The following is a 57,671-nucleotide window of genomic DNA, read 5'->3' as shown; positions in this document are numbered from 1 at the left end:
AATCAACCCGCATATCCCGCTGCGTCCCGAAGCCAAGGACTGTCCGCCGGAGGCCTGGCAGGACACGCAGCCGTTGCTGATCGTCGGCGGGCAGTTGCAGGACCCGGAACTGGTGCGGCTGATCGAAACCTCGCGTCAGGCCGATCGTGACGATATCCAGGCCAAGGAAGTGATTTGCGCACGGCTGGGGATTCGCACCACGGCACTCAAGGGCGACGGTTTCACCGCCTACCTGCCGCTGATGCCGGCGTTCGCGGAGGCGATTGAGCAGGTGCAACAGCTGACGCATTGGCCGGCGGCGAGCGAGTGGAGCTTCCATGTCTCCGGACCGGCCATCGCCGAGCAGTTGCAGGCAGAAGGGGCCCGGGTAGTGAGCGAAGCGGCGACCACCTACGCCTTTATCCCCTTGCAGGCGGCCTGACCTCGGATAAAGATCCGCCTGGAGAAACACGGACCTGTAGGAGCCGGCTTGCCGGCGATGGCGGCCGATCGGGCGATGCAAGGCTCACGGGCCTCATCGCCAGCAAGCCGGCGCCCACAAGGGATCGCGTTGACCCTGCCTGCCAGCATGGAGGTTCAGCAGCGCTTGCGCCAGAACTCCTGGGCCAATGAACGCAGGTCATCCGCCAGCCCCGCCACATCCCCCGAACTGAGATGACTCTGCTGGCCGACATTGACCAGTGCCTCGCAGGCATTGCGGATGCTGACGATATTGCGGCTGATGTCCTCGCTGACGGTGCTTTGCTCTTCCACCGCCGAAGCGATCTGCTGGCTCATGGCGGTAATCCGGCTGACCCGCTGGCTGATCCCGGCCAGGGCATCGGCTGCCTGCTGGACCTGTTGCACACTGTCCTCGGCCTGCTGGCTGCTGTGCTGCATCACTTGCACCGCATTGCACGCGCCTTCCTGCAGATTGCTGATCATGCGCTGGATCTCGTTGGTCGATTGCTGCGTGCGCTGGGCCAACCCCCGTACCTCGTCGGCCACCACCGCGAACCCGCGACCCTGCTCCCCGGCACGGGCGGCTTCGATGGCGGCATTGAGCGCCAGCAAGTTGGTCTGGTCGGCAATCCCGCGGATCACTTCCAATACCGTGGAGATTTCGGTGCTGTGGCTTTCCAGATGCAGGATCACCTCGGTAGCCCGCGCCAGCTCGTTGGCCAGGCGCAGCACCGCGCTGCGACTGTCTCCCACCAGTTGATGGCCTTCGTGGGTTTCCCTACCGACCAGGTCGGCCACCTCGGAGGCCTGCTGGGCATTGCTCGCGACCTGGGCCACGCTGGCGCTCATCTGCTGAATCGCCGCCGCGACCTGGTCGGTTTCAGCCTGTTGATCCAGGGTGCTGGCATGACTGCTTTGAATATGCCGGGCCAGCGCCTGGGCATGCCCGGACAGGCGCAGCGAGGCATCGCCGATACGTCCCACCACCGCGCCGACCTGGGCTTCCAGCATGCTCAGGGCAAAGCCGACCTGACCGAACTCGTCGCTACGACCGGTGTAGATCGCCTGGCTCAAGGGGTTGTCAGCGATCTCCCGGGCTCTCGCCGTCAGTTCGGCAAACGGGCGCAGCGCCCAGTGGGTGAACGCGCCGACCAGCACGCTGCCCAGGGCCCAGAGCCCCAACTCGACCGCCAGCGGCTGCCCGGAAAAACCGTGCCCCAGTGCCAGGACAACGGCAAACACCGCGCTGGCCTGCGCCCAGAGCCGGGTCTGCACACGCAGGCTGGGCAGGCGCTGACGCCAGGGCAAGCGTCCGCTGCGCAACCAGGTATACCAACGCTCGGCGGCCTCGACCTGGGCAGCGTCGGGCCGAGTCCGCACCGACTGGTACTCCACCGTCTGACCGTCGCGGGTCACCGGCGTGGCGTAGGCACTGACCCAGTAGTGATCGCCATTCTTGCAGCGATTCTTGACCAGCCCCATCCACGAGCGTCCGCCCTTGAGGGTTTGCCACATATGGGCGAAAGCCTCGGCGGGCATGTCCGGATGACGCAAGAGGTTATGCGGCGAACCCAGCAGCTCCTCACGGCTGTAGCCGCTGATCCTGATGAAGTCAGGATTGGCGTAGGTAATCGTGCTGTCCAGATCGGTGGTCGAAAGGATGTTGGCATCAAAGGCGACATCTACATTTCGCCCGGTAATCGGGAGATTGATCTTCATGGAACGCGCGCTCAGAAAGTGAGAGGAGTCGGCAGGGCGTCGACTCTAAGCGCACGGAAAAGCAAAACACTGATCTAGCTCAGGGTCTTGGCATTTAGCCATCTTCATGACAATTCAAAGACGATCAACTTTTTTGGCACCAAGTCGCTGGTGATGGCGACCCTATGGGCGAAGCCGGACTCAAGGCTCAGCGCTTGCCCATCGACCGACGCGTGCCATTGGGCGCGCGGCCCGGTCTCTCGTGATGCCCGTCCTTGCCACCTTTCTGGTACCAGGTCTGGCCGGCCTTTTTCGCAGCGGCGAATTCAGCGGGGTTGAACGGAAAACTGAAGGCCGGGACGGCGGGCTTTTCGCTGACCGCAGGCTCAGCCTCGACCACAGGCTCTTCACCCGGGTTGGCGGAAACGGACGGTTGTTCAGGGGAAGTCATGGAAGCTCCGAAAAGGCGGGACGGATCAGGTCGAACCGAAAGACCGCAGTATACCTGCCAGCACCCTGCCCGCGCCGCCGCCAACGGTCATTTATAGAACAAATCGACCACCACCCCGGCCGAGAACGGCCCGGCCTTGGGCCGATCACTGTTCCACACCAGCTCGGCATCGAAGCGCGCCATGGCCGCCCGGGTTTCGCCCAACAGGTCGGCCAGGTGAAAGGAGCGGTTATAAGGAATCCCCAAGCCGCCGTCCGCCCGGACGATCCGGATGCCCACGCCATCATTGCCCTGGGGAATCAGCAGCTCCCCGGAGACACTGCCCGATACCGGCTTCAAGCGCGCGTCCAGGCTGAACGCGGTGTCGCAGGTCCGACTGGTGTGCAAGGCGAAAGGACGACGCGCGGCGACCTGGCCCATGACCACCCGTTCGATGGCGACCCGACCGAAATCGACGGTCTCGGGAATCACCTGCAACTGCGCATCACAGGCCACGAAGCGCAGGCCGGACAGGTTGTTGATCACGTAATTGAGCGAATGTCCGCCCGCGCTCGGCCCAGCGCTGCCGTCCAGCTGGAACAGACGATAGTCCTGCAGATTGCTCGCCACCCCCGAAGGCGGCGTCGGCCCGAATTTCTCGATAAACACCGAGAAGGCCAGATTGAAACTCAACGGCGGGCAGTTCCCCTCAAGGCACCCCGACACCCGCCGCCCGGTCGCGATGCGTCCGCTGCTCTGGCGATGATCGACGCCGTCATGGGTCAAACCGGCGCGGATGCCCTGGCCGATCACCTGGCCGGCCGGATTGAGGTAGATAAACACGTCCTCGTCGCCGCCCTGGGGATTGTCCCTGGCGCAATCGACCGCCAGGTTGAGCGGTTCCGAGCGCCAGATCACGCTGCCATTGGGCGACGAGGCCGGGATCGCGACGGTGCTGCCGAGGTCGGCGTTGACCAGGGTGGCGCCACTGCCCTGCAAGGTGCAGGTCAAGGCAAATGCGCTGGCCGGGCTCAAGAGTCCGAGACACAACAACGGACGCAGCCAGGCACGACAATCAAACTTAGTCATGGGATAAAACCTTCTGTTCGGAATGGGCGGTGTCGCCACTCAGTGACGCGTTGAACGGCGTACCGAAGGCCAACCGGGCGCGATAGGCGCGTTGACCGCCGTAGTCAGTCAGCGCCTTGAACTGCAAGTGCTGCGCAGGGGAACGGGCGAGGATCAGTTCCCGCCGCTCGCCCGGCGGGACCAGCAAATCGTCCCCCTGACGCTGGGGGGTGCCCTGGCGTGGCTCCTCGATTTGAATATTCAGCAGGGCGGCATGGAACACCGTCGGGTTCTCCACCCGCAGTCGATGGACGCCACTGTCGTCGCGCACCAGTGTCCAGTTCAGGCGTTGCGGGGTGGCCGCCGGATCCCCCGGCAGCCCGGGCGGACGAAAAAACACATTGATCCGCTGGCGGATCGCGATATTCAGCAGCCCGTCGCCCGGGCGGGTGCGGGGAATTTCCAGCACATACAGGTGCAGCAGCGACTCACGCCCCGCCGGCATGCCCAACCCTTCATACATCAGGCGCAAGACCTGACGCCCCTCCGGCGCCAGCCGCGACAGCGGCGGCGTCAGCACAAAGGGCAAATTCGCCGCCGGCTCCGCCCCCTCGCTCACGTCGCTCAACCAGGCCTGCAACAGGACCTCCTCCGTCCCACGGTTGCGCGCTTCGATACTCACCTCGCGAAAGCGCCCGTCGAACACCAGCCGCGTGCCGCTGAGGGACACCGCGGCCTGCAACGGGCCGCCGGCGTACAAACCCAGCAGCAACGCCAGCACACCCAAGCGTTTCACTGGCACACCCCACGAATCCGTTCGTAGGTCCGCTGCGGGTCCTTGGGTGGCAGCGTGAAGGAAAACTGGCAGCGCCGATCCGACCAACTGACGCTCAGCACGCCTTGCTCCTGCTCGCTGAGCACCAGCGCGCGACTGCTCGGATCGACCACGGCCAAGGTCCGGCCGGTGGCATCCTGAACACTCGCGCCGAGGGGAATCGGGCTGCCATCGGCCTGGCTCAGCTCGAACTGCACGCGCCGCCCGGCACTGGCCTTGAAGGTGGCCAGGACCACCGCGCCACGCCGCGGAACCACCTGGGCGATGGCATTATCCACCTCGACATCGGCCCCCAGGTCGCGGGTATCGAGGCTGATCCAGTTGGCCCGGTAAGGTTGTGCATAAGGCACCACGGCATAACCGTTGGCACCGGTTTCGACACCACTGAAATTGTTGAAACGGGCCCCGCTGACACCCGGCACCTGCGCCAGCACAAAGGTGTCGCCCAGGGACTGGCCGAGGTTGATACCACCGCCGTGGGCCACCAGCGAGCCCCGGGCCCCGAGGTTCCAGCTGTTGAAATCGCGCCCATGGCTGTAGCCGGCCTCGAAACGCCCGACGGACGTGGTGCTGTTCAAGCTGGCCGAACCCGCACCGGCACCGCTGCCATCGTTACCAGCGAGCACCGAATAGAAAGTGTCGCGACTCTCCGGCAGGCGCCCGGTCACGCCGGCCAGGGCACTGGAACCGCCCTCACTGTCGCGTACCCCGGTAAACGAGGCGCGGGTCGCCCGCTCAGGACTGCCGAAGGGCATCGAGAGGGTCAGGGTCAACTGATGATCGGTACCGGCCTGGCCATTGATATCCGTGACTTCGGCGCGGCCCAGGGACAGGCTGTAATTGAGGTCGCGCCAGTAACCACCGTAGGTCACGTTGTACTGCCGGGACGTGCCGGGCAGGTCCCAGAAACGCTGCTCCAGGGCCGAAACGCTCAAGGTTCCGGTGCCCAGCGGCTGGCTGAGATTGAGATCCACCCGGTCCCTGGCCCGCCCCTGCAGGATCAGACCGGGCTGGCTGCGCTCCTGCACATGCTGGTCGAACGTGCGGTATTGCTCGCTGGAATAGCGATAACCGGCGATGGCAAAGGTGGTGCTGGTGGCATTCAGGGTATTGGCATAGCGCAGGCGCACGCTCTGCCCCCCCAGGTCCGTTGCCGGCTGGCGACTGACCGAATGGGTCAGGTCCGCCGAAATCGCCCCCAACCCGGTATTGAGACCCGCCCCCAGGTTACTGGCCTGGTAGTCCTCGGCCAGTTGCAGGCCGCCATAACCGGTCAGGTGCTCGGTCAGGCCGTAGATCAGGGTGGTGCTGGTAAAACCGGGGGTCTGGTAGCCGCTGCTGTTGCTGTCGTATTGCCCGGCTTCGACGCTGTAGCTGAAGGTGCCCTCGGGCACCATGATCGGCAGGGAGGCGAACGCCTGGGTAAAGGTGCGGCGCCGGCCATCGGCCTCGATCACCGTTACCAGCAGATCGCCATTTGAACCGCTGGGGTAGAAGTCGCGGATTTCGAACGGCCCGGGCGCCACATTGGAGCTGTAGAGCAGGTAGCCGTTCTGGCGGATTTCCACCGTCGCGTTGCTCTCGGCCACACCGCGAATGGTCGGCGCATAGACCCGCTCGCTGTCCGGCAACATGCCGTCGTCCGTGGCGACCTGGACACCGCGAAACCGCACGCTGTCGAAAACCCGTGAATCGGTATAGGTCTCGCCCAGGGTCAACTGGCTCTTCCAGGCCGTCAGGTCGCGCTGGGCGAAGGTGCTGTTGCTGCTCCAACGCGCCGACTGATCGGTGCCCTGCAACAGCGAGGACTGGTTGCGCAGGCGCCAGTCGCCGAGGTTCACACCGTTGTTCAGGCCCAGGTAGTAACTGTCGGTGCGAATCCCGGTGACCTCACGACGGTTACCGATAAAGCTGTAGTCGATGAAAGCGCTGTTCACCCCGCGGTCCCACAACTGCGGGGAAATGTAGCCGCGGGCGCTGCGGCGCAAGGCGATCTGCGGCACGCTGATATTCAGTTGCAGGCTGTTGGGTTGGTAGTCGACGCTGGCCTGGTCCAGGCGACGCCAATCGAAGCACTGCTCGGGCGCCGTGCCGTCGGTCAACACCCCGAGGCTGCGCAGGCGCTCCAGGTCCAGTCCGACGTCGTCGAGCACCGGCAAGGTCAGGCACGGCTCGACCTGGCCGGTCGCGGCATTGCGGGAAAACACCAGGTCCCGGCGCGCACTGAGGTTGCGATTGAGGTAGATATCCACCCGGTAGGTACCCGGGGCGACGCTGTTGCCTTCGAGGAAGGCCTTCAGGTCCGCCGACTGCTCACCGCCGTGAATAAAGGCGGTATTGAAGCGGGGTCCCTGCCCGCTTTCATCCCCCGACGGCTCGGCAAAGGCAGCGCCCGGCGCAATCAGCGCCACCCCCAATGACCATTTGAAGCCCCACGGGCCTCGAGCCCTCTCAAACAGGGAACGTACGAAACCACCGTTGCTCCCATGACGTGATAACGCGAGAACTTCCTTTGTTCGCTGATAAAGCCAATCCATGTGCACCTTCACAATACGATAACTTGAAGTGTGTTCCAGACGGGTTCCTTCCGCCCGCACAATGCCCTGACCTGCGCGCGGGGTCCGGCATCGAAAAAATCGGATAACGATCGAAGACGCTGACTAACTGCCCAGCGGTTGCGCCTGGCCCTGGGTCCAGTCGCCCGAGGACAACCGGTAAGGCACCAGCGCCCCGTGGTCGTTGATGACACTGAAATTCAGCTGGGCATTCTGGGCCTGGGCATGCTCCTGCAGGTCGTAGTCGGCGGACTGCCCCGGAGCCAGCATCGAGTTCTTCCTGCGCAAGACCCGATGCCCGCCGGAGAGCAACTGAATGTCCACCAGTGTCACGTGATAGGGCCCGGTATTGACCACATTCAGCACGCCACCCCGGGGCAGGCTCCAACGCAGTTGCGCCGGCGCCTGCTCGACATCGTCGTTGAGCCGACCAGGGCGGTAGAACAGTTTGATGCGCTGACGGATGCCGATCTGCAGGACATTCTCCCGCTCGCTGGCCTGGGGGATTTCCTGCACGTTCAACCAGAACAGCGACTCACGGTCCGCCGGCATCGCGGCCCCGGAATGAATGATCCGCACCGTCTGCCGTCCCCCGGAAGGCAATTGCACCAAGGGCGGGACCACCACAAAGGGCAACTCCCGGGTGACCTCGTCCTCGGCTTCGAGCCAGGACTGCAGCAATATGCTCGAGGAGCTATTGTTCAGTACACTGAGTACCGCTTCCTTGTCTTGCGCCGGATACACCACCCGTGTCGTATTCAACACAATACCCGCCCGCGCATCGGCTCCTATCCACATTGCCAGGACAATGCCGGTCATCGGAGCAAAAACGTTCCGCATGTGAACTACCCATTTCAATGAAAAAAAGAACGGAGCCGTGCAAAGCTCCGTTCAAGAAAGCCGCTTAGTTATAAGTCAGGACAAAAGGCACAGTGCCTGTCGCGGCACCGGGGACCGTGGGCACACCGTTCTTGACGAACACCGCCCGCAGGGCCAGTTCGCCACGGGAGCCGGTACCGCTGGCCTCAAGGACGCCATCAATGGTGTCGGTAGGATCCTGGATATTGAGGAAGGCGTCGCTGTCGCGGCGTACCAGGCCGATGCCGACGCCCTTGGCGGCCCCGGCGGTGGTCAACAGGTAAGGATCGTTGGTGTCGGTTTGTGACGGCCGGAACGACATATGCACGGTGTTCTCCGCCGCCGGTTGCAGGCAGGTCACCACCAGGTCGATGTTTTTCGCGGTGCCCAGTCGCGAGTCGGTGCGATTGCCGATATCGGCAAACGACACACGGCCCAGGTCCACCGGAATGTTATCGGCCGAACCGCCTCCGGAAGACACTTCGCAACTGGTGTTGGTCAAGGCACCGGTAAAGTTCAGCGTGCCACTGTTGGCTGCGTGTGCGGTAGTCACTGCCCCCAGAGTTGCCGCCAATAAAGCCAGGGTCATCGAGATATTTTTCATGCGAACACAATCCTTCGAGTTAATTCGTTTGCACCCATTACTTGGGTGGCGAGCACTATAGACCCGAAGAATTTATTACGCTGTAAGCCCTTATCGATTGGAAAACTAAGAGCCCGCTTACAAAGAGGAACGCCAATACTGTCAGAGCTCGGCGTCATTCAAAACCCCAAGAAAAAAGAACAATCACCGTTTAACACTCACACTCTTTCAACGAAATAACTTATCGCTGAAACACAACTTTCCAGCACACTGATATTATTCTGATACCCTGCTGAATAGCTGCAAACAGTACGATTTGCTCGATATGGCCAAGTACCGGACCCATGCGCTCGTGCAGGCCGCCGGATTTTTACCTGTCCGGCAGCCCGTCTATACACGCAACCCGCAACCACGAGGGCTTGAGCCCACGTACAACTTAGTTGTACGTGAGGGTGACCACGCCTTGCGTTGCCACCTGCCGGGTCGTGACACTCGACGCCAGGGGCTGATAGCTTGCGCTAAAAGGCACCCGCCCATCGCGACAGGCATTGGCCGCTGTGTCGACATTCAAACTGACTGCGGAAGAGACTTTGAGCAATCGGCTGTCGGTCCCGGGATGACCGGCTGCCGATGTCCCGACTTCGCAACCGGACTCCACGACTTCCCCGAAAAACCTGATCTGTCCGGCGCCATTCACGGCCTGTATGTCGAAACCACCAGCGATCAGCAACAGCACACCGAGACTTACTATTTTTCCGTTCATTTCCAACACTCCCAAAGCAGGGTCGGTATTCACCAGTAAAGATCACTTCAGGCCCATGCACCAGAAAACAAAGAATCATCCGTAGGACATATCAATAGTGTTTGTCCGCCAACAACACTCTTTATCGTTATCGTCCAAAGCGATAGCGGCTTTAATACCCGGGCGTGTTATAAGACGGACGGTTTTCTGACAGCCCTGTCAGGTAGCCGTCACCTTGCTGACCCGGTTGGGGGGTTATAAAGGAGCTACTGTTCTGCCAGCATTCACCTTCCCATCCCTTTGTTCCGGCGTCCTGACAGCATGCGTATCCCGAAGAAAACCGCGTTGATCCTTGGCCTGGTGGTCCTCGTGGCCGCTGCCGCGACCTGGACCCTGACCCGAGCGCCCAAGGCCAAACCCAGCGCCAATACCGCTGTGCCGGTCACCGTGGTCAGCGTGATCCAGCAGGATGTGCCGCGTTATGTCAGCGGTATCGGTTCGGTACTGTCATTGCACAGCGTGGTGATCCGCCCGCAGATCGACGGCATCCTCACCAAGCTGCTGGTCAAGGAAGGGCAACTGGTCAAGGAAGGCGACCTGCTGGCGACCCTCGACGACCGTTCGATCCAGGCCAGCCTGGCGCAGGCCAAGGCCCAACTGGCGCAGAGCCAGGCGCAGTTGCAGGTGGCGGAAGTCGACCTCAAGCGCTACAAGTTGCTGACGGTCGATGACGGCATTTCCAAGCAGACCTATGACCAGCAACAAGCGCTGGTCAATCAATTGAAAGCCACCGCGCAAGGCAACCAGGCGGCGATTGCCTCGGCGCAGGTGCAACTGTCCTATACCCAGATCCACTCGCCGGTCACAGGCAGAGTCGGTATCCGTGCCGTGGACGAAGGCAACTTCCTGCGCATGAGCGATGCCCAGGGCCTGTTCTCGGTGACCCAGATCGACCCGATCGCCGTGGAGTTCTCCCTGCCCCAGCAAATGCTGCCGACCCTGCAAGGCTTGCTCGGCACCACTCCACCTGCGCCGGTCCGGGCGTTCCTCGGCGACGACGGGCATAGCGGCCTGCTGCTAGGCGAAGGCCACCTGACCCTGATCGACAACCAGGTCGCGGCGGGTACCGGGACCATCAAGGCCAAGGCCGAATTCAGCAACAAGGGCCAGAAGCTCTGGCCGGGCCAACTGGTGAACATCAAGATCCAGACCGCCCTCGAACACAACGCCCTGGTGGTGCCGCCCGTGGTGGTCCAGCGCGGCCTGGACAACTACTTCGTCTACCGGGTCAAAGGCAGCGGCGTGGAAGTGGTGCCGGTGCAGATGGCCTACCAGGACAGCGACCTGAACATCATCACCGGTGTGCAGGCCGGCGATGTGCTGGTCAGCGACGGCCAGTCGCGGCTCAAGCCGACTTCGCGGATCGAAGTGCAGGGCCAGCCGAAAATGGCTGACCGCCAGGCCGCCCTGGAGTCCAAGCCATGATCAAGGAAAGCCGCGGCGTTTCGGCCTGGTGCATCGACCATCCGGTGGCGACCATCCTGCTGACCTTCGCCCTGGTTCTGCTCGGGTCGATCGCCTTTCCGCGCCTGCCCCTGGCACCGCTGCCGGAAGCCGAGTTCCCGACCATCCAGGTCTCCGCCCAGCTCCCCGGCGCCAGCCCGCAAACCATGGCGTCCTCGGTCGCGACACCGCTGGAGGTGCAATTCAGCGCCATCCCCGGCATGACCCAGATGACCTCCAGCAGCGCCCTGGGCACCACCACCCTGACGTTGCAGTTCACCCTCAGCAAAAGCATCGACACCGCCGCCCAGGAAGTCCAGGCGGCGATCAACACCGCCTCGGGCAAGCTGCCCAAGGACATGCCGACCCTGCCGACCTGGCGCAAGGTCAACCCGGCCGACAGCCCGGTGCTGATCCTCAGCGTCAGCTCCAGCCAGATGCCCGGCACCGCACTCAGCGACTACGCCGAAACGCTGCTGGCCCGTCAGCTCAGCCAGATCGACGGCGTCGGCCAGATCAACATCACCGGCCAGCAGCGCCCGGCCATCCGGGTCCAGGCCTCGGCGGACAAGCTGGCGGCCATCGGCCTGACACTGGCCGATATCCGCCAGGCGATCCAGCAGACCAGCCTCAACCTGGCCAAGGGCGCGCTGTACGGCAAGTCAAGCATCTCCACCCTGTCGACCAACGACCAGTTGTTCCAGCCGGAGGAATACGACCAGTTGATCGTCTCCTACAAGAATGGCGCGCCGGTCCAGCTCAAGGATGTCGCCCGGGTCATCCGTGGTTCCGAGGACGCCTACGTGCAAGCCTGGTCCGGTGACGAACCGGGGGTCAACCTGGTGATTTCCCGCCAGCCGGGGGCCAACATCGTCGAAACCGTGGACCGCATCCAGGCCGCCCTGCCGGGCCTCGAAGCCATGCTCCCGGCCTCGGTGCAGGTCAAGGTGCTGATCGACCGGACCCAGACCATCCGCGCCTCGCTGCATGAAGTGGAAATGACCCTGCTGATCGCCATCCTGCTGGTGGTGGCGGTGATGGCGCTGTTCCTGCGCCAGTTGTCGGCGACCCTGATCGTTTCCTCGGTGCTCGGCGTGTCCCTGGTGGCCAGCTTTGCCCTGATGTACGTGATGGGCTTCAGCCTGAACAACCTGACCCTGGTGGCAATCGTCATCGCCGTGGGCTTTGTGGTCGACGATGCGATTGTCGTGGTGGAAAACATCCACCGCCACCTCGAGGCCGGCGACGGCATGCGCGAAGCGGCGATCAAGGGCGCCGGGGAGATCGGCTTTACCGTGGTCTCCATCAGCTTCTCGCTGATCGCCGCGTTTATTCCGCTGCTGTTCATGGGCGGCGTGGTCGGCCGGCTGTTCAAGGAGTTCGCCCTGACCGCGACCTCGACCATCCTGATCTCGGTGGTGGTCTCGCTGACCCTGGCACCGACCCTGGCCGCGCTGTTCATGCGCGCGCCGGTGCATCACGAACACTCCAAGCCGGGCTTCGGCGAGCGCCTGCTGGCCGTCTATGAGCGCAACCTGCGGCGCGCCCTGGCGCACCAGAGAACCATGTTCGGGCTGTTCTGCGTGACCCTGTGCCTGGCCATCGCCGGCTACGTGTTCATTCCCAAGGGCTTCTTCCCGATCCAGGACACCGGCTTCGTCCTCGGCACCACCGAGGCCGCCGCCGATGTGTCCTTCACCGATATGGTGGCCAAGCACAAGGCCCTGGCCGAGATCGTTGCGGCCGACCCGGCGGTGCAGGCGTTCTCTCATTCGGTGGGTGTGTCCGGCAGCAACCAGACCATCGCCAACGGCCGCTTCTGGATCGCCCTCAAGCCCCAGGACCAGCGGGATGTCTCGGCCAGCGCATTTATCGACCGGATTCGCCCGCAGCTGATGAAGATTCCCGGCATCGTCCTCTACCTGCGGGCGGGCCAGGACATCAACCTCAGTTCCGGCCCGAGCCGGGCCCAGTATCAGTACGTGGTCAAGAGCAATGACGGCGACACGCTGAACACCTGGACCCAGCGCCTGACGGAAAAACTGCGCACCTACCCGGCGTTTCGCGACCTGTCCAACGACCTGCAAACGGGCGGCAGCGTCACCCATATCAACATCGATCGCAGCGCCGCCGCGCGTTTCGGCCTGACCGCCAGCGATGTCGACGAAGCCCTCTACGACGCCTTCGGCCAGCGGCAGATCAACGAGTACCAGACCGAAACCAACCAGTACAACGTGATCCTCGAACTGGACGCCGCACAGCGCGGCAAGGCCGAAAGCCTGAACTACTTCTACCTGCGCTCGCCCCTGACCGGTGAGATGGTCCCGCTCTCGGCCCTGGCGCGCTTCGACGTGCCCACCAGCGGCCCGTTGTCCATCGCCCACGACGGCATGTTCCCGGCCGCCAACCTGTCGTTCAACCTGGCCCCTGGCGTGGCCCTGGGCGATGCGGTGCTGCAACTCAACCAGGCGAAGAACGAGATCGGCATGCCGGCCTCGGTGAACGGTTACTTCCAGGGCGCGGCCCAGGCCTTCCAGAGTTCCCTGGCGAGCCAGCCGTGGCTGATCCTCGCGGCGCTGGTGGCGGTCTACATCATCCTCGGGGTGCTCTACGAAAGTTTCGTGCACCCGCTGACAATCATTTCCACCCTGCCGTCCGCCGGCCTCGGCGCCCTGATCATGTTGTGGCTGCTGGGCCAGGACTTCTCGATCATGGCGCTGATCGGCCTGGTATTGCTGATCGGTATCGTGAAGAAGAACGGCATCCTGATGATCGACTTCGCCCTGGAAGCCCAGCGTGGCGGGCTGTCGCCGGAGGAGGCGATCTACAAGGCCTGTATCACGAGGTTCCGGCCGATCATCATGACCACCCTGGCCGCCCTGCTCGGCGCCCTGCCCCTGATGCTCGGCCACGGTACCGGCGCCGAATTGCGCCAGCCCCTGGGGATCGCCGTGGTCGGTGGCCTGCTGGTGAGCCAGGCGCTGACGCTCTTTACCACCCCCGTCATATACTTGTGGCTTGAGCGGCTTTTCCATCGGCCGACACCGGCGCCCGCGCCGGCGATCACACTCTGAGGCGGGTTCATGCGCGTTCTGATTATCGAAGATGAAGAAAAAACCGCCGATTACCTGCACCGCGGCCTGACCGAGCAGGGCTACACCGTGGACCTCGCCCGCGATGGCGTCGGCGGCCTGCACCTGGCGCTGGAAAGCGACTACGCGGTGATCATCCTCGACGTGATGCTGCCGGAGCTGGATGGCTTCGGCGTGCTCAAGGCGCTACGGGCGCGCAAGCAGACCCCGGTGATCATGCTCACCGCCCGCGAGCGCGTCGAAGACCGTGTTCGCGGCCTGCGCGAGGGCGCCGACGACTACCTGGGCAAACCCTTTTCCTTTCTCGAACTGGTGGCCCGCCTGCAGGCCCTGACCCGGCGCAGCGGCGGCGGCCACGAGCCGGTGCAGATCAGCGTCGCCGACCTCTGGGTCGATCTGATCAGCCGCAAGGCCAGCCGCGCCGGCATGCGCCTGGACCTGACCGCCAAGGAGTTCTCGCTGCTCAGCGTGCTGGCCCGGCGCCAGGGCGAAATCCTCTCCAAGACCGCCATTGCCGAGATGGTCTGGGACATCAATTTCGACAGCGACGCAAACGTCGTCGAAGTCGCGATCAAGCGCCTGCGAGCCAAGCTCGACGGGCCGTTCGAACAGAAACTGCTGCACACCATCCGCGGCATGGGCTACGTGCTGGAGAGCCGCAGTGCCAACTAACAGCATTGCCCTGCGCCTGAGCGGCTTGTTCAGCGGCGTGGCGCTGCTGGTGTTCCTGTTGATCGGCTGGGCCCTGTACCAGCAGGTCGGCGAGGGCCTCGGCCTGCTGCCGGAAGCCGAGTTGGAGGCACGCTCCAGCGTGCTGCTGTCCTCACTCAATCGCGACAGCACCCTGGAGCACTGGGCCAAGGTCAGCGCCAAGCTCAAGCAATTGGGCGAAGAGGACAAGCGCATTCGTTTCTGGGTGGTCAGCGGCGATAGCAACTACGAGTACGGCACCCCCGACGGCCTGGTTCGTGCCTTCGCCGAAGGCCCCGCGGGCATGCGCGACCTGCGCTTGCCGGGACACGCCTACCCCTTCAAGGTGCTGGTCAACGCCCTGCCGGCCAAGGGGCCTCGCCCACCGTTGAAGTTCCTGATCGCCATCGACACCGAAACCTTCCGACAGACCCAACACCACCTGCTGATCGCCCTGATCGGCCTGGCCATCGCCGGCATCGCCCTGGCGTCCGTGCTGGGTTACTGGGTGACGCGGATCGGCCTGAAACCCTTGATCAAGCTGTCCGAGGAGGCGCAGAAGCTGGCACCGCCACGGCTGTCCGGGCGCCTGCAGTTGTCACCGCTGCCGCCGGAGCTCAGCCAGTTCGTCAACTCCTTCAACTCGACCCTGGAACGCGTCGAGCATGCCTATTCGCGCCTCGAGTCGTTCAACGCCGACGTCGCCCATGAGTTGCGCTCGCCGCTGACCAACCTGATCGGCCAGACCCAGGTGGCCCTGACCCGCGGACGTTCGGCCGAGCATTATTTCGAGGTCCTGCAATCGAACCTCGAAGAGCTGGAACGCCTGCGCTCGATCATCAACGACATGCTGTTCCTGGCCAGCGCCGACCAGGGCAGCAAGGCCACCAAGCTGATCAGCACCTCGCTGGCCGGAGAGGTGGCGACCACCCTGGACTACCTGGACTTCATTCTCGAAGACGCCCAGGTCCAGGTACGGGTCAGCGGCGATGCCCAGGTACAGATCGAAATCGCCCACCTGCGCCGGGCGCTGATCAACCTGCTGAGCAATGCGGTGCAGCACACAGTGCCGGGCCAGGTGATCGTGGTACGCATCGAACGCGAGGGCGAGCGGGTCGCCATTGGCGTATCCAACCCCGGCGAAGCGATTGCCGCCGAGCATCTTTCGCGGCTCTTCGAACGTTTCTACCGGGTCGACGCCTCCCGCAGCAACAGCGGCGCCAACCACGGACTGGGCCTGGCAATCGTCAAGGCCATCGCCCTGATGCATGGCGGTGATGTGTTCGTGCGCAGCCGCGACGGGATCAATACCTTCGGCCTCTACCTGCCGGCCTGAAGCACTCCAGGGACAGAACAGCAAAGGCCAGTCTCAAGAGACTGGCCTTTTTCTTGCGTGGGCCGTATACATGCGCCAATAAACCGATGTAATCGAGAGTGCGACCATTCCTCACGCCCCGGCAAATTCCGTCAAGCCGCAAACCCTGCTGATGCTGGTCAGCGGAATGACGGTGATCGCCATGCTTGCCATCGTGACCTTTCTGCTGATCCGCGAGCGCGGCAGCGCCACCGAGGCCGCCGCGCGCTCGGCGAGCAATATCGTGCAACTGATCGACGCCGATGTATCGCGCAACATCGAGCTCTATGACCTCGCATTACAGGGGCTGATCCAGGCCTCGCAGCGCCAGGACCTGCGCACGGTCGCTCCCGAAGTCCGTCATCTCGCCCTGTTCGACCGCGCCTCGAGCACCTCGCACAAAAGCGATATCCTGCTGCTGGACCGACTGGGCAATGTGGTCGCCGACTCCCAGTCGGTCATCCCCAGGGCCGAGAACTTTTCCGATCGTGAGTATTTCCAGTCCCACGAGGGCGACCCGGACCCGAGCCTGATGATCAGCCACCCGTTCAAGTCCCGCCGGGCCCCGTATCCCTGGCTGATCAGTTTCAGCCGCAGGATGACCTCCGCGGACGGTGAGTTCCTGGGAGTGGCCGCCGCCGGCATGCGCCTGAGTTACGTCGATGAGCTGTTCATGAACCTGAGCGTCGGCAAAGGCGGTTCCATCAGCCTGGTCAGCACCGACGGCACCCTGCTGTCCCGACAAACGCCACTGCCCGACGAGCTGACCGGCCAGGACTTCAGCAACTACCCCAACTTCATCCGGATCCTGAAACAAGGCAACGGCAGCTTCAGCACCACCTCGGGGATCGATGGCAGCGAGCGGCTCTATACCTTTTCCCAGGTCGGCACGCTACCGCTGATCGTGGTGGTGTCCCAGTCCGCCGACGAAGTCTATGGCGCCTGGAAACGCACGACCCGCCTGGTCGGCCTGGCCACGGGCGTGCTCTGTATCGGCCTGCTCTGGCTCAGTTGGCTGCTGGCCCGGGAACTGCGCCGACGCCAGCGCGCCGAGCAGGAGCTGGCGCAGCTGGCCGCCACCGACTCGCTGACCGGCCTGGCCAATCGCCGGGCGCTGGACCAGGGCCTGGCGACCGAATGGGCGCGGGCACAGCGTTCCGGCAAACCGCTGTCGGTACTGATGATCGATGCTGATCACTTCAAGGCCTTCAACGACCGCCACGGTCACCCGGTCGGCGACGAGGCCTTGCGGCGGCTGGCCCAGGTGATCAGTGACAACATTCGGCGTCCTGGCGACATGGCGGCGCGTTATGGCGGCGAAGAGTTTGCCGTGGTGCTGCCGGAAACCGATGAGCAGGGGGCAATGAACCTGGCGCAAAAGATCCGCACGGCCATGGCCGCACTGGCGCCCTTCAAGGGCGACCATCGGGCGATTACCGTCAGCATCGGCGCCAGCACCGCCTCGCCGCCCAGCGACGGTAGCGTGGAGCAGTTGCTGCGCAAAGCCGACCAGGCGCTGTACCAGGCCAAGCACGAAGGCCGCGATCGTGCGGTGCATGCCAGCCTCGACCGGTTGTAAGCGCCCCCTGTAGGAGCGAGCTTGCTCGCGATGGACGTCAACGATAACACGCGGCATCTGATACCCCGCGGTGTCTGGACTACCCTCGCCGGAACGCCGCCCGGAGCAAGCTCGCTTCGACAAGGGAAGGGATATAAAAAAAGCCGCCCGAGGGCGGCTTTCAAATACAACAAAAGGAGAGAGTCGTTACACGGCCGCAACGGGACGCATGTAAGAGATCGGCGCGGTGCTGGCGTCTTCGAAGGTCACCACTTCCCAGGCATCTTTCTGCTCGATGAGCTTACGCAGAAGCTGGTTGTTCAGGGCGTGACCGGACTTGAAGCCTTTGAACTCACCAATCAGGCTATTACCCAACAGGTAGAGGTCACCGATAGCGTCGAGGATCTTGTGTTTGACGAATTCGTCTTCGTAACGAAGGCCGTCTTCGTTCAGTACACCATCCGAATCGACCACGATGGCGTTTTCCACACTACCGCCGAGTGCGAGGTTGTGCTTGCGCAGGTACTCGATATCACTCATGAAACCAAAGGTCCGGGCGCGGCTGACTTCTTTTACGAACGAAGTGCTGGAAAAATCCACGCTGGCACTCTGGATGCGGTTACGGAACACCGGGTGATCGAAATCGATCTCAAAGCTCACCTTGAAACCTTCGAAAGGCACGAAAGTGGCGCGCTTGTCGCCGTCTTCCACTGAGACTTCACGAAGGATGCGGATGAACTTCTTGGCTGCGTCCTGTTCTTCCAGGCCGGCAGATTGAATCAGGAATACGAAGGGTCCAGCGCTACCATCCATGATCGGGACTTCGGACGCGGAGAGCTCGACGTAGGCGTTATCGATGCCCAGGCCGGCCATGGCCGAGAGCAAGTGCTCAACCGTGTCCACCTTGACGTCACCGTTGACCAACGTGGTCGACATCGTGGTTTCACCAACGTTTTCCGCGCGAGCAGGAATCTGCACCACAGGGTCGAGGTCGGCACGACAAAACACGATACCGGTGTCCACAGGCGCGGGCTTGAGGGTCAGGTAGACCTTCTCGCCGGAGTGCAGGCCGACACCTGTAGCACGGATAATATTTTTCAGGGTGCGTTGTTTAATCATGGCATGGGCCGCTTCAGCGCAAATTGCGAACAGGTATCAACAAAGGCTGGCGATAATAGCAGACCAGGCCTTTGCTGAACACCAATCACCCTAATACTCCTGATACATTCCATCAATCGGCCTGGCGACGCAGGAAAGCCGGGATATCCAGATAGTCCAGGTCATCCTGCGGGTTCATCTTCGCGGCAGTCGCAGCACCGGCCTGGGCCTGGTTGCGCATGACGGTCGGACGATCCAGGTCACGGTAGTTCACCGACGGCAGTTCCTGACGCGAAGGTGCTTGCGTCTGGGCGGCAGCCGATTGGCTGGTCTGCAGCGTATTGTCGATGACCTTCACAGGCTTCTCGATACGCGCACCCAGGCCGGTGGCAACCACGGTCACGTGCAGCTCGTCGCGCATGTCCGGATCGATAACGGTACCGACCTTGACCATGGCGTGCTCGGAGGCGAAGGCTTCGATGATGCTACCCACGTCGGAGTACTCACCCAGGGACAGGTCAGGACCGGCGGTGATGTTCACCAGGATGCCGCGCGCGCCTTGCAGGTTGACGTCTTCGAGCAGCGGGTTGCGAATCGCCGCTTCGGTGGCTTCACGTGCACGGTTGGGACCGCTGGCGCAACCAGTGCCCATCATCGCCATGCCCATTTCGCTCATCACGGTACGCACGTCGGCGAAGTCGACGTTGATCATGCCCGGACGCTTGATGATGTCGGAGATACCGCGAACGGCACCGGCGAGTACATCGTCAGCCTTGGCGAAAGCCGACAGCAGGCTGGCGTCCTTACCCAGGATGGTCAGCAGCTTCTCGTTGGGAATGGTGATCAACGAGTCGACGCTTTCGCTCAGCGCGCGGATGCCTTCATCGGCGATCTGCATGCGCTTTCGGCCTTCGAACGGGAACGGACGGGTCACCACCGCAACGGTGAGGATGCCCATTTCCTTCGCCACTTCGGCAATGATCGGGGCCGCACCGGTACCGGTACCGCCACCCATGCCGGTGGTGATGAACACCATGTTGGTGCCCTGCAGCACTTCGGCGATGCGCTCGCGATCTTCCAGAGCGGCCTGACGACCGACTTCCGGATTGGCGCCGGCACCCAGGCCCTTGGTCACGCCGGTACCCAGTTGCAGGATAGTCCGCGCGCCAATGTTTTTCAGGGCCTGGGCATCGGTGTTGGCGCAGATGAACTCGACGCCTTCAATGTTGCTCTTGACCATATGGTTAACAGCGTTGCCGCCGCCACCGCCTACGCCGATAACCTTGATTACCGGACTTTGTGGGACGTTGTCTACGAGTTCGAACATGTTCCCTCTCCTTTCATTCTCTAGTTTTTTCGCCTACTTCTACTGCTTTGAAACTTTAAAAGTTGCCCTGAACCCAGCGCTTCAAGCGCTCCAGCACAGGTGCTTTCTGTTCTTCATCGCGATAGTCGTTTCTGTTGCCGCCGTTGTAGCCGGACAGGGAAATGCCGTCCGACTGCTTTTGCAGCCCGTACAGCAACAGCCCTACCCCAGTTGAATAGATCGGGTTGCGGACCACGTCCGACAGCCCTTTGACGCTATGCGGCACGCCCAGGCGCACCGGCATGTGGAAAATCTCTTCGGCCAGTTCGACCGCGCCTTCCATTTTCGAGGTACCACCGGTCAGCACGATGCCGGCCGGAATCAGGTCCTCGTAGCCGCTGCGACGCAGTTCGGCCTGGATCAGGGTGAACAGTTCGTCGTAGCGCGGCTCGACCACTTCGGCCAGGGCCTGGCGCGACAGCTCGCGTGGCGGACGGTCGCCGACGCTCGGCACCTTGATGGTTTCACCGGCACCGGCCAGTTTCGCCAGGGCACAGGCGTAGCGGATCTTGATCTCTTCGGCGTACTGGGTCGGGGTGCGCAACGCCATGGCGATGTCGTTGGTCACCTGATCACCGGCAATCGGGATCACCGCGGTGTGGCGGATCGCGCCTTCGGTGAAGATCGCGATGTCGGTGGTGCCGCCGCCGATATCCACCAGGCACACGCCCAGTTCTTTCTCGTCGTCGGTCAGCACCGAGTAGGCCGAAGCCAGTTGCTCAAGAATGATGTCGTCGATTTCCAGACCGCAGCGACGCACGCACTTCTCGATGTTCTGTGCCGCGTTCACCGCGCAGGTGACCACGTGGACCTTGGCTTCCAGACGTACGCCGGACATGCCCAGGGGTTCGCGAACGCCTTCCTGGTTGTCGATCACGTAGTCCTGCGGCAGGGTGTGCAGGACCCGCTGGTCCGCCGGAATCGCCACGGCCTGGGCCGCATCGAGCACACGCTCGAGATCCGCCGCGCTGACTTCACGGTCGCGGATCGCGACAATCCCGTGGGAGTTCAGGCTGCGGATGTGATTACCCGCCACGCCGACGAACGCCGAATGGATCCGGCAACCGGCCATCAGTTGCGCTTCTTCCACCGCACGCTGGATCGATTGCACGGTGGACTCGATATTCACCACCACGCCCTTCTTCAGGCCACGGGAAGGATGGGTGCCGATACCGACGATTTCCAGCGTGCCATCGGCCGCGACCTCGCCCACCAGTGCCACCACCTTGGAGGTACCGATATCCAGTCCGACGATCATTTTGCCGCTTTGCACGTTTGCCATGGTCCTGCCTCTTCTTAATTCTTCGCAACGGCGGGTTTGGCCGTCACGGGTGCCACAGGTTCCCGCCATCCGACGGCCAGGCCGTTGGAATAACGCAGATCGATGCTGGCAATGTTCGTAATCTGTTCTTTCAGCGTTTTTTCATAAATGGCAATAAAACGGCGCATCTTCTCGACCAGATGATCGCGGCCCAACAACAACTCGATCCCCGGCCCCGAGCTGCCCGCGCCGGTGGTCAGGAACCAGCTGCCGCGTTCACGCAGTTCCAGCCGGACAATCGAGAAACCCAGCGGGCGCAGCATCTGACTCAACACCTGATACTGCTGCATCACCTGTTGCTGGGCCCGTTGGGGACCGAACAACTGCGGCAGATGCTCGTAGTTCGCCAGTTCCCGTGGCGCGAACGCCTGGCCCTGGTTGTTCAACAACGCCCCGTCGCCCCAGCGGGCCACCGGCAATTGCTCTTCCAGGCGGATCACCACCTGGTCCGGCCACACACGCCGGACCTCGGCATGGGCGATCCACGGCATGGTTTCCAGCTCGGTGCGCATGCTCGCCAGGTCGATGGTGAAGAAGCTCGACGCGACGTACGGCGCGATCCGCTGCTGCACCGCCTGCTGGCTGATGTAGCTCAGGTCGCCCTGCACGTTGATCTTGCTGATCGGCCGATCGGCATAGGGCAACAGGCGCTGGGCACCTTCGTAGGTACCGAAACCCAGGGCCACCAGCAGCACCGGCCACATCAGCCGCTTGAAAATGCTGAAGTTGGCTTTCGGCAGGCGCACCGACATCGGCTCTTTAGCCACCATCCGGCTGGCACCCCGCGGCACCGGCTTGTTACGGCCGGGGGCGGGTGACTGATGACGAATCGATGCGCCGTGCATGGTCTTAACCTCGTACCTCGATGCTTGCCGCCAGGATCGCCAGCACCAACTGCTGGAAATCCAGGCCGGCGGCCCGCGCGGCCATGGGGACCAGACTGTGGTCGGTCATGCCCGGCGCGGTGTTGACTTCCAGGAACCAGAACTGCCCGTCGGCGTCCTGCATCACGTCGGCCCGGCCCCAACCGGCGATACCGAGCGCCTCGCAGGCCTTGGCCGTGAGGTCCATCAGTTCCTTTTCCTTGGTGCTATCGAGGCCGCAGGGAATCCGATACTGGGTATCGGAAGCCAGGTACTTGGCGTCGTAGTCGTAGAACGAATGCGGGGTGCCGAGGGCAATCGGCGGCAGGATCTGGTCGCGCAGGGTGGCGATGGTGAACTCCGGACCTTGAATCCACTGTTCAACCAATACTTGCGAATCGTAGGCGGCGGCGGCTTTCCAGGCGGCGATCAGATCGTCGGCGCAGGTCACTTTGGCCATCCCAATACTGGAGCCTTCATGAGCAGGTTTGACGATCAAAGGGAACCCCAGTTCCGCGCCGGCTGAAATACAGTCGGCCGCGGAACTCAACACGGCGTGACGCGGTGTCGGAATCCCCAGGCTGTGCCAGACCTGCTTGGTCCGCAGCTTGTCCATGGCCAGCGCCGAGGCGAGGATGCCGCTGCCGGTGTAGGGAATCCCCAGGCATTCGAGCAGGCCTTGCATGCTGCCGTCTTCACCGCCGCGACCGTGCAGAATGATAAAGGCGCGGTCGATCTTTTCATTGAGCAGGCGTTGCAGGAAATCGTCGCCCACATCGATACCGAAGGCGTCGACACCGGCGCTTTGCAGTGCCTCAAGCACCGCGTTGCCGGACTTCAGCGAGACCTCGCGCTCGGCGCTCTTGCCGCCGAACAAGACGGCGACGCGGCCGAAGGCTTTCGGCTCGACGGTCGAGAACAGGTTGGCGTAGGCAGCGGTCATTTCGACTTCTCCTGGCTGGCTACGGCAGTGGCGAACAGCGGGCTCTTGAGCAATTGCGGGGCAAGGCCACCGATATCGCCGGCACCCTGGCAAAGCAGGATGTCACCGGGCAGCAGCAACGGCTTGACCAGCGGTGCCAGTTCGACGCCACGCTCGATATAGATCGGGTCGAGCTGGCCGCGCTGGCGAATGCTGCGGCACAGCTGGCGGCTGTCCGCGCCCGGAATCGCTTCCTCCCCGGCTGGATAGACTTCCATCAACAGCAGGACATTGGCGTCGGCCAGCACCTGGACGAAATCGTCGTACAGGTCGCGGGTGCGGGTGTAGCGGTGCGGCTGGTAGACCATCACCAGACGGCGCTCCGGCCAGCCACCGCGGACAGCCTTGATCACCGCCGCGACTTCGGTCGGGTGGTGACCGTAGTCGTCCACCAGCATCACGCTGCCGCCGTCCACCGGCAGTTCGCCGTAGACCTGGAAGCGTCGACCGACGCCCTGGAAGCCCGACAGCCCCTGGACGATGGCTTCATCGCTGATGCCCTCGTCGCTGGCGATGGCGATGGTGGCCAGGGAGTTGAGCACGTTGTGGTTGCCCGGCATGTTCACCGACACGTTCAGCGGCTCGCGGTCGCGACGCAGCACGGTGAAGTGGGTCTGCATGCCGGCCTGGCGAATATTGATCGCACGCACGTCGGCGTCTTCGTGGACACCGTAGGTCACGGTCGGACGGGCGATCTGCGGAAGGATCTCGCGCACCACCGGATCGTCCAGGCAGACCACGGCCAGACCGTAGAACGGAAGGTTGTGGAGGAACTCGACGAAGGTCTTCTTCAGCTTGTTGAAGTCGCCTTCATAGGTGTCCATATGATCGGCGTCGATGTTGGTGACCACGGCGACCAGCGGCTGCAGGTGCAGGAAGCTGGCGTCGCTTTCATCGGCTTCGGCGATCAGGTAGCGGCTGGTGCCGAGCTGGGCATTGGTGCCCGCGGCATTCAGTCGGCCACCGATGACAAAGGTCGGATCGAGGCCACCGGCGGCGAACACCGAGGCGATCAGGCTGGTGGTGGTGGTCTTGCCGTGGGTACCGGCGACGGCGATGCCGTGGCGATAGCGCATCAGCTCGGCCAGCATCTCGGCGCGCGGCACCACCGGAATGCGCCGCTCCAGGGCGGTGGCCACTTCCGGGTTGGACTTGTTCACGGCACTCGACACCACCAGCACATCGGCGTCGGCGGCGTTCTCGGCGCGGTGGCCGATAAAGATGTGGGCGCCGAAGGACTCCAGGCGCTCGGTCACCGGCGAGGTCTTCAGGTCGGAACCGGACACTTCATAGCCCAGGTTCAACAACACTTCGGCAATCCCGCACATGCCCACGCCGCCGATCCCGACGAAGTGGATACGACGGATACGGCGCATTTCCGGTTGCGGCATGGCTTTCTGATTCTCAACCATGGGCCACCTCCAGGCAGATCTCGACCACGGTGCGGGTGGCATCTGGCTTGGCCAGGCGGCGGGCAGTGCGCGCCATGCTGTTCAGTCGTTCCGGTTGCATCAAAACCTCTGTCAGGCGAGCCGCCAGGTCGGCGGCGCCAGTCGTTCTTTGCGGCAGCAGGAAGGCAGCGCCCTCCCCGGCCAGATATTCGGCATTGCGGGTCTGGTGATCGTCGATCGCATGGGGCAAGGGCACCAGCAACGAGGGCAGACCGGCGGCGGCCAGTTCACTGACGGTCAAGGCGCCGGCACGGCAGACCACCAGGTCGGCCCAGCCATAGGCTTGGGCCATGTCTTTGATAAACGGCGCCACTTGCGCCTCGACGCCGACCGCCTGGTAGCGTTCGGCGGTGATTTCGTCGTGATTGCGCCCGGCCTGGTGAAACACTTCCGGACGGTATTCGGCCGGCACTTGCGCCAGGGCTTCGGGCAACAGCTTGTTCAACGGCTCGGCACCCAGGCTGCCGCCCAGGATCAGCAGGCGCGCGCGGCGTCCGGCGAGGTCCTGGCGCGGGGTTTCCAGGAACAGTTCGGTGCGCACCGGGTTACCGGTGGTCCGACGTTTGTCCGAAGCGCCGAAGGTATTCGGGAAAGCTTCGCAGACCCGGGTCGCCAAGGGCACCAGCAGCCGATTGGCGGTACCCGCCACGGCGTTCTGTTCATGAACGATCACCGGAATACCGGCCATCCGCGCGGCAACACCGCCGGGGCCGGTCACATAACCGCCAAAGCCCAGCACACAGACCGGCTTCAGTTCACCCATGACCTTGCGTGCCTGCCACACCGCCTTGAGCAGGACGAACGGCGCCTTGAGCAGCGACAGCTTGCCCTTGCCCCGCAGGCCCGTGACCTGGATCAGGTGCAGCGGCAACCCGGCGCCCGGCACCAGTTCATTCTCGATACCCCGCGGCGTGCCCAACCAGTGCACCTCGTAGCCGCGCGCCTGGAACTCCCGCGCGCAGGCCAGCGCCGGGAACACGTGTCCGCCGGTGCCACCGGCCATGATCAGCACTTTATCGGCCATGGGGTGACTCCTCGGCGAAGTCACTTTCATCGAACTCCATCTCTTCACTGCCCAGATGGGTTCGACTCTCCCACTCGATACGCAGCAACAAGCCGAGCTGGGCACAGCAAATCACCAACGAACTACCGCCGTAACTGAGGAACGGCAGGGTCAGGCCCTTGGTCGGCAGCAGGCCGACGTTCACGCCGATATTGATCAGGAATTGACCGATCCACAAAAAGGCCAGGCCGTAGGCCATATAGGCGGCAAAGAACTGCTTGGCCTTTTCCGCCCACAGGCCGATGTACATGGCCCGCACACTGACGAAAACAAACAGCGCGACCGTGAGCAGCGAACCCACCGCACCCAGCTCTTCAGCCAGTACGGAGAACACGAAGTCGGTGTGCGCTTCAGGCAGGTAGAACTGTTTCTGCACGCTGTTGCCCAGGCCCACGCCCAGCCATTCGCCACGACCGAAGGCGATCAGTGCCTGGGTCAGCTGGTAGCCGGAACCGAACTGGTCGGCCCAGGGGTCGGTAAAGGTGGTCAAACGCGCCATCCGGTAGGGTTGCGCCTTGATCAGCACCACCACCGCCACCACCGCGAGCATGACCATCAAGCCGAAGCGCAACAGCCCGACCCCGCCGAGGAACAGCATCGCCGCCGCCGCGCCCATCATCACCACGGTGGCACCGAAGTCCGGTTCCATCAGCAGCAGGCCGGCCATCGGCAGCAAGACGATGAAGGGCTTGAAGAAGCCCATCCAGCTTTCGCGGACTTCCTTCTGTCGCCGCACCAGGTAACCGGCGAGGTAGATCACCACGAAGACCTTGGCGATTTCCGAGGGCTGCACGTTAAAGAAGCTGAAGCCGATCCAGCGCATCGAACCGTTCACCTCGCGGCCGATGCCCGGTAGCAGCACCATGACCAGCAAGCCGAAAGCACCCACCAGCATCATGAAGCCCATCCGCTGCCAGGTGGCGATCGGCACCATCATGGTGGCAATGCAGGCACCCAAGCCGATGACCATGTAGATCAGATGGCGAATCATGTGGTACAGCGCGTTGCCCGACTGCACGGCGGCGACTTCCGAGGACGCCGAGGTGATCATGACCAGACCCAGCCCCAGCAGCCCCAGGGCACCGGCCAGCATCGGAAAGTCAACATCGACGCCACGCCCGCTGATGATCGGCGACGGATAGGGTTTGATAATGTTGAAATTCATACCAACCCCTCCACGGCCTGGGCGAACAGGCGCCCGCGTTCTTCGTAGTTCTTGAACATGTCGAAACTGGCGCAGGCCGGCGACAGCAGCACCGCATCACCCGGCTCGGCCAGCTCGGCACAGCGCTGCACGGCCTCGTTCAAGCTCTGCACGCGAATCAGCGGTACGGCGTCGCCCAGGGCCTGGGCCAGGAGTTCAGCATCGCGGCCGAGCAGGACCACCGCACGGCAGTGGCTCGCAACCGGGCCGCGCAGGCCGCTGAAGTCCGCGCCCTTGCCGTCGCCACCGGCAATCAGTACCAGCTTGCCGGCAATATCGGCCCCCAGGCCTTCGATGGCGGCCAGGGCCGCACCGACGTTGGTGGCCTTGGAGTCGTTGTAGTAGTTCACGCCGTTCAACTCACGGACCCACTGGCAGCGATGCTCGAGGCCGGCGAAGGTCCGCAGGCTCGAGAGCATGGCGTCGAACGGCAGCCCGACCGCATGGCCCAGGGCCAGGGCCGCCAGGGCATTGGCCTGGTTGTGGGCGCCGCGAATCCGCAGTTCGCTTACTGGCATCAGGTTCTGGAATTCGAAGGCCAGGTACTTCTCGCCATTCTCTTCGCGCAGGCCGAAAGCCTTGAAGTCCGGTTTGCCGAGGCCAAAGGTCCAGCACGGCAGGCCTTCGCTCATCAGCGGCCGGGACAAGGCGTCCTGACGGTTGACCACCACCTGCCTGGCGCCATGGAAGATTCGGTGCTTGGCCAGGTGATAGGCCGGCAGGCCGCTGTAGCGGTCCATATGGTCTTCGCTGACATTCAGCACGGTGGCCACTTCGGCACCGAGGTGGTCGGTGGTTTCCAGCTGGAAGCTCGACAGTTCCATCACGTACAGCTCGACATCGTCGCTGAGCAAGTCCAGCGCCGGGGTGCCGAGGTTGCCGCCGACGGCGACGCGCTTGCCGGCCGCGGCCGCCATTTCGCCGACCAGGGTGGTGACGGTGCTTTTCGCATTGGAACCGCTGATGGCGACGATCGGCGCCTTCGCGTGACGCGCGAACAGCTCGATATCGCCGGACAATTTCACGCCACGGGCGGCCGCCGCTTGCAGGGCCGGAGTCGCCAGGGCCAGGCCAGGGCTCACGTAGAGCTCGTCGGCACGGCAGAGAAATTCGACGTCCAGCTCGCCACAACGCACTTCCACCTGCGGATAGTCACGGCGCAGCGTGGCCAGCTCCGGTGGATTTTCCCGCGTATCGGCCACGGCAAAGGCAATGCCCCGGTTCGCCAGGAAGCGAACCAGGGACATGCCGCTCTTGCCGAGGCCGACAACGATGCGGAAGTGGTCAGAAGCGATCAGTGACACGTGTTCTACCTCAGCTTCAGGGTGGCAAGGCCGACCAGCACCAGGATCACGGTGATAATCCAGAAACGGACGATCACCCGTGGTTCGGGCCAACCCTTGAGTTCAAAGTGGTGGTGAATCGGCGCCATGCGGAACACACGGCGGCCAGTCAATTTGAAGGAAGCGACCTGGATCACCACCGACAGGGTTTCCATCACGAACACACCGCCCATGATGAACAGGACGATTTCCTGGCGGACGATCACCGCAATGGTGCCCAGGGCCGCGCCCAGCGCCAGTGCGCCGACGTCGCCCATGAAAACCTGGGCCGGGTAGGTGTTGAACCAGAGGAAACCCAGGCCGGCACCAATCAGCGCGCCGCAGAACACAATCAGCTCGCCCGCGCCCGGGACATAGGGAATCAGCAGGTATTCGGCGAACTTCACGTTACCCGACAGGTAGCAGAAGATCCCCAGCGCGCCACCGACCATCACCGTCGGCATGATCGCCAGGCCATCGAGGCCGTCGGTCAGGTTGACCGCGTTGCTCGAACCGACGATGACGAAGTAGGTCAGGACCACGAAACCGACACCCAACGGGACACTGACATCCTTGAGCATCGGCACGATCAGGGTGGTTTCCACCGGGGTCTGCGCGGTCATGAACAGGAAGATCGCCGCCCCGAGGCCGAACACCGACTGCCAGAAATATTTCCAGCGACTCGGAAGACCACGGGAGTTCTTCTCGATCACCTTGCGGTAATCGTCGACCCAGCCGACAGCGCCGAACAGCAGGGTGACCAACAGGACCACCCAGACATAACGGTTGTGCAGGTCGGCCCAGAGCAAGGTGCTGACGCCGATGGCCGAGAGAATCAAGGCGCCGCCCATGGTCGGCGTACCGGACTTGGACAGGTGCGATTGCGGACCGTCATTGCGTACGGATTGGCCGATCTGGCGATTCTGCAAGGTACGGATCATCCAGGGACCCAGGCACAGCGACAAAGACAGCGCGGTCAGTACCCCGAGAATCCCGCGCAGGGTCAGGTACTGAAAGACCGCAAAGCCTTTGTAGAACTGTTGCAGGTACTCCGCTAGCAGCAGCAGCATTAATGCTTCTCTCCCTTGTGTTCGTCAGAAGCGGGCCCACACAAAGCCGCCACGATGTTTTCCATCGCAGCGCTGCGCGAACCCTTGATCAAAATGGTGGTGTCCGTGTCTTGCTCGGCGCCCAGCGCCGCGATCAGATCGGCCTGGGTGGCGAAATGACGGGCGTGCGGGCCAAAGGCGTTGACGGCATGAACCATCATCGGTCCCACCGCATACAGCGCTGAAACCTTGTCGGCGGCATAAGCGCCTACTTCACGATGTCCTTGCTCCGCCCACTCGCCCAACTCGCCGATATCTCCGAGCACCAGAACGGTGCGGCCGGAAAAGCCGGCGAGTATATCAACGGCGGCCGCGATTGAGGCAGGGTTGGCGTTGTAGGTGTCGTCAATGACGCGAATGCCATTGATTGCTAATTGCGCCACCGCGCGCCCCTTGACCGGTTGTACCGCTTCCAGCCCGGCAACGATGCCCGGCAGGGAAACGCCGAGGGCATGGGCGGCGGCGGCGGCGGCCAGGGCATTAGCCACGTTGTGGGTGCCCAGCAGGTTCAGTTGCACCCGGGCACTGCCCAGGGGACTGTGCAAATCGAAACCCGGGCAGCCCCGTGGATCACGGGAAATCTGTGCGCCATGGAAATCGGCGGCGGTGTTTTCCAGGGCAAAGCTCAGGACTTTTCGACCGGCGGCACGGGCTTGCCAGATAGCGAAAGCCTTGTCGTCCAGGTTGAGGACGGCCACGCCATCGGCTTGCAGCCCTTCAATGATCTCGCCCTTGGCCTCGACGATTTTCTCGGGACCACCGAACTCGCCGACATGGGCGGTTCCGGCATTGTTCAAGATGGCCACATGGGGCTTGGTCATGGCGACGGTATAGGCAATTTCGCCTAGGCGCGAAGCCCCCAGCTCGATGACCGCCGCACTGTGTTCCGGGGCCAGCTCGAGCAGGGTCAGTGGCACGCCCAGTTCGTTGTTCAGGTTGCCGCGAGTGGCCAGGACCAGGCCACGGGTGCGCAGGATGCTCGCGAGCAGCTCCTTGACCGTGGTCTTGCCGCTGGAGCCGGTAATGGCCGCCACCGGCCGGGTAAAGGCGGCGCGGTTCAGCGCGCCCAGCTGACCCAGGGCCAGACGGCAGTCGGCGACCAGCAACTGCGGCAGCTTGCTGCCGACCACTTCACGCTCGACCAGCGCCGCGACGGCGCCTTTGGCGGCGACATCCTCGAGATAATCATGACCGTCGAAACGCGGTCCGGTCAGCGCGACAAACAACTGGCCCGGCTGAATCGCCCGGCTGTCGATGCTCACGCCATTGAAGCTGGCATCGGCCGTCAACAGGCTTGCCGACAAGGCCTTCGCCACTTCGCTGAGTTTCATCGCCTCAAGCATGGCCGACCTCCCAGGCATCCAGGGCCTTGGTGGCTTCGACCAGGTCGGAGAAGGCATGGCGCTGGCCGTTGATTTCCTGATAGTCCTCATGACCTTTACCGGCCAGGACAATCACATCGTCGGCCGAGGCGCCGGCAATCAGTTCGGCGATGGCCAGACCGCGACCGGCGACAAAACGGACCTTGTCCGTGGCCACGAAGCCGGCACGGATATCGTCGAAGATCCGCGAAGGGTCTTCAGTACGTGGGTTGTCATCGGTGACCAGCGCCACATCGGCCAGACGCTCGACCACTTCGGCCATCAGCGGGCGCTTGCCGCGATCACGGTCGCCACCGCAGCCGAACAGGCAGAGCAATTGACCCTTGGCGTGAGGACGCAGGGCCAGCAGGACTTTTTCCAGGGCATCCGGGGTGTGGGCGTAGTCGACCACCACCAGTGGCCGGGCACCACCGCCCAGGCGCTGCATACGACCGGCCGGACCTTCGAGCTGCGGCAGTACGCGCAGGATCTCGTCCAGCGGGTAATCCAGGCCCAGCAAGGCACCGACCGCCGCCAGCAGATTGCTCAGGTTGAAGCGTCCGAGCAGCGCACCGCGCAAGTGATGCTCGCCTTGCGGCGTCACCAACGTGGCGCGCACGCCTTCGTCGCTGAATTGCGCATCGCGACAATAGAGGTAGGCGCTCGGGTCTTCCTGGCTATAGGTCAGCAAACGCGACTCATGCTTTTCCGCCGCCAACTGGCGACCGAACTCATCGTCGATATTGATGACCCGGCAGCTCAGGTCGGCCCAGCCGAACAACTTGGCCTTGGCCGCACCATAGGCTTGCATGGTGCCGTGATAATCCAGGTGATCGCGGGACAGGTTGGTCAGCACGGCCACATCGAATGCCAGCGCGGTCACCCGGCCCTGATGCAAGCCGTGGGAAGACACTTCCATGGCCACGGCCTTGGCCCCGGCTTTCTTCAAGTCGGCCAGGCTCGCCTGCACGGCAATCGGGTCCGGCGTCGTCAGCATGCCGCTCTGCAGAGCGCCGTAAAAGCCCGTACCCAGGGTGCCAAGAATGCCGCAATGCTGGCCCAGCAAATCGAGGGCCTGGGCAATCAACTGGCTGACACTGGTCTTGCCGTTGGTTCCGGTCACGCCCACCAGGTTCAGGTGGCGACTCGGATCACCGTAGAAACGCCCGGCGATATCGGACAGTTGCGCCGCCAGGCCCTTGACCGGGATCAGCGGCACATCGGTGATCGGCAGCACGGTGGCGCCTTCGACTTCATAGGCCACCGCCGCCGCGCCACGCTGCAAGGCGTCGGCAATATGGTTGCGACCGTCGACCTTGCCGCCCGGTATCGCCAGGAACAGGTCGCCGGCGCGGACTTTACGGCTGTCGAGGGCCAATTCGCGAATCAGCAGATCGCGACCGGCGTGGGCAAAAATCTTGTTCAAGCTCAGGGACATTAACCACGCCCTCCTTTTACCGGGGCAGGCGCGACAACGGCCTGCTGTTGGGGCGTTGTCGGCAAGTCGTCGGGGATGACGTTCATCAGGCGCAGGGTGCCGGACATGACTTTGCTGAAGACCGGTGCCGAGACCAGGCCACCGAAGTAACCGGCCTTGCTCGGTTCGTCGATCACCACCACGATGGCGTAGCGCGGATCGCTCATCGGGCCGAAACCGGCGAACAGCGAGCGGTAGGCGTTTTCTTCATAACCCTTGGTGCCGACCGAGGTCTTGCGCGCCGTACCGGACTTGCCCGCCACGTGATAGGCCGGCACTTTCGCGCGCCAGACACCTCGCGGCGCCTCGATCACTTGTTGCAACATACCTTGCATGGTCTTGGCGACATTTTCCGGGATAACCTGGGTACCCTCGGGAGCCTTGTCGGTCTTGATCAAGGTCAGCGGCACGATCTTGCCGTTGTTGGCCAGGGCCGAGAAGGCGTGCACCAGCTGGATCGCGGTCACCGACAGGCCGTAGCCGTAGGACAGGGTCGCGGTCTCGGCCTTGCGCCACTCGCGGTAGTTCGGCAGGTTGCCGACCCGCTCGCCGGGGAAGCCGAGGCCGGTGTCCTGGCCCAGGCCGACTTTCTGCATCACGCGGAAAATCGCTTCGCCGCCGATATCGAAGGCGACCTTGCTCATGCCGACGTTACTGGAGTTGATCAGGATGCCGGTCAGGTCGAGTACCGGGCCTTCGGTCTTGGACACGTCACGAATGGTGTACTTGCCCAACTGCAGGGTACCGGGGTAGACCTCGACCGTATCGCTGGGCTTCCAGCGGCCGGTTTCCAGGGCCGCGCTCATGGAGATCGGCTTCATGGTCGAACCCGGCTCGAACACGTCGATCATCGCGCGGTTGCGCATCATCGCCGGTTGCAGGTTGCGCCGGTTGTTGGGGTTGTAGGTCGGCTGGTTGACCATGGCGAGGATCTCGCCGGTCTTCACGTCCATGATCACCAGGCTGCCGGCCTTGGCGCCGTTTTCCACCAGGGCGTTGCGCAACTCGCGGTTGGCCAGGTATTGCAGGCGCAGGTCAATGGACAACGCCAAGGGCTTGCCGGCCTTGGCGTTTTTGGTGACTTGGACATCCTTGATCAGCCGGCCGCGCCGGTCCTTGATCACCTGTCGCTTGCCGGGTACCCCGGCCAGCCACTCGTCGTAGGCCAGCTCCACCCCTTCGCGACCGTGGTCGTCGATGTCGGTAAAGCCGACCATATGGGCCGCCACTTCACCGGCCGGGTAGAACCGCCGGAACTCCTCGATGCCGTAGACGCCGGGAACCTTGAGGTCGAGCACGGACTGGCCCTGCTCCGGGGTCAGGCCACGGACCAGGTAGATGAATTCTTTATTGGCCTGCTGTTCCAGGCGTTCGGTCAGCAGCTTCGGGTCCTGCCCGAGCGCCATCGCCAACGCCGGCCAGCGATCCTTGGCCAGTTGCATTTCCTTGGCGTTGGCCCACAGCGTGGTCACCGGGGTACTGACGGCCAGGGGCTCGCCATTGCGATCGGTGATCAGGCCACGGTGCGCCGGAATCGGGATATGCCGCATGCTGCGCGCATCGCCCTGGCCGATCAGGAACGCCCGGTCGATCACCTGCAGGTCGACGATCTTCCAGCTGATATAGCCGACCATGATCGCCAGTGCGCCGAGGACCACGCGGAAGCGCCAGGGATAGAGCGCGCCTTCGAGTTTCATCATGGCGCCACCATCCTGACTTCGGATGGGCTGGGGATGCGCATCTTCAGTTGTTCGGTGGCCAGGGTTTCGATCCGGCTGTGGGCGGTCCAGGTGCTCTGCTCGAGAATCAGGCGACCCCATTCGGCCTGGGCCTTGTCACGCACGCTCAGCTCGTTGTACAGCGAGTTGAGCAGTTGACGGTTCCAGTGCGCGCTGTAGGCCACGCCGATGGCGGAAACCAGCACGGCGACAAACAGCAGGAACATGAAAAAGCTTCCGCCGGGAAGTGGCTTGGCGTAGAGCTTGCTCACCGCAACTTCTCCGCGACACGCATGACGGCGCTGCGCGCACGCGGGTTGGCCTTGAGCTCGGCTTCGGAGGCGAACCGGGCCTTGCCATGCACTTTGATCCGCGGCTCGAAAGCCTGGTGGCGGACCGGCAGGTTACGCGGCAGGTTGTCGCTTTCGCCCTTGACCAGGCGGCGCATGAACAGTTTGACGATACGGTCTTCCAGCGAGTGGAAGCTGATGACCACCAGGCGACCACCGACTTCCAGGGCGTCGAGCGCCGCTTCGAGGCCGGTTTCCAGGTCGCCCAGTTCGTTGTTGACGTGGATGCGCAGGCCCTGGAACGCGCGGGTCGCCGGATTCTTGCCCTTTTCCCAGGCCGGGTTGGCCACCTTCAGCACTTCGGCCAGGTCGGCGGTGCGCTCGAAGGGTTTGATCACACGACGCTCGACCACGGCGCGGGCCATACGGCCGGAGAAACGTTCTTCGCCGTATTCCTTGAACACCCGGGCAATTTCTTCAGCCGGTGCGGTGGCGATGAACTCAGCCGCACTGATGCCACGGGACGGGTCCATGCGCATATCCAGCGGACCGTCGTTCATGAAACTGAAGCCACGCTCCGGGTCGTCGAGCTGCGGCGAAGACACGCCAAGGTCCAGCAGGATGCCGTTGACCTTGCCGGCCATGTCGCGCTCGACGATTTCCGAACCGAGCTCGGCAAAGCTGCGCTGCACAACGACAAAGCGGCCGTCTTCGGCCGCTAGCGCTTGCCCGGTGGCAATCGCCTGAGGATCCTTGTCGAATCCGAGGAGTCGGCCACCTGGCCCGAGCTTGCTGAGGATCAGCCGACTATGCCCGCCACGGCCGAAGGTGCCATCCAGATAGCAGCCATCAGGGCGTACGGCGAGAGCCTCGACGGCTTCGTCAAGCAGTACGGTGATGTGGTTAAAGCCGCTATCAATAGTCACAGGATCAGATCACGCAGTTCATCAGGCATCGCGCCCGGTTGTTGAATGGCCGCCAGGTCCGCTGCCGATACAGCGTTCCAGGCGTCCTCGTCCCACAGTTGAAACTTGTTCAGTTGGCCTACCAGCATCGCGTGCTTGTCCAGCTTCGCGTACTCACGCAGGCGCGGCGGCACCAGGAAACGGCCGCTGCCGTCGAGCTCGAGGTCGACGGCATTACCAATCAGCAAACGCTGCAGCCGGCGGTTCTCTTCCCGCAACGACGGCAACGCACGCAGCTTGGTTTCAATCAGCTCCCACTCGTCGAGCGGGTACACACACAAACAGGGGTCCACGGCATCAATGGTCACGATCAGTTGGCCGGAACTACGCGAAACGAGCTCGTCACGGTACCGGCTCGGCATAGCGAGACGGCCCTTTGCATCGAGACTGATAGCGTTGGCTCCGCGAAACACAGCTGCGTTTCTCCAAATATTAGCGTTTTACGTCAAAAAAACCCACTTCATGCCACTTTCCTCCACTTGCGCACACTATAGGAATGCGCCCACCACACCGTCAAGGCGCGGTCTTAAGGAAAAGCCTTACAGATCGGAGATTTAGGAGCATAAAAGGAGGTTATTCGACAATCGGGAGAGTGTTTCCGGAGACGAACTTCAACGCGCTGAGAAATTTGAGCGCGGAAGTTAAAGTGATTTGTGAAGAGTAAGATTTTTTCGGTATTACAAATGCGCTTCTGCCAGCGATTGCGTGCAGGGAGGGAAAGAGGTGGAGAGTCGATCTGTAAGCCGGGTTCTGTCGAGGACAGTCATTCCTCTACGATGGCCATCACTGGACATCTTTAGCAACCTACCCGGTTCCAGCGCGGGCCACGCCTTGGAACCCTATTTGGTCTTGCTCCGAGTGGGGTTTACCTAGCCACGAACTGTTGCCAGCCGTGCGGTGCGCTCTTACCGCACCTTTTCACCCTTACCGGCGCCGAAGCGCTTAGGCGGTTATTTTCTGTGGCACTTTCCGTAGGCTCACGCCTCCCAGGCATTACCTGGCACTCCGCCCTATGGAGCCCGGACTTTCCTCCCCCCCCTAATTTTCATAGGGGGCAGCGACTGTCCAATCGACTCTCCGCCGCGAAGGTTACCGGCACATGCCCTGAAGGACAAGCATTAAAGGCGTTTCGCCACAGGGTGCTGTCCCGGCAAACACCGCCAGGCCGGATCCCACACCTGGATCGGATCCAACCCACAGCAAAATCAGTCAGGCATTTTTCTGCCGATCCAGCGCCACCTGATACAGCAGGTTCTTGCGCACCCCGGTGATTTCCGCCGCCAGGGCCGCGGCGCGCTTGAGCGGCATTTCCTCGAGCAACAGGTCGAGGACGCGCATCGCCTCGCTGCCGACTGCGTCGTCGTTTTCCGCTGCCGTCCAGCCGGCGACCAGCACCACGCACTCGCCACGCTGCTGATTGGCGTCCGCTTCGACAAATCCGCGTAGCTCGCTCAGCGGCAAGCCCTTGAGGGTTTCGAAGGTCTTGGTCAGTTCACGGGCCAGCAGTGCCGGGCGCTCGGCGCCGAAAACCGTCTCCATGTCCTGCAGGCATTCAAGGATCCGATGCGGTGCCTCATAGAAGATCAGCGTGCGCGGCTCTTCCTTGAGCAGCTCCAGGCGAGCCCGACGCCCCACCGCCTTGGCCGGCAGGAAACCTTCGAAAATGAACCGATCGGACGGCAGCCCCGCCGCCGAGAGCGCGGCGATCAATGCGCAAGCGCCGGGAACCGGCACTACACTGATACCTGCCGCCCGCGCCTGACGCACCAGGTGATAACCGGGATCGGAGATCAACGGCGTGCCCGCATCGGAGATCAGCGCCACGTCCTCGCCCGCCAGCAACTTGGCGATGAAACGGCTGCCTTCGTCACGTTCGTTGTGCTCGTGACAGGCCGCAAGCGGTGTCGTAATTCCGAAGTGCTGCAATAATCTGAGGGAGTGGCGGGTGTCTTCCGCGGCAATCAGCGACACGTCGCGCAACACCTTCATGGCCCGCGCACTGATGTCATCCAGGTTGCCAATGGGCGTCGCCACCACATAAAGCGAGCCGACAGCGGAATTCAAAGCACCTGGAGCAGTCAAAGCGCATACCTCGAGAAGAACGAAAACGCCATTGTAGCGCGTAGCCGCCCTGCCGATATGCTTCACAACGGCGAGCGCGGGCCCAAAAGGCGAGCGATTCGAGCGCCGTGACACGCTTTGTACGACCTAATTTGACCGTTTCACGCCAGTAACATCGCGCCCCGGCCAGTGCTTGGGTACAATTCCACGCTCATATGATCGAGTATCAGGAACACTACATGATCGCTTGCCTGCGGCTGTTCTCTGCCCTCTGCCTCGCTGCCTTGCTGGCGGCTTGCGCCAGCTCGCCCTCTTCCAGCCTTGGCGAACTCCCACGGACCCCGAATGCCAGCATCGAGCAACTGCTCGAGCAGGCGGCTTCCAGCAAGACGCCGGAACAAGCCGCCCTGCTGCGCCTGACCGCTGCCGACCTGGCCTATCGCCAGAAAGACAGCGGCCGCGCCTCGCAGATTCTTGCGCAGGTACCGCTGGATACCCTCAAGCCGGCACAGCAGGTGTACGCCAGTACCCTGGCGGCCGAACTGGCGATGACCCGCAACCAGCCCAAGGCGGCGCTGACCGCCTTGAGCCACCCGAGCCTGGAGCGCCTCAGCGAGCTGCCGGTGGACCAGCAGATTCGCACCCAGACCGTGCGCGCCCGCGCCCTTGAAGCCGACGGCCAGACCCTGGCCGCCGCTCGCGAGCGCATCTTCATCGCCCCGCTGCTCAGCGGCGATGCGGCGAAAAGCAATCACGAAGCCATCTGGGCACTGATCGCGGCCCTGCCGACCGACCAGCTGCAACCCACGGGCAACGACGATCTCAGCGGCTGGTTGAGCCTGGCGCTGGCGGTGAAATCGTCCGGTACCCTGGAACAGCAACAGGCGGCCATCGATACCTGGCGCGCGCAGAACCCCAAGCACCCGGCCGCCGTGCAATTGCCGCTGCCCCTGGTGAAACTCAAGGAACTGGCCAGCCAGCCGCTGAGCAAGATCGCCCTGCTGCTGCCGCAGGACGGCCCGCTGGCCTCGGTCGGCAAGGCCCTGCGTGAAGGCTTCATGGCCGCTCACTACCAGGCCCAGCAGGCCGGCCAGAAGCCGCCGGTCATCGAGTTCTACGACAGCTCGCGCCTCACCTCCCTCGACGACTTCTATCGCAAGGCCCAGGCCTCCGGCGTGCAGTTGGTGATCGGTCCGCTGGAGAAGCCGCTGGTCAAGCAGCTCAGCGCCCGTGCGCAATTGCCGATCACCACCCTGGCGCTGAACTACAGCGAAAGCGCGCAGAACCCGGCGCAGTTGTTCCAGTTCGGCCTCGCCGCCGAAGACGAAGCCCGCGAAGTGTCCCGTCGCGCCCGCGCCGACGGCCTGCACCGTGCCGCCGCCATGGTGCCGAAAGGCGAATGGGGTGATCGCGTGCTCAAGGCCTTCCGCCAGGATTGGGAAGCCAACGGCGGCACCGTGGTCGGTATCGAACGTGTCGATCAACCAGTCGCCCTGGCCCAGCAGATCGCCGATCTGTTCCAGCTGCGCCAGAGCGAAGGCCGCGCCAAGAGCCTGCAAAGCACGGTAGGCGGCCAGGTCGCCGCCCAACCGTCGCGTCGCCAGGACATCGAGTTCATCTTCCTCGCCGCGACACCGCAACAGGCGCAGCAGATCAAACCGACCCTGAACTTCCAGTACGCCGGTGATGTACCGGTGTATGCGACCTCCCACGTGTTCAGCGCCACCGGCGACCAGAACCAGTACAACGACATGAACGGCGTTCGTTTCTGCGAAACCCCTTGGCTGCTGGACGCCAACGACCCGCTGCGCAAACAGGTCACCGCGCAATGGCCACAAGCCAACGGCGCCCTCGGTCGCTTGTATGCCATGGGTGTCGACGCCTATCGCCTGGCACCACGCCTGGGTCAACTCAAGGCCCTGCCCGACAGCCGTATCGAAGGTCTCTCCGGCAGCCTGAGCATGGATCCGGGACAACGGGTCGAACGCCAGCTGCCCTGGGCCCAGTTCGTCAGCGGTCAGGTCCAGCGCCTGCCGGATACGCCGCACTGATGGCACCCGCCGCCCACCTGGAACACGGCAGGGATGCCGAGCTCCTGGCGCTGCGGCACCTTGAACAACAGGGGCTGCGCCTGCTGGCGCAGAACTGGACATGCAAACGGGGCGAGCTTGATCTGGTCATGCTCGACGGCGATACAGTAGTATTCGTCGAAGTTCGTTACAGGAAAAACACCCAATGGGGTGGCGCACTGGGCAGCATCGATGCCCGCAAGCGCAAGAAGGTAATATTCGCCGCGCAGTATTTCCTGCAACGCGAGTCACGCTGGGCCCATTGCCCTTGCCGCTTTGACGTGGTGGCCATAGACGGCCCGGTCGAGGCGACACCCCAGTTGAACTGGCTACGGAATGCCTTCGACAGCTGATCCAGGCTGTCGGCCCGGTTACTCTTTTCACCCACCGATTTTGCTCTTTGCTTTGCGGGCTGCACATTCTTGTGCCGGGCAGCTACCGGGAAAACCCGGTCCGCGCTCGACCAGCCGCCCTACTTAAGGTTACGTAGATGGACATGCAATCCCGAATTCGCCAGCTTTTCCAGGCCAGTATCGACACCAAGCAACAGGCGATGGACGTTCTTGCACCTCACATCGAGCAAGCCAGCCAGGTCATGGTCAATGCCCTGCTCAACGAAGGCAAAATGCTCTCCTGCGGCAACGGCGGCTCCGCCGGCGATGCCCAGCACTTTTCCTCGGAACTGCTCAACCGCTTCGAGCGCGAGCGACCGAGCCTGCCGGCCATTGCCCTGACCACCGACAGCTCGACCCTCACCTCGATCGCCAATGACTACAGCTACAACGAAATCTTCTCCAAGCAGATCCGCGCACTGGGCCAACCGGGCGACGTGCTGCTGGCGATTTCCACCAGCGGCAACTCCGCCAACATTATTCAGGCCATCCAGGCCGCACATGATCGCGAAATGGTTGTCGTAGCCTTGACGGGACGCGACGGCGGCGGCATGGCCTCCCTGCTGCTGCCCGAGGATGTCGAGATTCGCGTCCCGGCCAACGTCACCGCACGTATTCAGGAAGTCCACCTGCTGGCGATCCATTGCCTCTGCGATCTGATCGACAGCCAATTGTTCGGGAGTGAAGAATGACCATCAATCGCCTTAGCCTGCTGGCCTTGACCCTGTGCCTGGGCATCAGCGGCTGCAGTTCGGTACTGACCGCCACCCGCGACGAGCCGATCAACGACGATCGCGGAACCCGCACCCTGGGCAGCAAGATCGATGATTCGCTGATCGAGACCAAGGTCGCGGTCAACGTCGCCAAGGCCGATCCCGCCCTGGATAACGGCTCGCACATTGTCGTCACCAGCTATAACGGCATTGTCCTGCTGGCCGGCCAGACCCCACGCGAAGACCTCAAGGCCAAGGCCGAACAGGCCGCCGCCGCGGTTCAACGAGTGAAGAAGGTCAACAACGAGCTGCAGATCATCGAACCGTCCTCGCTGCTGGCCCGCAGCAGCGACAACTGGCTGACCACCAAGATCAAGACCCAGATGCTGACCGATAACAGCATTCCCGGTTCGCGCATCAAGGTCGTCACCGAGAACGGCATCGTCTACCTGCTGGGCCTGGTGACCCAGGACGAAGGCGCCCGCGCCACCAACCTGGTGCAGAGCGTCGGCGGCGTACAGAAGATCGTCAAGCTGTTCGAGTACATCGACTGATCCGAGACCTTCGCGGGCAAGCCCTGCTCCTACAGTGCGTCATTGTTCACTGATCTTATGTACGACACGATACTGTAGGAGCAGGGCTTGCCCGCGAAGAGGCCGCTGAGCCTTGCGCCCCCCATACGAACAGCTCGCAACCAGCCGAAATACAGATGTAAAAAAGGCGCCTCGAATGTAGGCGCCTTTTTTATTACTTCACGACCTTCAAGCTTGGCCGACCGCTAGGACGCGGCGGCTCGGAACCTGGCGGCGGACCGTCATCATCCGGCTCGACCCCATCGTCGCCCTCCAGGGGCGCTTCCAGCTCGAACACCATGCCCTGGCCGTTCTCCCGGGCGTAGATCCCGAGAATGGCGCTGATTGGCACGAAAAGCGTGTGCGGTACACCACCGAAACGCCCCTCGAAGCTGACCGCCTCGTTGTCCATGTGCAAGTGACGCACCGCGCTGGGCGAAACGTTCAAGACGATTTGCCCGTCGCTGGCAAAACCTTGCGGCACCTGGACCGAGGGATACTCGGAATTGACCAGTATGTGCGGCGTACAATCGTTATCCACTATCCATTCGTACAGAGCACGAACCAAATAAGGGCGACTGGAGTTCATAAAACAGCTCCTTAGCGCATATCGCGTTCGACACCAGACAAGCTTGCCTGGAAAGCCTCACGCGCAAACTGGCGCTCCATATAATCGAGCAACGGCTTTGCGGGCCGCGGCAATTCAATACCCATAATCGGCAGACGCCAGAGTATCGGTAATAGACAGCAGTCCACCAGACTTTGCTCATTACTCAGGAAAAATGGCTTGTCGGCAAACAACGGCGATGCCCCTGTCAGGCTCTCGCGCAATTCCTTACGCGCCTGCACCCGCGCCGGCTCCTTGCTGCGCGAATCCAGAATCACATCCACCAACGCACACCAGTCGCGCTGAATGCGATGGATCAGCAAACGGCTGTTGGCCCGTGCCACGGGATAAACCGGCAGCAGCGGTGGATGCGGATAACGCTCATCCAGGTATTCCATCACCACGGTCGACTCCCACAACGCCAGGTCACGATCGACCAGGGTGGGCAGGCTGCCGTAAGGGTTCACCTCGATCAGCTTCGGCGGTTGACGCCCCGCTTCCACGGTAATGATCTCGGCGCTGACACCCTTCTCCGCGAGCACGATGCGCACCCGGTGGGAATAGTGGTCGGCGGGGTCGGAGTAACAGGCCAACCGGTTGGTCACGCCCATGGCGGTCCTCCTCGCTTGTTGAAATTATTGAAAACGGAAAAACGAGCGCGCCCAAGACAAGCCTCCCGCAGCCCCAAAACAGAGCGAGGGTGAAACCGTTGCCGGCTCACCCCGCCCGTCCTTGCTGGCTACATCTTCAGAGGCACCCTTGGGCGCGCACGATTGACAGCTATGTTACAACGTTATCAATGCACATCCTTCCAGTATTCGCGCTTGAGCAGATAAGCGAACACGAAGAAGAAGGCCAGGTACAGCAAAACGTAGGTACCGATACGCTGATGCTCCAGCTTCACCGGGTTGGCCGAGTAGGCCAGGAAGGTCACCAGATTCTTGACCTTCTCATCGAATTGCTCTTCGTTCAAGGCACCGGTTTTCGGCACGATGGTCAACTGGTCGCACGCTTCATGGGTCAAAGGCGTACCGGTCAGCGGATCATACTGCTTCTTGCCCTCCTCGACGATTTGAACCTGCTTGCAACCGACGACCTGACGCCCCTGCAGGCCCACCAGCACATTGGGCATGCCGACGTTCGGGAAGACCTTGTTGTTCACGCCCCAGGGACGCGCAGGGTCTTCGTAGAAGGATCGCAGGTAGCCATAGAGCCAGTCGGTGCCGCGTACGCGGGCCACCAGGGTCAGGTCGGGCGGTGCCGCGCCGAACCAGGCCTTGGCGTCGGCCGGCTGCATGCCGATGGTCATGTGGTCGCCGATCTTGGCACCAGTGAACACCAGGTTCTTGAGCATCAGGTCATGGGGAATCCCCAGGTCATCGGCGACACGTTCATAGCGCTGGAACTTGGCGCTGTGGCAACCCATGCAATAGTTGGCAAAGGTCCGTGCACCATCCTGCATGGCCGCCTTGTCGGAAACATCGATGGCGACTTTTTCAAGATCAGGACCATGCTCGTCAGCGAAAGACAGGAGTGGCAGGGCCACAAGCATCAAGACTGCAAATAATTTTTTCATCAGCCAGTCACCCTTTCCGGTACCGGTTTGGTCTTCTCGAGCCGGGTATAGAACGGCATCAGAATGAAGTAGGCGAAGTACAGGACCGTGCAGATCCGCGACAGCAGCGTGCGCTCCGGCGTCGGCGGCATCACACCCAGCCAGCCGAGGGTGACGAAGGCGATGCAGAACACCCACAACCAGATCTTGCTCAGCCACCCCTTGTAGCGCATCGACTTCACGGGACTGCGGTCCAGCCACGGCAGGACGAACAGCACGGCGATCGACGCGCCCATGGCCATGACGCCCATGAGTTTGTCCGGAACCGCCCGCAGGATCGCGTAGAACGGCGTGAAGTACCAGACCGGGGCAATGTGCTCGGGGGTCTTGAAGGCGTTGGCCACTTCGAAGTTGGGTTTTTCGAGGAAATAGCCGCCCATTTCCGGGAAGAAGAACACGATGGAGCAGAAGATGAACAGGAACACCACCACGCCGACGATATCCTTCACGGTGTAGTACGGGTGGAAGGCAATGCCGTCCAGCGGTACGCCGTTCTCGTCCTTGTGCTTCTTGATGTCGACGCCATCCGGGTTGTTCGAACCGACCTCGTGCAGCGCCAGTACGTGCAGCACCACCAGGCCGAGGATGACGATCGGCAGGGCCACCACGTGCAGGGCGAAGAAGCGGTTCAGGGTGATCCCGGAAATCAGGTAATCACCACGAATCCACTGGGTCAGGTCGTTGCCGATGACCGGGATCGCACCAAACAGCGAGATGATCACCTGGGCCCCCCAGTAGGACATCTGCCCCCACGGCAGCAGGTAGCCCATGAACGCCTCGGCCATCAGCGCCAGGTAGATCAGCATGCCGAATAGCCACACCAGCTCACGGGGCTTCTGGTACGAACCGTAGAGCAGGCCACGGAACATGTGCAGGTAGACCACGATAAAGAACGCCGAAGCGCCGGTGGAGTGCAGCAGGCGCAGGATCGAGCCGTACTCGACGTCGCGCATGATGTATTCGACGGAGGCGAAGGCTTCTTCCGCCGAAGGGGTGTAGCTCATGGTCAGCCAGACACCGGTGACGATCTGATTGACCAGCACCAGCAGGGCCAGGGAGCCAAAAAAGTAGAAAAAGTTGAAGTTCTTCGGAGCGTAATACTTGCTGAGATGGTCTTCCCACATCTTGGTGGCGGGAAAGCGCGCATCGACCCAATCCATGAACTTGCTCATCACGCTTTCTCCATATCGACGCCAATCACAACAATCGTGTCGGACTCATAGGAATGCGGCGGAACTGGCAGGTTCAAAGGCGCGGGTTGCGACTTGTAGACTCGGCCAGCCAGATCGTAGTGAGAACCATGGCAAGGGCAGAAATAGCCACCGACCCAGTCGGCGCCCAGATCGGCGGGCGCCACTTCCGGACGGAAGGTGGGTGAGCACCCCAGATGGGTGCAGATACCGATCAACAGCAGTAGCTCTGGCTTGATCGCGCGGTTCTTGGGGTCGACATAGGTGGGTTGTGTAGAAGCCTTGGACTCGGGGTCGGACAAGCGATCCTCGATCTTGGCCAGATTACCCAGAATCTCGGGGGTACGATGGACGATAAAGACCGGTTGACCTCGCCACTCAGCAATCATCTGCTGCCCACGCTCGATCTTGCTGATATTCACCTTCACGGGCGCCCCCGCAGCTTTCGCCTTGGCACTGGGAAACCATGACCCCACGAACGGGACCGCAGCCCCCACCGCTCCTGCAGCTCCTACCACGGATGTGGCTGCTACGAGGAAGCGACGCCGGCCTGCATTCACGCCGTCATTGCTACTCATTCAGTCCTCTCCCATCAGCTTTGTGGCCTGTTAAATCAGGCGTCTACTAAGTGAATTTTTGTACTTATAAATTTTGCCGAATGGTAATGAAAAGCCACACGTATGACAAGGTAATTACCAGCCCCACCCTGCCCCAAGCCTTGTAGTATAGGGGCTCTACGGATGTGGCAAGTTGTCACAGGAAAATATTTCGCCCATAAAAAAACCCGGTTTCGCGAGGAAACCGGGCTTTTTGTAGAACGTATGCTGAAACGTAGAGCCGGTACGGGACCGAATTAACGCTTCGAGTACTGCGGACGCTTACGCGCTTTACGCAGACCCACTTTCTTACGTTCAACTTCACGAGCATCGCGGGTTACGAAGCCGGCTTTGCGCAGAGCACCGCGCAGAGTCTCGTCGTAATCCATCAGAGCGCGAGTGATACCGTGGCGGATTGCGCCAGCTTGACCACTTACACCACCACCGATGACAGTGACGTAGATATCGAATTTCTCGGTAGTCTCAGTCAGTTCCAACGGCTGGCGAACTACCATGCGGGCAGTTTCGCGACCGAAGAACGTGTCCAGGGTGCGGTTGTTGATGGAGATGTTACCAGTACCCGGACGCAGGAAAACGCGTGCGGTTGCGGTCTTGCGACGGCCAGTGCCGTAATTTTGAGTCGCCGACATAATGAACTATTCCGTTAAATCTTCAGTTCTTGGGGCTGCTGAGCAGTATGAGGGTGAACAGCGCCCGCATAGACTTTCAGCTTACGGTACATGTCGCGACCCAGCGGGTTCTTAGGCAGCATGCCTTTGACCGCGGTCTCGATCACGCGCTCAGGGGCTTTAGCGATCAGCTTTTCGAAGTTGATCGACTTGATGCCGCCCGGGAAACCGGAGTGGGAGTAGTACATTTTGTCGGTGGTTTTAGCACCGGTTACACGAATCTGCTCGGCATTGATCACAACGATGTAGTCACCGGTGTCGACGTGCGGAGTGTATTCGGCTTTGTGCTTGCCACGCAGGCGGCTCGCGATTTCGGTGGCCAGACGACCCAGGGTCTGACCAGCAGCGTCGACGATAAACCAGTCGCGCTTAACTGTTTCCGGTTTAGCAGTAAAAGTTTTCATTCTTTATAGCCTCAGGGGCCGCCTGTAAATAAGACGGCGGATCTTACTGAATAGTGCGTACTTTGACAAGGTCAAAGGCAGCCGGATACAGACGCTTTCGGGGGCTCGGGTCGGCGCGTCCGTTCAACGGCAAGATTCTTTGGCGGCGGCGCATCACTTCCACTGCATAAAGAGGTGCGTAATTATGCAGATTGCGAAAAAAATTTCAACCTGCTTTTATGATCGTTTCCCCACAGGAGCAGCCAATGGAATACCGTCAGCTAGGCCGGACCGATCTGAACGTGAGCGCAATTTGCCTGGGGACCATGACCTGGGGCGAGCAGAACACCCAGGATCAAGCCTTTGCCCAGATCGAACGGGCGAAAGGTGCCGGGATCAATTTCATCGACACCGCCGAGATGTACCCGGTGCCGCCCAAGGCCGAAACCTACGCCAGCACCGAGCGCATGATCGGCAACTGGTTCAAGCAGCGCGGCGACCGTGCCGACTGGATCCTGGCGAGCAAGATCGCCGGACCCGGCAACGGCATCGGCTATATCCGCGACGGCCAGCTCAAGCACAACCGCCAGCATATCGTCGAAGCCCTGGACGCCAGCCTCAAGCGCCTGCAGACCGACTGGATCGATCTCTACCAGTTGCACTGGCCGGAACGCAGCACCAATTTCTTCGGCCAACTGGGCTACAAGCACAAGGCCGACGAAGACTTCACGCCGATCGAGGAGATCCTCGAAGCGCTGGACGAACAGGTCAAGGCCGGCAAGATCCGCCATATCGGCCTGTCCAACGAAACCCCGTGGGGCACCATGAAATTCCTGCTCGAGGCCGAGCGCCGCGGCTGGCCGCGGGCGGTGTCGATCCAGAACCCCTACAACCTGCTCAACCGCAGCTTCGAAGTAGGCCTGGCGGAAGTCGCCCTGCGCGAACAGTGCGGCCTGCTGGCGTACTCGCCGATGGCCTTCGGTTTCCTCTCGGGCAAGTATGAAGGCGGCGCCCGGCCGGACAAGGCACGCCTGAGCCTGTACAGCCGCTTCAGCCGTTATTTCAACCCGCAATCGGAAGCGGCGTGCAGCCGTTATGTCGCCCTGGCCCGTGAACACGGCCTGGACCCGGCGCAGATGGCCCTGGCATTTGTCACCCAGCAACCGTTCGTCACCAGCAACATCATTGGCGCGACGACGCTGGAGCAGTTGGACAGCAACATTGCCAGCGCCGACCTGAAGCTGTCGGAGGAAGTGCTGGCGGGGATCGAGGCGATCCACAAGGATCATCCGAACCCGGCGCCGTAAGCCTACCGGTGTAGGAGCGAGCTTGCTCGCGATGGTAGTCGGAACACCGCGGGGTATCAGGTTTCCCGCGTCATCGTTGACGGCCATCGCGAGCAAGCTCGCTCCTACAGTGAGATTGAGGCGTGCCTGTCAAAGCGACCGGGCAATGATCTCCTTCATGATCTCGTTGGTCCCGGCATAGATGCGCTGCACCCGTGCATCCGCCCAGGCCCGGGCCACCGGGTATTCCCACATGAACCCGTAGCCGCCATGCAACTGCACGCACTCGTCGAGCACCTTGCATTGCAGGTCGGTGCCCCAGTACTTGGCCATCGCCGCCGTCGGCACATCGAGCTGGCCTTGCAGATGCAACTCCAGGCAGCGGTCGACAAACACCCGGCCGATCTGGATCTCGGTGGCCATTTCCGCCAGCTTGAAGCGCGTGTTCTGGAAGTCGGCAATGGATTTGCCGAAGGCCTTGCGCTCGCGGGTGTACTCCAGCGTCCATTGCAACGCCGCCTCGGCCGAGGCCAAACCGCCGATCGCCACCGTCAGGCGCTCCTGAGGCAGCTCCTGCATCAAATAGGCAAAACCCGCTCCGACCTGCCCCAGCAGATTTTCCCGGGGCACCCGCACATCCTGGAAAAACAGCTCGGAAGTGTCCTGGGCCTTCATGCCGACCTTTTCCAGGCGCTTGCCCTTGGCGAACCCCGGCGTATCGGCCTCGACCAGGAACAGGCTGATCCCCTTGGCTCCGGCCTGGGGATCGGTCTTGGCGACGACGATCACCAGGTCGGCGAGAAAGCCGTTGGTAATAAAGGTCTTCGAGCCATTGAGCACATACTCGTCACCGTCCAGCACTGCCGTGGTCTTCACCCCTTGCAGGTCGGAGCCGGCCCCCGGCTCGGTCATCGCAATGGCCGTGACCATTTCGCCGGACACCAGCTTGGGCAGGTACTTGAGCTTCAGCGCCTCGCTGCCGTAATGCAGGATATAAGGCGCGACAATATCCGAATGCAATGAGAAACCGATGCCGCTCAAGCCCTGCCGGCTGATTTCCTCGATCACCACGGCACTGTAGAGAAAGTCCGCCGCCATGCCGCCGTAGGCCTCCGGCAGATGAGAACAGAGCATCCCCTGCGCCCCCGCCTTGTTCCACAACTCGCGGTCGATATAGCCGCGTTTTTCCCACTGCCCATGGAAGGGCGCCGCCTCCTGCTCGAGAAACTTGCGCACACTGCTGCGAAACAGCTCGTGCTCGGAACTGAACAGGGTTCTGGGAATCATCGGGGGCACCTGCAAGGACGCTGAGGCCAGGATTGGCCCGTAAAGCCTATGCCAGTGTTTTGCCGGGTAACACTGGACACATGCGACAAAAAATAAGACGATCCAGCCGTCTGTTGACCACTTTCCCCTATAAGAACTTCCCGCTAATCCGCTAATAAGAACAATGGAATTATGGCTAACCCACTCTCCACGCCCTTGCGGCGCGTCAGCATCCTGGCTATCGACCGGGTATTCGCTTCCACCCTTATGCAAGCCAAGGACTTCTTCCACCTGGCCAGCCTGCGCTACGGCAAACAGCTCGGCCATGGACTCACCAAGGCCTTCGAGACCCGCCTGGTCAGCCCCGACGGCAAGCCGGTGTGCAGCTTCAGCGATGTGATCCTGCCGGTGGACGGCGGCCTGGAAAATGCCGATGTGATCATCCTGCCGGCGTTCTGGGACGACTTCGAAACCCTCTGCCGGCGCTACCCCCAGGTCATGCCCTGGCTGCGCGAGCAGCATGCCCGCGGCGCCGTGCTCTGCGGCGAGGCCACCGGGGTGTTCTGGCTGGCAGAAGCCGGCCTGCTCGATGGCAAGGAAGCGACCACCTACTGGCGCTTCTTCAACGCCTTCAGCGAACGCTACCCCAATGTCCAGCTGAACCAGGACAAGCACCTGACCGACGCCGACAACCTCTACTGCGCCGGCGGCACCACCTCGGCCTGCGACCTCTATATCTACCTGATCGAACGCTTCTGCGGGGCCAACGTCGCCCAGGCCGTGGCCCGCGATATCCTCTATGAAGTCCAGCGCAGCTACGCCCCGGGGCGTATCGGCTTCGGCGGCCAGAAGCTGCACCAGGACGTGATCATCCTGCAGATCCAGCAATGGCTCGAAGAGCATTTCGCCGACAAGTTCCGCTTCGAGGATGTCGCCCGGGAACACGGCATGAGCATTCGCAACTTCATGCGCCGCTTCCAGACCGCCACCGGCGACAAGCCGTTGCACTACCTGCAACGCTTGCGCATCGAGACCGCCAAGGGCCTGCTCTCGGGCACCCGTAAAAGCATCAAGACCATCAGCTATGAAGTCGGCTATGACGATGCCAGCTTCTTTGCCCGACTGTTCCGCCAACACACCGAACTGTCGCCCAACCAGTATCGCCAGCAGTTCCAGCAAGCGGCGTGAAGCCCGTGCGCCGTTTTCGACACTAAACGAAAGCGGCGCGCAACCTTGCATAATTAATTACCACAGCGCCCTGCCCTCGCCTTCGTAGACTCGCTCCGGCAATCACTACCGATTGCCACTGACAAGGAGCGTCGTACATGCCTATTGGATTGGCTCAACAGCAGCCCTCATTCCCTACACCGACGGTGGAACCCCAGCGCGCCTGGCGCGCCCGTTTCCCCAACCCGCCGGACCTGTGCTTCGACTACCGCCGGTTGGTCGAGCAACCCGGCGGCGTCGCCCGCGCCACGGACCGCGCCCACCGGATCTGCATCATCGGCGCCGGCGTCACCGGCCTCAGCGCGGCTCACGAGCTGCTGCGCTGCGGCTTCACGGACATCACCCTGCTCGAACAGTCCCGGCGCATCGGCGGCCGGCACCTGACCGTGATCGACAAAAGCCAGCCCGCCACCACCGGTTCCACCCCCTTCGAAATGGGCGCGATGCGCCTGCCGTACTTCAACCGCGAGGGCGAGGCACCGCTGCAAGGGCGCTCCGTGCTCGCGCACTACACCGAGCAGTTCAACCTGCGCCTTTCGGATTTCGCCAACCCCGGCAGCGCCCAGGTCAGGAGCACCGGGATTTTCCTCCGCGAGGGCCTGCTGGAGGGGCAGGAAACCCCGCGGATGCTGATCTGGGACAACCGCGACGGGCAGACCCCGCCACCGGGAAAACTGCTGAAACAGGTCCACGAAAAATGGCGCCTGTTCGCCGAGCGCATGACCCGCCAGGTCGAGGCCCACTACGCCAGCGACGGCTGGGAAGACCTCTGGGCGGCGATTGTCCGGCGTTATGAGAGCCTGTCGTTTCGCAACCTGGTCACGCTGCCGGCCATCAGCCACTGGCATGCGGACGACCCGGGCAATTTCGGCGGCGTCGGCATGAGCGCCGAAGAGTCGGCGATCTTCTATGCCATCGGCATCGGCGACGGCAGTTGGGGCGCGTTCTATGACGCCTGCAGCCTGTACCCGATCCGCACCGCGATCTTTGGTTTCAGCCATCGCCTGCAATTGATGCACGGCCGCGTCGATGAGCACGGCAATCCGCTGCCGTCGCCGCATCTGCAGGCCGGCACGCTGCTCGACTGCAACGGCCTGGCCTTCGATGCCCCGCGCTACCTGGGTGTCGCCGCCCTGGACGAATGCCTGTTGTTCATGCCGGTCGAAGGGCGTGGCCTGTCCTTCTACGAACATTGCCGACAGCGCGGTGCCGGGTTCGCCACCCAGGCCCAGGTCAACGGCCTGAGCAAACTGCCCAACCAGCAGATTCGCGTCGACTACGCCTGGCAATGGGACGATCCGCAACGCCGCGAGCTGCGCAGCGAGGTCTTCGACTCGGTGATTCTCACCCTGCCGTCCTGGTTGATCGAAACCACCGTCGAGCTCAAGGGTTTCGACGAGCGGATGCTGCCGTTCCACATCCGCAGCGCCTACAAGACCGCCCACTGGGAAACCAGCTGCAAGGTGTTTGCGCCGCTGAAAAAAAGCTTTTTCACCGAGCCCCACGGCATCCCCCAGGCGCTGGTCACCGACAGCCTGATCCACGACATGTACACCTATAGCTACAACGACACCTATCCGTATGACTGCATCCTGCTGAGTTACACCTGGGAGGACGATGCAACCAAACTTGCGCTGTTTTCGGACCAGGAGCTGGTGGAAAAATGCGTCGGCGAACTGGATCGGATCCTGCTGCACGCGAGCAATATCAATCAGCGGATCTCGCCCTATATCGATACGCAAAAGGCCGCGGTGCATCGCTGGATGAGTGATCGTAATGCCCTGGGAGCCGCCAAGCTCTATCGCCCCGGCACCTATTACGAAGCCATCGATCTGATGAACTACAACCGCCACTACTCCGCCCGCTCCGGGCTCTACCTGTGCGGCGAATCCTTTTCAGTCGACGCCGGCTGGACCGAGCCCTGCCTGCGGGGCGCCCTCGATGCCACGATCCATCTGTGCCAACGCACCGGTGCAATATTCAATGGAGGTTTCAGCTTGAAGCACTACCCCGAATACAGCGGGCGACCACCCGCCAACAACCCACCAACGGCGTTCAGTATTCCCAGGGCGGTCTAGGAAATACCCGACTGACTTACCGGAGGGCCACCGACATACACCACTCATTGAATAGCTTCTCATAGGTTCATCAACCCATTCGGGTTGAATAACAAGAATGAGAGCACCTCAAATGAATGAATCTCGCCCCGCTGTCAGTCCCGTACGCGTTGCCGTCGTGCAGTTCGATCCTCAGGCTGGTGTTGCCCACACCCCGTATAACCTGGACCGCAGCCTTGCGCTGGCGGGCCAGGCGGTGCGCGGCGGCGCCAACCTGATCGTGCTGCCGGAACTGGCCAACACTGGCTACAGCTTCCAGAACCGCCAGGAAGCCTTCCTCCACGCCGAAGCTGTACCGCAAGGTCCCAGCGTGCAGGCCTGGGTAAATTTCGCACAAGAGCATCGGATTTACCTGGCGGCCGGCGTCGCCGAATGTGACGGGGTGCAGTTGTTCGACACCGCGGTGCTGGTGGGCCCGGACGGGTTTATCGGCAAGTACCGCAAGGCGCATTTATGGAACGAGGAGAAGCTCTGGTTCACCCCGGGGGACCTGGGCTTTCCGGTTTTCGACACACCCATCGGGCGGATCGGCCTGCTGATCTGCTGGGATATCTGGTTTCCCGAAGTACCACGCCTGTTGAGCCAGCAGGGCGCGGATATCATCTGCAGCCTGAACAACTGGGTCTGGACCCCGCCGCCGCTGTTCGACGAGACCGGCAAATGCATGGCCTCGTACCTGACCATCACCGCGGCCCACGTCAATAACGTGTTTATCGCCGCGGCCAATCGCGTCGGCAGCGATCGCGGCGAGCGCTTCCTCGGCTGCTCGCTGATCGCCGGGACCAACGGCTGGCCCCTCAGCGAGGTAGCCTCGCCCATCGATGAGGCCGTGCTGTTTGCCGATATCGATCTGGTCAGCGCCCGCAGCGCGCCGATCTGGAACAGCCTGAACGACCTGCCCAGGGACCGCCGGACCGACCTCTACGACGGTATGCTCGGCTACCTCCGCCATCCTTCCCTGCCGCGCTGAAGGAGGTCGGGATGAACACTGTCTCCAACCCGAGCCGGCTCGTCGGCCTGCTCGGCCTGGGCCTGATCCTGCTGGTCTGGCTGAGCCTGCCCTTCGGCGGGTCCGGCTACCTGCATATGATGGACAACCTGCCCGCCCCCGGTGCCTGGCTGCGCTGGGTGCTCGGCGATATCAGCGAAATGGCTTTCTACAAACATGAGCTGGCTTCGTTGGGCCTGCTGGCCGGTGCCGGCCTGGCCCATTGGGCCCATCGCCGGGGCAAGGCCTGGCAGGGCTTTGCCATCTGCTATGGCAGCGGCCTGTGGCCCTGGCTGATCGGCAGTTCGCTGCTGGGCCTGCTGCTGAGCAACCTGCTGTGGGGCTGGAGCGTGCCGCGTTATGGCTGGCAACCGACGTTCGCCGCCTTTGTCTCCGTTCCCGCCGCCACCGTGCTGCTGTTTGGCCCGGGGATGCGGATCGCCGTCAGTGGTGCGGTCATGGGGGCGCTGCTGGTCACGCCGTTATGTTTGCTGCTGGTCAACTTTGTCTGCAATCCGTTGAACCTGCCGGCGGTGATCGGCAATGTGCTGGGGATGGCTCTCGGCAGCGTGATGGCCTTTACCCTGTGTCGGCGTTGGCCGGCACTGGTGAAACCGGAACCGGCGATGGTCACCGCACCAGCGCCTGTGCCGAAAGCCAGTAATCACGGGCTGGTCTGGGGCATGCGCCGGGTACTCGCCGACTTTTCCGAAGCGCCGTTCTTCGGTAACGAATGGGCGAGCCTGGGATTGCTGTTGGGGGTATTGCTGGCCTACGGGCTCAACCCCGCCGGGCCAGCCTACGGCTCGGACCTGCTGCTGCCGATACTCGCGGCCCAGGCCCTGGCGTCGGCCATCGGTGTGATGGTCTGGCGACAGCAATGGATTGCGCGGGGTTGGTACCCGACCTATATCCCGATTGTCTCCGTCGCCCCGGCCGCCGTGCTGATCCATGGCGGCGGAACACTGGTGGTGATCGCCAGCGCCCTGCTCGGCGCCTTGATCGCACCGCCGCTGGCCGTCGTCCTGTCGCGGCGGGTCCCGGGGCATATGCACCCGTATATCGGCAATGTGCTGTCGATGGCGCTCAGCACGGCACTGATCGTGCCGCTGCTCGGCGGGTTGCTCAGGCTGGTCTGAATCGAACAGCGCTTTTCCCTCCACCCGGCGGTACTCTGGTGCCGCCGGCATCGCCTCTTCCCGACCTTTTATCAGCGAGAGCTCCATGTCCTTGCCTCAACTTTCCATCGCCGCCCTGGGCGGCACTGTCAGCATGCAAGCCGCCCGCCCGGACCAGGGCGTGGTGCCCAGCGTCAACGGCCAGGCCCTGCTGGAGCGGGTGCCGCTGCTGGCGACTCTGGCCCGGACCCACGTCGAGACCCTGTGCCTGCAACCCAGCGCCTCGCTGGACTTCGACTTTCTGCTCGGTGTCCTCGACTGGGCCAGGCATCAAGTCGAACAAGGCGCCAGCGGCGTGGTGGTCACCCAGGGCACCGACACCCTGGAGGAGACCGCGTTCTTTTTCGAACTGCTCTGGGATCGCGAGGAGCCGCTGGTGCTGACCGGGGCGATGCGCTCAGCCGCCGAGATCAGCGCCGATGGTCCGGCGAACCTGCTGCATTCGGGCTTGGTTGCCCTGTCGAGCACCAGTCGCGGGCGTGGCGTGCAGGTGGTGCTTAATGGCCAGGTCCACGCCGCGAGCCGTGTGCGCAAGAGCGATGCCCTGGCATTGGAAGCCTTCAGCTCACCGGTGTTCGGCCCCAATGGTCTGATCATCGAAAATGCCGTGCGCTATCTGCACGCCCAAAACCCGAGAAAAATCTTGCCGCCGCCGGCGCGTACCGGGCAACGGATCGCGCTGCTCGAAGCGTCGCTGTCGGCCGATACGCTGATACTGGAGAAGCTGCTGGAGCTGGGCTACGACGGACTGGTGATTGCCGGTTTCGGCGCGGGTCACGTCAGCGAAAATTGGGCTGAGGCCATTACGCCGTTGGCGTTGAAGATCCCGGTGGTGATCGCCACACGCACCGGGGCTGGTTCAACGGCGAGCCATTCTTATGGCTTTGCCGGCAGCGAAATTGACCTGATCCAGCGCGGCGCGCAGATGGCGGGGTTTCTGTGTCCGCGCAAAGCGCGGATTCTGTTGTGGCTGCTGATGAGCTGCCAGCGAAGCAGCGAACTACCGGAGTACCTGCGGCATTTCGGATAAGCCCTGTAGAAGTCAAGACCGCCAGAAGCTTCGCGGGCAAGCCCTGCTCCTACAGGTCCATGCCGTACAAAAGATCTGTGTCCGACGCTGAGCTTGGCTTGTCGGGACGCCGCATCGCAGCGAAGAGGCCCTCAACGCCGCCCAAACTGCTACCGGTACTCAAGCGGGGTCAAGTCGGTCAGTTCCTTGAACATCCGCCGCAAATTCGAATCACTGCTGAACCCCAAATCAGCACTGATGGTATTGACCGCCGTGGACGTCAGCATCAGCCGCTCACTGACCTGGTTGAGCTTGATACAACGCGCATAGGCCGCCACCGCAACACCGGTTTCCGCACTCACCCTGCGCGCCAACGTGCGCGGGGACAAACCCAACTGCTCCGCCAACCGCTGCACGGTGATCTGCTCCGCCGGCGATTGTTCAACGCACCGGTGCAACTGCCGCAACAACGAACTCGACTGCTCGATCAGGCTCATCGCCGCAAAGGCCGGATGCGCCTGGACCGGACGCGCCAACACCATCAATTTGGCCAGGTCGTGAAACAGCTCCTGACCGATCGCCCGCTCGATCAACGCCTGCGCAATCGGCAAATAGCCCGTCACCCCGCAAGCCGTCGCAGTCGACGGATTGATCACCCAGTGACGTTGGCTCTGCCAGTCCACCTTGGGATAACGCTGAGCCATGGCACCCGCCAGCCACCAGGTCACAGTCGCCGCCTGCCCCTCCAGCCGCCCGCTCGCGGCGATCAGGCAGACACCCGTGCAATAACTCCACAACTGCACCCGCTTCGAACAAGCCGCCAAGGCCAACACCAAAGCGTTGTTATCGCTCACGACCTTCTCGACCTGCCGGGAAGACTCGGCCCAGAAGCCGGCAATCAGCAGCGCATCAACGTCCGTCTCCGACAAGGCCTGGGACACCTGCAACGACACACCACCGGCACACGCCACCGGGCCTGCCTGCAAGGCGACAAACACGGTTTCGAAGAGCGTCTGCGAAGCGCGACGGTTGGCGGCATACAAAAGATCGGCAAAGGCCAGCAGCCCCGACGGTATGCAACCCGGGTACAGCAGCAATCCAATTCGAAGAGGCCGGCTCATGGCAGAAACTGAATCCATTATGTCCAATCCCGCCATTCTGCGTGACCGCCCGGTCGAACACAATGCAACCTCTTCCCAGAGGTATGAGCATGCACATCCATCAGCTACGCAATGCGACGATTATCCTGGAGTTCGGCCGCCATCGTATTCTGGTCGACCCGATGCTCGCGCGTAAAAACGCCCTGCCATCGTTACGCGTATTTCGCGCCAGGAACCGCAACCCGCTGGTCGAATTGCCGGTATCGGCCACGGAGGCACTCCAGTCGGTCACCCATTGCCTGATCACCCATTGCCAGAAAGGCCACTTCGATCACCTCGATCGCGCCGCGAAAAAATGGCTGCGCGACACCGGCACACCGGTGATCTGCACGCCCCACGACGCGGCCTATCTGGCCACCCACGACCTGAACGTGCAGCCGCTGCCCAGCGATCACGAACACCCCAGCCCCTTCCTCGATGGTCAGATCCGTACGGTTCGCTGCACCCACGGCCAGGGACTGGTGGGCAAGCTGATGGAACATGGGGTGGGTTATCTGATTGAAATGCCCGGCGAGCCCAGTCTCTATCTGAGCGGCGATACCCTGCTCACCCCGACCGTCAAGGCGTTCGTCGCCGAGCATCGGCCACAGTTATCCGTCGTGCCGGCGGGCGGCGCGCGTTTCGATCTGGGCGGGGACATCATCATGGGCATTGAAGAGGTGATCGAGTTCACCCAGCGGTCAGCGGGCCTGGTGATCGCCAATCACCTGGAAGCCCTCAGCCACTGCCCGGTGAAACGCCGCTCGCTGGCCGACGCGGCGCAGTTGGCCGGCGTCGAAGCGCGCCTGCTGATTCCCAGGGATGGAGAGGTCTTGACCTTCCCCACCACCGGCTAACCCCGAACACAGCGCGGCTCGTGGGCCGCGCCGGGGATCGCGATTAAGGCTTGTGCGCCCGCGACAGGAACTCGTGGGACTGCATTTCCAGCAAACGGCTCAAGGTGCGCTGGAACTCGAAGTTCAAACGCCCGCCGGTGTAGAGATCCTTGAGTTCCACTTCCGCCGAGATGATCAGCTTGACGTTGCGGTCGTAGAATTCGTCGACCATGTTGATGAATCGACGGGCGATATCATCGGTGGTGACGCTCATCTGCTCGACACCGCTGAGCAACACGGCATGGAAGATCTTGCCCAGTTCGATGTAGTCGTTCTGGCTGCGCGGGCCGTCGCACAGTTCGCGGAAGTCGAACCAGGCCACGTCGTCGCAGGTACGGATCGCGCGGATCTCGCGATTCTCGATCATCAGTACGTCGTTCTCGACGGCCTGGGTGCATTCCGGCGTCAGCGCGCGGAAGCTCTTGCGCAGGCTTTCCTGGGCCGCTTCGTTCAGCGGAAAGTGGAACAGCTCGGCCTGCTCCAGGTGCCGCAGGCGATAGTCGACGCCGCTGTCGACGTTGACGATCTCGGTGTTCTGCTTGATCAGGGCGATCGCCGGCAGGAAGCGCGCGCGTTGCAGGCCGTCCTTGTACAAACCGTCCGGCACGATGTTCGAGGTGGCCACCAGGGTCACGCCGTTCCTGAACAGCTCTTCCATCAAGGTGCCGAGAATCATCGCGT

52 protein-coding genes and 1 other RNA gene (2 of these 53 only partly in view) are annotated in these 57,671 nt (G+C 62.5%); 17 read left to right on the top strand and 36 right to left on the bottom strand.

Features of this window, described 5'->3' with window-relative positions; all coding sequences use genetic code 11:
* Positions 1 to 421 carry the 3' portion of a YkgJ family cysteine cluster protein gene (locus M5C56_RS13910; protein ID WP_103494549.1) on the top strand. Its footprint begins 332 nt before the window's first position, so the window shows 421 of its 753 coding nt (coding positions 333–753); the start codon falls outside the window, past its left edge; its stop codon occupies positions 419 to 421.
* A gap of 155 nt (positions 422 to 576) precedes the next feature.
* Here M5C56_RS13910 and M5C56_RS13905 read toward each other — a convergent pair whose 3' ends face one another.
* From M5C56_RS13905 to M5C56_RS13870, 8 genes are all read right to left on the bottom strand, one after another.
* On the bottom strand, positions 577 to 2,160 hold the full coding sequence (locus M5C56_RS13905) for a PAS domain-containing methyl-accepting chemotaxis protein (protein ID WP_103494547.1): 1,584 nt from the start codon (positions 2,158 to 2,160) through the stop codon (positions 577 to 579).
* A 187-nt stretch (positions 2,161 to 2,347) separates the two neighbouring features.
* Entirely contained in the window at positions 2,348 to 2,590 is a 243-nt protein-coding gene (locus tag M5C56_RS13900) for a hypothetical protein (protein ID WP_103494546.1), read from the bottom strand.
* Between the two features lie 87 nt (positions 2,591 to 2,677).
* The gene (locus M5C56_RS13895) at positions 2,678 to 3,658 is read right to left on the bottom strand and encodes a fimbrial protein (RefSeq protein WP_103494545.1); all 981 of its coding nucleotides are present in this window, start codon (positions 3,656 to 3,658) and stop codon (positions 2,678 to 2,680) included.
* Entirely contained in the window at positions 3,651 to 4,439 is a 789-nt protein-coding gene (locus M5C56_RS13890) for a molecular chaperone (RefSeq protein ID WP_247263164.1), read from the bottom strand. The genes M5C56_RS13895 and M5C56_RS13890 overlap by 8 nt, the downstream gene beginning before the upstream one ends.
* On the bottom strand, positions 4,430 to 6,877 hold the full coding sequence (locus M5C56_RS13885; RefSeq protein ID WP_247263177.1) for a fimbria/pilus outer membrane usher protein: 2,448 nt from the start codon (positions 6,875 to 6,877) through the stop codon (positions 4,430 to 4,432). The genes M5C56_RS13890 and M5C56_RS13885 overlap by 10 nt, the downstream gene beginning before the upstream one ends.
* 255 nt (positions 6,878 to 7,132) lie before the next feature.
* Complete coding sequence (locus M5C56_RS13880; RefSeq protein ID WP_103494542.1) at positions 7,133 to 7,867, bottom strand: molecular chaperone; 735 nt, start codon at positions 7,865 to 7,867, stop codon at positions 7,133 to 7,135.
* A gap of 64 nt (positions 7,868 to 7,931) precedes the next feature.
* Positions 7,932 to 8,489, bottom strand: coding sequence for a fimbrial protein (locus tag M5C56_RS13875; protein WP_103494541.1), 558 nt, complete (start codon positions 8,487 to 8,489; stop codon positions 7,932 to 7,934).
* Positions 8,490 to 8,904: 415 nt separating this feature from the next.
* Positions 8,905 to 9,231, bottom strand: a complete 327-nt coding sequence (locus M5C56_RS13870) for a hypothetical protein (protein WP_103494540.1) — start codon at positions 9,229 to 9,231, stop codon at positions 8,905 to 8,907.
* Positions 9,232 to 9,531: 300 nt separating this feature from the next.
* On the opposite strand from M5C56_RS13870, the gene M5C56_RS13865 reads away from it, so the two are divergent.
* From M5C56_RS13865 to M5C56_RS13845, 5 genes are all read left to right on the top strand, one after another.
* Positions 9,532 to 10,695 carry an efflux RND transporter periplasmic adaptor subunit gene (locus tag M5C56_RS13865; RefSeq protein ID WP_103494607.1) on the top strand — a complete coding sequence of 388 codons (1,164 nt, stop codon included), beginning with the start codon at positions 9,532 to 9,534 and terminating at the stop codon, positions 10,693 to 10,695.
* Positions 10,692 to 13,787, top strand: coding sequence for a multidrug efflux RND transporter permease subunit (locus M5C56_RS13860; RefSeq protein ID WP_103494539.1), 3,096 nt, complete (start codon positions 10,692 to 10,694; stop codon positions 13,785 to 13,787). The genes M5C56_RS13865 and M5C56_RS13860 overlap by 4 nt, the downstream gene beginning before the upstream one ends.
* Positions 13,788 to 13,796: 9 nt before the next feature.
* A complete protein-coding gene (locus M5C56_RS13855; protein ID WP_103494538.1) occupies positions 13,797 to 14,477 on the top strand; it encodes a heavy metal response regulator transcription factor in 681 nt (226 codons plus the stop codon).
* A complete protein-coding gene (locus M5C56_RS13850; protein ID WP_103494537.1) occupies positions 14,467 to 15,831 on the top strand; it encodes a heavy metal sensor histidine kinase in 1,365 nt (454 codons plus the stop codon). The genes M5C56_RS13855 and M5C56_RS13850 overlap by 11 nt, the downstream gene beginning before the upstream one ends.
* Positions 15,832 to 15,982: 151 nt before the next feature.
* A complete protein-coding gene (locus tag M5C56_RS13845) occupies positions 15,983 to 17,428 on the top strand; it encodes a sensor domain-containing diguanylate cyclase (protein ID WP_103494536.1) in 1,446 nt (481 codons plus the stop codon).
* Between the two features lie 186 nt (positions 17,429 to 17,614).
* Here M5C56_RS13845 and lpxC read toward each other — a convergent pair whose 3' ends face one another.
* From lpxC to rsmI, 18 genes are all read right to left on the bottom strand, one after another.
* On the bottom strand, positions 17,615 to 18,526 hold the full coding sequence (lpxC, locus tag M5C56_RS13840) for a UDP-3-O-acyl-N-acetylglucosamine deacetylase (protein WP_103494535.1): 912 nt from the start codon (positions 18,524 to 18,526) through the stop codon (positions 17,615 to 17,617).
* 112 nt (positions 18,527 to 18,638) lie between these two features.
* Positions 18,639 to 19,832 (bottom strand): cell division protein FtsZ, encoded by a 1,194-nt coding sequence (ftsZ, locus tag M5C56_RS13835; protein WP_103494534.1) that lies wholly within the window; start codon positions 19,830 to 19,832, stop codon positions 18,639 to 18,641.
* Positions 19,833 to 19,887: 55 nt separating this feature from the next.
* Positions 19,888 to 21,153 carry a cell division protein FtsA gene (gene ftsA, locus M5C56_RS13830; RefSeq protein WP_100941307.1) on the bottom strand — a complete coding sequence of 422 codons (1,266 nt, stop codon included), beginning with the start codon at positions 21,151 to 21,153 and terminating at the stop codon, positions 19,888 to 19,890.
* 14 nt (positions 21,154 to 21,167) lie between these two features.
* Positions 21,168 to 22,037 (bottom strand): cell division protein FtsQ/DivIB, encoded by an 870-nt coding sequence (locus M5C56_RS13825; protein ID WP_103494533.1) that lies wholly within the window; start codon positions 22,035 to 22,037, stop codon positions 21,168 to 21,170.
* 4 nt (positions 22,038 to 22,041) lie between these two features.
* Positions 22,042 to 22,998, bottom strand: coding sequence for a D-alanine--D-alanine ligase (locus tag M5C56_RS13820; RefSeq protein ID WP_103494532.1), 957 nt, complete (start codon positions 22,996 to 22,998; stop codon positions 22,042 to 22,044).
* A complete protein-coding gene (murC, locus tag M5C56_RS13815) occupies positions 22,995 to 24,449 on the bottom strand; it encodes a UDP-N-acetylmuramate--L-alanine ligase (protein ID WP_103494531.1) in 1,455 nt (484 codons plus the stop codon). The genes M5C56_RS13820 and murC overlap by 4 nt, the downstream gene beginning before the upstream one ends.
* Positions 24,442 to 25,512, bottom strand: coding sequence for an undecaprenyldiphospho-muramoylpentapeptide beta-N-acetylglucosaminyltransferase (gene murG / locus M5C56_RS13810; RefSeq protein WP_103494530.1), 1,071 nt, complete (start codon positions 25,510 to 25,512; stop codon positions 24,442 to 24,444). Before murG ends, murC begins: the two co-directional genes overlap by 8 nt.
* A complete protein-coding gene (gene ftsW / locus M5C56_RS13805; RefSeq protein WP_103494529.1) occupies positions 25,502 to 26,716 on the bottom strand; it encodes a putative lipid II flippase FtsW in 1,215 nt (404 codons plus the stop codon). The genes murG and ftsW overlap by 11 nt, the downstream gene beginning before the upstream one ends.
* The gene (murD, locus tag M5C56_RS13800; protein ID WP_103494528.1) at positions 26,713 to 28,059 is read right to left on the bottom strand and encodes a UDP-N-acetylmuramoyl-L-alanine--D-glutamate ligase; all 1,347 of its coding nucleotides are present in this window, start codon (positions 28,057 to 28,059) and stop codon (positions 26,713 to 26,715) included. The genes ftsW and murD overlap by 4 nt, the downstream gene beginning before the upstream one ends.
* A gap of 5 nt (positions 28,060 to 28,064) precedes the next feature.
* Positions 28,065 to 29,147: a phospho-N-acetylmuramoyl-pentapeptide-transferase gene (gene mraY / locus M5C56_RS13795; protein WP_103494527.1), complete on the bottom strand. Its 1,083-nt coding sequence runs from the start codon at positions 29,145 to 29,147 to the stop codon at positions 28,065 to 28,067.
* Positions 29,147 to 30,529, bottom strand: coding sequence for a UDP-N-acetylmuramoyl-tripeptide--D-alanyl-D-alanine ligase (gene murF, locus M5C56_RS13790; RefSeq protein ID WP_103494526.1), 1,383 nt, complete (start codon positions 30,527 to 30,529; stop codon positions 29,147 to 29,149). Before murF ends, mraY begins: the two co-directional genes overlap by 1 nt.
* On the bottom strand, positions 30,522 to 31,985 hold the full coding sequence (locus tag M5C56_RS13785; RefSeq protein ID WP_103494525.1) for a UDP-N-acetylmuramoyl-L-alanyl-D-glutamate--2,6-diaminopimelate ligase: 1,464 nt from the start codon (positions 31,983 to 31,985) through the stop codon (positions 30,522 to 30,524). Before M5C56_RS13785 ends, murF begins: the two co-directional genes overlap by 8 nt.
* Positions 31,985 to 33,721 (bottom strand): penicillin-binding protein 2, encoded by a 1,737-nt coding sequence (locus M5C56_RS13780; protein WP_177099622.1) that lies wholly within the window; start codon positions 33,719 to 33,721, stop codon positions 31,985 to 31,987. The genes M5C56_RS13785 and M5C56_RS13780 overlap by 1 nt, the downstream gene beginning before the upstream one ends.
* The gene (gene ftsL / locus M5C56_RS13775) at positions 33,721 to 34,014 is read right to left on the bottom strand and encodes a cell division protein FtsL (protein ID WP_100941296.1); all 294 of its coding nucleotides are present in this window, start codon (positions 34,012 to 34,014) and stop codon (positions 33,721 to 33,723) included. The genes M5C56_RS13780 and ftsL overlap by 1 nt, the downstream gene beginning before the upstream one ends.
* On the bottom strand, positions 34,011 to 34,952 hold the full coding sequence (rsmH, locus tag M5C56_RS13770; RefSeq protein WP_103494606.1) for a 16S rRNA (cytosine(1402)-N(4))-methyltransferase RsmH: 942 nt from the start codon (positions 34,950 to 34,952) through the stop codon (positions 34,011 to 34,013). The genes ftsL and rsmH overlap by 4 nt, the downstream gene beginning before the upstream one ends.
* A 2-nt stretch (positions 34,953 to 34,954) precedes the next feature.
* On the bottom strand, positions 34,955 to 35,410 hold the full coding sequence (mraZ, locus tag M5C56_RS13765) for a division/cell wall cluster transcriptional repressor MraZ (protein WP_100941295.1): 456 nt from the start codon (positions 35,408 to 35,410) through the stop codon (positions 34,955 to 34,957).
* A gap of 310 nt (positions 35,411 to 35,720) precedes the next feature.
* An RNA gene (gene rnpB, locus M5C56_RS13760) (RNase P RNA component class A) lies at positions 35,721 to 36,074 on the bottom strand.
* Positions 36,075 to 36,206: 132 nt separating this feature from the next.
* Positions 36,207 to 37,061, bottom strand: a complete 855-nt coding sequence (rsmI, locus tag M5C56_RS13755; RefSeq protein ID WP_247263178.1) for a 16S rRNA (cytidine(1402)-2'-O)-methyltransferase — start codon at positions 37,059 to 37,061, stop codon at positions 36,207 to 36,209.
* A 236-nt stretch (positions 37,062 to 37,297) separates the two neighbouring features.
* Between rsmI and M5C56_RS13750 the strand changes: the two genes are divergently transcribed.
* The 4 genes from M5C56_RS13750 to M5C56_RS13735 all read left to right on the top strand — a co-directional run bounded on the left by M5C56_RS13750 (position 37,298) and on the right by M5C56_RS13735 (position 40,786).
* Positions 37,298 to 39,109, top strand: coding sequence for a penicillin-binding protein activator (locus tag M5C56_RS13750; RefSeq protein ID WP_103494523.1), 1,812 nt, complete (start codon positions 37,298 to 37,300; stop codon positions 39,107 to 39,109).
* Positions 39,109 to 39,480 (top strand): YraN family protein, encoded by a 372-nt coding sequence (locus M5C56_RS13745; RefSeq protein ID WP_103494522.1) that lies wholly within the window; start codon positions 39,109 to 39,111, stop codon positions 39,478 to 39,480. The genes M5C56_RS13750 and M5C56_RS13745 overlap by 1 nt, the downstream gene beginning before the upstream one ends.
* A gap of 137 nt (positions 39,481 to 39,617) precedes the next feature.
* Entirely contained in the window at positions 39,618 to 40,211 is a 594-nt protein-coding gene (locus M5C56_RS13740) for a phosphoheptose isomerase (RefSeq protein WP_103494521.1), read from the top strand.
* Positions 40,208 to 40,786, top strand: coding sequence for a BON domain-containing protein (locus M5C56_RS13735; protein ID WP_103494520.1), 579 nt, complete (start codon positions 40,208 to 40,210; stop codon positions 40,784 to 40,786). The genes M5C56_RS13740 and M5C56_RS13735 overlap by 4 nt, the downstream gene beginning before the upstream one ends.
* Before the next feature lie 193 nt (positions 40,787 to 40,979).
* Here M5C56_RS13735 and M5C56_RS13730 read toward each other — a convergent pair whose 3' ends face one another.
* The 7 genes from M5C56_RS13730 to rplM form a co-directional block, all read right to left on the bottom strand.
* On the bottom strand, positions 40,980 to 41,393 hold the full coding sequence (locus tag M5C56_RS13730) for a ClpXP protease specificity-enhancing factor (protein ID WP_103494519.1): 414 nt from the start codon (positions 41,391 to 41,393) through the stop codon (positions 40,980 to 40,982).
* An 11-nt stretch (positions 41,394 to 41,404) separates the two neighbouring features.
* On the bottom strand, positions 41,405 to 42,022 hold the full coding sequence (locus M5C56_RS13725) for a glutathione S-transferase N-terminal domain-containing protein (protein ID WP_103494518.1): 618 nt from the start codon (positions 42,020 to 42,022) through the stop codon (positions 41,405 to 41,407).
* A gap of 185 nt (positions 42,023 to 42,207) precedes the next feature.
* Positions 42,208 to 42,987 carry a cytochrome c1 gene (locus M5C56_RS13720; protein ID WP_103494517.1) on the bottom strand — a complete coding sequence of 260 codons (780 nt, stop codon included), beginning with the start codon at positions 42,985 to 42,987 and terminating at the stop codon, positions 42,208 to 42,210.
* On the bottom strand, positions 42,987 to 44,198 hold the full coding sequence (locus tag M5C56_RS13715) for a cytochrome bc complex cytochrome b subunit (RefSeq protein WP_100941287.1): 1,212 nt from the start codon (positions 44,196 to 44,198) through the stop codon (positions 42,987 to 42,989). Before M5C56_RS13715 ends, M5C56_RS13720 begins: the two co-directional genes overlap by 1 nt.
* The gene (gene petA, locus M5C56_RS13710) at positions 44,198 to 44,794 is read right to left on the bottom strand and encodes a ubiquinol-cytochrome c reductase iron-sulfur subunit (RefSeq protein WP_103494516.1); all 597 of its coding nucleotides are present in this window, start codon (positions 44,792 to 44,794) and stop codon (positions 44,198 to 44,200) included. The genes M5C56_RS13715 and petA overlap by 1 nt, the downstream gene beginning before the upstream one ends.
* A 275-nt stretch (positions 44,795 to 45,069) precedes the next feature.
* On the bottom strand, positions 45,070 to 45,462 hold the full coding sequence (gene rpsI, locus M5C56_RS13705) for a 30S ribosomal protein S9 (protein WP_103494515.1): 393 nt from the start codon (positions 45,460 to 45,462) through the stop codon (positions 45,070 to 45,072).
* 14 nt (positions 45,463 to 45,476) lie between these two features.
* On the bottom strand, positions 45,477 to 45,905 hold the full coding sequence (gene rplM, locus M5C56_RS13700; protein ID WP_060783310.1) for a 50S ribosomal protein L13: 429 nt from the start codon (positions 45,903 to 45,905) through the stop codon (positions 45,477 to 45,479).
* 245 nt (positions 45,906 to 46,150) lie between these two features.
* Between rplM and M5C56_RS13695 the strand changes: the two genes are divergently transcribed.
* A complete protein-coding gene (locus M5C56_RS13695) occupies positions 46,151 to 47,191 on the top strand; it encodes an NADP(H)-dependent aldo-keto reductase (RefSeq protein ID WP_103494514.1) in 1,041 nt (346 codons plus the stop codon).
* A 129-nt stretch (positions 47,192 to 47,320) separates the two neighbouring features.
* Here M5C56_RS13695 and M5C56_RS13690 read toward each other — a convergent pair whose 3' ends face one another.
* Complete coding sequence (locus tag M5C56_RS13690) at positions 47,321 to 48,466, bottom strand: acyl-CoA dehydrogenase family protein (protein WP_247263179.1); 1,146 nt, start codon at positions 48,464 to 48,466, stop codon at positions 47,321 to 47,323.
* 261 nt (positions 48,467 to 48,727) lie between these two features.
* Here M5C56_RS13690 and M5C56_RS13685 point away from each other — a divergent pair, with 261 nt between their 5' ends.
* The 5 genes from M5C56_RS13685 to M5C56_RS13665 all read left to right on the top strand — a co-directional run bounded on the left by M5C56_RS13685 (position 48,728) and on the right by M5C56_RS13665 (position 54,976).
* Positions 48,728 to 49,624, top strand: coding sequence for a GlxA family transcriptional regulator (locus tag M5C56_RS13685; RefSeq protein WP_177099618.1), 897 nt, complete (start codon positions 48,728 to 48,730; stop codon positions 49,622 to 49,624).
* Positions 49,625 to 49,761: 137 nt separating this feature from the next.
* Positions 49,762 to 51,741 (top strand): NAD(P)/FAD-dependent oxidoreductase, encoded by a 1,980-nt coding sequence (locus M5C56_RS13680; protein ID WP_103494511.1) that lies wholly within the window; start codon positions 49,762 to 49,764, stop codon positions 51,739 to 51,741.
* 112 nt (positions 51,742 to 51,853) lie between these two features.
* Positions 51,854 to 52,750 carry a nitrilase family protein gene (locus M5C56_RS13675; RefSeq protein ID WP_103494510.1) on the top strand — a complete coding sequence of 299 codons (897 nt, stop codon included), beginning with the start codon at positions 51,854 to 51,856 and terminating at the stop codon, positions 52,748 to 52,750.
* 11 nt (positions 52,751 to 52,761) lie between these two features.
* Positions 52,762 to 53,907 carry a hypothetical protein gene (locus M5C56_RS13670; protein WP_103494509.1) on the top strand — a complete coding sequence of 382 codons (1,146 nt, stop codon included), beginning with the start codon at positions 52,762 to 52,764 and terminating at the stop codon, positions 53,905 to 53,907.
* Positions 53,908 to 53,992: 85 nt separating this feature from the next.
* Positions 53,993 to 54,976 carry an asparaginase gene (locus M5C56_RS13665; protein ID WP_103494508.1) on the top strand — a complete coding sequence of 328 codons (984 nt, stop codon included), beginning with the start codon at positions 53,993 to 53,995 and terminating at the stop codon, positions 54,974 to 54,976.
* 149 nt (positions 54,977 to 55,125) lie between these two features.
* Here M5C56_RS13665 and M5C56_RS13660 read toward each other — a convergent pair whose 3' ends face one another.
* Positions 55,126 to 56,094: a helix-turn-helix domain-containing protein gene (locus M5C56_RS13660; protein WP_247263165.1), complete on the bottom strand. Its 969-nt coding sequence runs from the start codon at positions 56,092 to 56,094 to the stop codon at positions 55,126 to 55,128.
* Positions 56,095 to 56,165: 71 nt separating this feature from the next.
* On the opposite strand from M5C56_RS13660, the gene M5C56_RS13655 reads away from it, so the two are divergent.
* A complete protein-coding gene (locus M5C56_RS13655; RefSeq protein WP_103494506.1) occupies positions 56,166 to 56,951 on the top strand; it encodes an MBL fold metallo-hydrolase in 786 nt (261 codons plus the stop codon).
* A gap of 43 nt (positions 56,952 to 56,994) precedes the next feature.
* On the opposite strand, the gene zapE is transcribed toward M5C56_RS13655, so the two are convergent.
* On the bottom strand, positions 56,995 to 57,671 hold the 3' portion of the coding sequence (gene zapE / locus M5C56_RS13650; protein ID WP_103494505.1) for a cell division protein ZapE. 418 nt of this gene lie beyond the right edge of the window; the window shows 677 of its 1,095 coding nt (coding positions 419–1,095); its start codon lies off the right edge, out of view; its stop codon occupies positions 56,995 to 56,997.

The organism is Pseudomonas sp. MWU13-2862, from assembly GCF_023242495.1.
In the GTDB taxonomy this organism is placed as follows: domain Bacteria; phylum Pseudomonadota; class Gammaproteobacteria; order Pseudomonadales; family Pseudomonadaceae; genus Aquipseudomonas; species Aquipseudomonas gingeri_D.
This window is presented reverse-complemented; position numbering and strand designations above follow the sequence as displayed.

Coding starts and splice junctions, on each gene's coding strand:
- M5C56_RS13905 (WP_103494547.1), bottom strand. CDS start 2,160: ATGAAGATCAATCTCCCGATTACCGGGCGAAATGTAGATGTCGCCTTT.
- M5C56_RS13900 (WP_103494546.1), bottom strand. CDS start 2,590: ATGACTTCCCCTGAACAACCGTCCGTTTCCGCCAACCCGGGTGAAGAG.
- M5C56_RS13895 (WP_103494545.1), bottom strand. CDS start 3,658: ATGACTAAGTTTGATTGTCGTGCCTGGCTGCGTCCGTTGTTGTGTCTC.
- M5C56_RS13880 (WP_103494542.1), bottom strand. CDS start 7,867: ATGCGGAACGTTTTTGCTCCGATGACCGGCATTGTCCTGGCAATGTGG.
- M5C56_RS13875 (WP_103494541.1), bottom strand. CDS start 8,489: ATGAAAAATATCTCGATGACCCTGGCTTTATTGGCGGCAACTCTGGGG.
- M5C56_RS13870 (WP_103494540.1), bottom strand. CDS start 9,231: ATGAACGGAAAAATAGTAAGTCTCGGTGTGCTGTTGCTGATCGCTGGT.
- M5C56_RS13865 (WP_103494607.1), top strand. CDS start 9,532: ATGCGTATCCCGAAGAAAACCGCGTTGATCCTTGGCCTGGTGGTCCTC.
- M5C56_RS13860 (WP_103494539.1), top strand. CDS start 10,692: ATGATCAAGGAAAGCCGCGGCGTTTCGGCCTGGTGCATCGACCATCCG.
- M5C56_RS13855 (WP_103494538.1), top strand. CDS start 13,797: ATGCGCGTTCTGATTATCGAAGATGAAGAAAAAACCGCCGATTACCTG.
- M5C56_RS13845 (WP_103494536.1), top strand. CDS start 15,983: ATGCTGGTCAGCGGAATGACGGTGATCGCCATGCTTGCCATCGTGACC.
- lpxC (WP_103494535.1), bottom strand. CDS start 18,526: ATGATTAAACAACGCACCCTGAAAAATATTATCCGTGCTACAGGTGTC.
- ftsZ (WP_103494534.1), bottom strand. CDS start 19,832: ATGTTCGAACTCGTAGACAACGTCCCACAAAGTCCGGTAATCAAGGTT.
- ftsA (WP_100941307.1), bottom strand. CDS start 21,153: ATGGCAAACGTGCAAAGCGGCAAAATGATCGTCGGACTGGATATCGGT.
- M5C56_RS13825 (WP_103494533.1), bottom strand. CDS start 22,037: ATGCACGGCGCATCGATTCGTCATCAGTCACCCGCCCCCGGCCGTAAC.
- M5C56_RS13820 (WP_103494532.1), bottom strand. CDS start 22,998: ATGACCGCTGCCTACGCCAACCTGTTCTCGACCGTCGAGCCGAAAGCC.
- murC (WP_103494531.1), bottom strand. CDS start 24,449: ATGGTTGAGAATCAGAAAGCCATGCCGCAACCGGAAATGCGCCGTATC.
- murG (WP_103494530.1), bottom strand. CDS start 25,512: ATGGCCGATAAAGTGCTGATCATGGCCGGTGGCACCGGCGGACACGTG.
- ftsW (WP_103494529.1), bottom strand. CDS start 26,716: ATGAATTTCAACATTATCAAACCCTATCCGTCGCCGATCATCAGCGGG.
- mraY (WP_103494527.1), bottom strand. CDS start 29,147: ATGCTGCTGCTGCTAGCGGAGTACCTGCAACAGTTCTACAAAGGCTTT.
- murF (WP_103494526.1), bottom strand. CDS start 30,529: ATGCTTGAGGCGATGAAACTCAGCGAAGTGGCGAAGGCCTTGTCGGCA.
- M5C56_RS13785 (WP_103494525.1), bottom strand. CDS start 31,985: ATGTCCCTGAGCTTGAACAAGATTTTTGCCCACGCCGGTCGCGATCTG.
- M5C56_RS13780 (WP_177099622.1), bottom strand. CDS start 33,721: ATGAAACTCGAAGGCGCGCTCTATCCCTGGCGCTTCCGCGTGGTCCTC.
- M5C56_RS13750 (WP_103494523.1), top strand. CDS start 37,298: ATGATCGCTTGCCTGCGGCTGTTCTCTGCCCTCTGCCTCGCTGCCTTG.
- M5C56_RS13745 (WP_103494522.1), top strand. CDS start 39,109: ATGGCACCCGCCGCCCACCTGGAACACGGCAGGGATGCCGAGCTCCTG.
- M5C56_RS13740 (WP_103494521.1), top strand. CDS start 39,618: ATGGACATGCAATCCCGAATTCGCCAGCTTTTCCAGGCCAGTATCGAC.
- M5C56_RS13735 (WP_103494520.1), top strand. CDS start 40,208: ATGACCATCAATCGCCTTAGCCTGCTGGCCTTGACCCTGTGCCTGGGC.
- M5C56_RS13730 (WP_103494519.1), bottom strand. CDS start 41,393: ATGAACTCCAGTCGCCCTTATTTGGTTCGTGCTCTGTACGAATGGATA.
- M5C56_RS13725 (WP_103494518.1), bottom strand. CDS start 42,022: ATGGGCGTGACCAACCGGTTGGCCTGTTACTCCGACCCCGCCGACCAC.
- M5C56_RS13720 (WP_103494517.1), bottom strand. CDS start 42,987: ATGAAAAAATTATTTGCAGTCTTGATGCTTGTGGCCCTGCCACTCCTG.
- M5C56_RS13715 (WP_100941287.1), bottom strand. CDS start 44,198: ATGAGCAAGTTCATGGATTGGGTCGATGCGCGCTTTCCCGCCACCAAG.
- petA (WP_103494516.1), bottom strand. CDS start 44,794: ATGAGTAGCAATGACGGCGTGAATGCAGGCCGGCGTCGCTTCCTCGTA.
- rpsI (WP_103494515.1), bottom strand. CDS start 45,462: ATGTCGGCGACTCAAAATTACGGCACTGGCCGTCGCAAGACCGCAACC.
- rplM (WP_060783310.1), bottom strand. CDS start 45,905: ATGAAAACTTTTACTGCTAAACCGGAAACAGTTAAGCGCGACTGGTTT.
- M5C56_RS13695 (WP_103494514.1), top strand. CDS start 46,151: ATGGAATACCGTCAGCTAGGCCGGACCGATCTGAACGTGAGCGCAATT.
- M5C56_RS13680 (WP_103494511.1), top strand. CDS start 49,762: ATGCCTATTGGATTGGCTCAACAGCAGCCCTCATTCCCTACACCGACG.
- M5C56_RS13675 (WP_103494510.1), top strand. CDS start 51,854: ATGAATGAATCTCGCCCCGCTGTCAGTCCCGTACGCGTTGCCGTCGTG.
- M5C56_RS13670 (WP_103494509.1), top strand. CDS start 52,762: ATGAACACTGTCTCCAACCCGAGCCGGCTCGTCGGCCTGCTCGGCCTG.
- M5C56_RS13665 (WP_103494508.1), top strand. CDS start 53,993: ATGTCCTTGCCTCAACTTTCCATCGCCGCCCTGGGCGGCACTGTCAGC.
- M5C56_RS13660 (WP_247263165.1), bottom strand. CDS start 56,094: ATGGATTCAGTTTCTGCCATGAGCCGGCCTCTTCGAATTGGATTGCTG.
- M5C56_RS13655 (WP_103494506.1), top strand. CDS start 56,166: ATGCACATCCATCAGCTACGCAATGCGACGATTATCCTGGAGTTCGGC.